The organism is Ferriphaselus sp. R-1 (assembly GCF_000746095.1).
In the GTDB taxonomy this organism is placed as follows: domain Bacteria; phylum Pseudomonadota; class Gammaproteobacteria; order Burkholderiales; family Gallionellaceae; genus Ferriphaselus.
In genome coordinates, this window is the sequence record NZ_JQKP01000016.1 from 1 (window position 1) to 51633 (window position 51633).

The following is a 51633-nucleotide window of genomic DNA, read 5'->3' on the forward strand; positions in this document are numbered from 1 at the left end:
CGCAGCAGCACGCGGCGAGTTGGATCTCAACAGGCTGGCCCGCGAAGAACTCGCCGCGCGCGGTTTGGACCAAAACGGGGTTTGGGTCGGGTTCGACAAGGCCGCAAAAATCCACAACGTTTAAGGAGCAACAACATGAAAGCCCAAGCCCTCAACCAGATTCTCGAAACCATCGCCAAGCAGCACCTCTTTGTAGAAACCCTCGAAACCCGCCACAGCGACCGACTGGATTTCCACGACGTGTCGGTGTGGGGCATCAAGGCAGCCCTCGAAGCCGCCTACCTCGCAGGCCAGCAATCCCAACAAACCAAGTAACCCAAGGAGATCAAAATGACTGACATCAAACTCACCGATACCCAGCGCCAAATCATCGAGCACGCCGTGCAACACACCGGAGGCAAAATCGAGTGGTTCCCCGATAACGTCAAGGGCGGCGCACGAAGTAAGGTGCTCGACGCCATGTTCAACCGTGCGCTTATCACCCGCGACGGAGAGGGCTGGTGCGTGGCTGCCGAGGGCTATCAGGCCTGCGGTGTGCATTGCAGCCTGACCCCGGAACAGGTTGCTCGTGGCCTTGCGATGCAAACTGAGTCCTTGGCCGAGATGGTCAAGGAAACCCAAGCAGACGCCACCGTTCGGCGCACACGAGCCAACAGCAAGCAGGCCGAGGTCATCGCCATGCTCAAGCGCCCGGAGGGAGCCACGATCAGCGAGATTTGCCTAGCCACCGGATGGCAGCAGCACACCGTGCGCGGCACCTTTGCCGGAGCCTTCAAAAAGAAACTGGGGTTGGAAATTACCTCGGTCAAAGAGCCGGGGCGAGATCGGGTTTATCGGATTGATGCTCAATAGCGCCAACGGAGTCAAATGGCAGGCCATCTGACTGACGGGTGGCCTGCAAACCCGTCCACTCCTGCCAGCGGCGCACGATCACATCACAATATTTCGGATCAAGTTCGATCAACCGAGCCTGCCGACCGGACTTCTCGGCAGCGATCAGCGTAGTGCCAGAACCACCGAACAAGTCCAGCACGATGTCGCGCGACTTGCTGCTGTTGAGGATGGCGCGCTCGACCAGTTCGACCGGCTTCATGGTCGGATGCAGGTCGTTCTTGGCGGGTTTCTTGATCTGCCAGACATCGCCCTGATCGCGTGCACCGCACCAGAAGTGATCGGCACCGTCGCGCCACCCGTACAGGATCGGCTCGTACTGGCGCTGGTAATCCGCGCGCCCGAGCGTGAATGTGTTTTTGGCCCAGATGATGAACGTCGACCACTTGCCACCGGCAGCACGGAAGGCTGCCTGCAAGGTGTCGAGTTCGGATGAACTCATTGCGATGTACACCGCGCCCTTGGTCACCGACAACAGGTTCGTGCAGGCATCGGTGAGGAATGTTCCGAAGTCGTCACCCAGGTTGTCGTTCAGGATCGGGCGGTTCTTGCCGCGCAGCTTGTCCTTCGCGGTATTGGCGTAGTTGACGTTGTAGGGCGGATCGGTGAACGCCATGTCGGCCAGTTCCTCCCGCATCAGGCGCTTGAGATCGTCAGCCTTGGTGGAGTCGCCGCACAGCAGGCGGTGCTGGCCAAGCAGCCAGATGTCACCCGGTTGGGTGACGGCGACTTCTTGCACTTCCGGCACCGCATCGTCGTCGGTCAAACCTTCCTTGTCACCGGAATTCAGCAGGTCGTCCAGTTCATCATCACTGAAGCCCAGCAGACCGAGATCAAATTCGGAGGTCTGCAATTCCGACAGTTCCAGTGCCAGCAGTTCCTTGTCCCATCCGGCATTCTCGGCCAGCCTGTTGTCGGCCAGGACGTAGGCGCGCTTTTGCGCAGCCGACAGATGCGACAACTCGATCACCGGCACTTGCGTCAGTCCCAGCACGCGAGCCGCCTTGAGCCTGCCGTGTCCGGCGATCAAGCCACGCTCGCCATCCACCAGGATGGGGTTGGTCCAGCCGAACTCGCGGATGCTGGCTGCGATCTGGGCGACCTGTTCATCGCTGTGGGTACGCGCATTGTTGACGTAGGGCACCAGTGAATCGACCGGTCGGTATTCGATGTTGAGGTTTTCCATGGGCGTAAAAAAACCGCCCGGAGGGGGCGGTTGATGTGTGTCGGAGGTGGTCGTGCAAACTTCGACCATGTCAGGAATATACGCAAAATCTCCCCGAAATGCGACACCCTAAAAATGGCCTGAAACCCGCATAAATACTCATCTCTCTGCATGATTTCGAACCGCTTTGCAACTTGCCGCAACTACACTCATGCCATTCAGGTTTTCGGCCAGAATCGACAGCGCGATGTTCCGCCTGCGCTGGACAGTGCGCACTGCGCAGCCGAAGCGTTTGGCGATCTGTGACCACTCGAAGTGGTCGGCCCGCATCCAGACGATGTGCCGGGATTCGACATCCAGCATCTGCATCCAGCGCATCGCCTCCAGCATCCGTTCGACTGCTGCCGGAGTGGGTGGGAAGTGACGCTCCTCATCGCATGGCTTCTGCTCCGGTGCCATACGCAGCAGGATCGGCCAGACGTTGAGGTAGCCCTGTACTCGGGCAGGTGGCAGGCGTCGCGCGGTTTCCGCTGCCTCGGTAAATCTGGCCGCAACACTTTCGGGTGTCCAGTCATCCATGGCGTTTACCTCCATACAGTCGTTCGCCGATCCGGCGCACGAATTCACGCTCGACGAAATCCAGCCGCTCGTCCGTTTCTTGCACCACTAGGATGTGCTGCTCGCGCCAACCGGATTCCTTGATCGCCTCCAGATCGGTGACATTGGGTTGCAGCTTGCCCAGCGGGCAGCGATAGGGTTGTGGTTTCATGTCACACCTCCAGACTGCGGGCATAAGCGAGCAAAGCCAGCGCATCCGCTTCGTTGTCATCTGCCGGGGAGTGGCCAAGATGGCGCGCAGCGGCAATCATCTCGTCCTTGCTGGCGTTACCTTTGCCTGTCGCGTGTTTTTTGATCGTGCCGACCGGGATGCCCTGGTACGGAATCTGGTGGTGCTCGCACCAGGCGGTCAGATGCGCCATGAATCCGCCGTAGGCGTGCGCAGCATCCACGCCGAGGTGCCGACGCACTTCCTCGAAGTACACGGAATCGATGCCATCTGCCGATTGCTTGATCTCGGTGAGCCAGCGCTTGAACCGGAGGAAGCGCATGCCGCCTCCCTCGAAGCGTTGCGGCTTGAACGATGCAGAGCCGCTGGTGATGCTGCCGTCACGGGCTGCCAGCGCCCATCCGGTGGTGGTGCCCAGGTCGAGGGCGAGTAGAGTTTTGTTCATGTTGTCAGTCCTTTTTTCGTGGGGACTGACGCAGCTGACGTAGTTTGTCGAAACCCCTATATTGTGTGCGCACGCGCGCACGTATGGAGACTTACGATAAACAGCGTCAACTGCGTCAGTCGGATTGTTTTTCATGGCATCAGTTATCGCTGTATGGGGTGTAGGCAGGCTTGGGCGGCTCCTTCAGTCCAATGCCGCGAAACCCTCTGATGCCTGAGCTGTTGCGCCACTTCTCCAGTCCTCGGGTGATGAGCAGATCGGAGAAGCGCCGTTGCGAGCCGACGAATTCGCCAGCCGCATCAGCCCACTGTTTCCAGTCGTTGAAGAGTTCCGCAGTCAGGGAGTTGGCGGTGGTGACGCGCACGCAACGCTCATCCAGCCAGCGACCCAGCGCATCCTCGGCCTCGAAGTATTCCTCGGTGGCATCGACTACCTGCTGGGGCGGATCGAGGCGTCCGATGCGCTGCCACTCGAGACAGCCCTCAAGCGCCCAAGCCAGAATCCCATCACGTTCGGCCAGCAATTTTTGCTGCAGATGCTTGTCGCGCCGCTCGGGTGGTACTGTGATCGTGAAGGGAATGAGGTGCAGTCGTCGCCTCATCGCCTCATCGATGTTGCGGATCGCTGGTTTGTGGTTGCCTGCGACGAACAGCTTGAATTGCGGAAAGAACTCGAAGAAGTCCTGCCGCATGAAGCGTGCGGAAATCTTGTCGCCGCCGGTCAGGCTCTTGACCTTGGATTCTGCCCAGCGTCGCCCCTGTTCGGTTTCGATGGCGGCTACGAAGCGAGCGCCACGCAGTCCGGCCATGTCGGTCGGATGGCGATCGGTGCGCGTTTCCATGAAGGTGTCCATGGCTGCGTTGGTGGCGTAGTCGCCGAGGATCGTCGCCAGCGTATTTACGAACACTGATTTGCCATTGGCCCCCGTGCCGTACAGGAAGAACAGGGCGTGCTCGCGGGTGGAACCCGTCAGCGCGTAGCCAACCATCCGCTGCAGATAGGCCTGCAGTTCCTTGTCACCACCCGTCACCTCATCGAGAAACTGTCGCCAGGTCGGGCAGTCGCCCTTGGGGGTGGCCGTGGTGATCTTGGTCGTCCGGTCACGCCGGTCATGCGGACGTATCCGGCCTGTGCGCAGATCGACGATACCGCCCGGTGTGTTGAGCAGCCAGATGTCGGCATCCCACTCATCGGTCGTGCCTGCATGGCGGCGATCTGCACGCGCCAGTCTCTCAACTGATGCGACGGTGCTGGCGGCAGCGAGCTTGGCAGCGACTCTTGGGTTTTCAGTGCGCAGCGCAGCATGACGACAGACGTGCCGGATGAGATCGGTGGCCGCCAGCGTGTCTTCGGTGCGCCAGCGCTGACCGTCCCACATCAGCCACTTGCCCCATGCCGCGACATACCGCCAGTCGTGGCGGTAGCGACGCGTGAACGAGAGTGCCAGTGCATCGTCCGTGCCCCACACGGTCTGTTCGGACTGGGCATCGGTTTCCACATCGGGCGCATCGTCCGGGAGATGCATTTCCATGCGCGGGCCACTGGCAAGGAATGTGGCCACATCAAACCCGTCTGCAATGGCGTCCGCAGCATCCCATCCTTCGGGGCGATCCTCGGGCGGCAACAGGACGGCACACGAGATGGCACCGGCAGCCAAAGCAGCCTGACCGGCATCCTGCGCGTATTCCCAGCCGGGTTTATCCTTGTCTGGCCAGATCAATACCCGTTTGCCTGCCAGCGGCGACCAGTCGGTCTTGTCCACAGGTGCCTTGGCACCGTGCATGGCGGTGGTGGCGCATACACCATGGGCGATCAAGGCCTGCGCGCATTTCTCGCCCTCGGTCAGTACCACGACATCGGATGCTGCCATGCCCGGCTGGTTGTACAGCGGACGCGGATCGGGCGGTGCCATCCTGCGCCGCTTGGCATCCCATGGCCGGAACTCCTTGCGACGGCCCGGAGGGTCGTAGCGGTACACCACGGCGATGAGTTTTCCGTCGCGGTCGAGGTAGTCCCATTTGGCGGTGGCAGGCCCGAGGTCATCGACTGGTGCTTCGCGTTTGGCTTTGCGTGTCGTCTGCACCGGGGCACGTCCAACCAGATCGCGGGCATGATCGAGCACGGTGGCGAAATCGCTATGAGCATCGCAGCCATGGTGTCGCGCGACCAGATCAAAAATATCGCCACCGTCACCAATGGCCCTGTCCGTCCAGAGTCCTGCCTTGTCGCTGGTGAGTACGACCTCCAGGCTGTCGCCGGGACTGCCCAGCACATCGCCGATATGGAATTTGCTGTGCCGTTTCTTGCCTGCCGGGAAGAGCGTGAGCAGAACCGACTCCAGCCGGAGCAGCAGCGCGTTACGAACTTCGTCGCGATCCGATTCGCGTGGCTGGACTTGCTGGGATGGGGTGTCGTTGAAGTCCATCATTTTGCACCTGACTTTCTTTTGGATTTTTTGTGGAAGGAGGGCACGATCGGAGGCAGGTAGTGCGCCTGCCGTGCTACCTGACGGACAAACTCCGGATGCAGGCCGATCAGATCGGCGATGCGCTCGAGGTTGTGTCCCTTCAGGAAGCGAATCGCCCTGCGCCGGACGTAGTCGTCCACCGACACGGCATCGGCCATGCCCTGACAGATCACCGCGACCATGAGCTTGGTTTCCGGTTTGGGTGCGAAGGCATGACGCAGGAGCAGTCGTTCAATCGCCCGAATCCCGACCAAGGGCCGGTTCGGATGTGTGGGGATGAGGGCTGCGTTCATGCGGGCCTCCAGCAGCGATCCTGCCAACTGCAGAATTTGCACTCGATATGGGTGGAATCGCTGAACGACCGGGGCAGCAGTTCTCCGTGCTCGGTGGCCGTGATGATTTTCACGGCACGGTCCGAAGCACGTTGTGCCAGCACCGCATCGAACGGCACCAGTTCGAACCACAATTCCTGCGTATCCTTGTTGATGGCAGTGAAAAGCGCCGGGTTGCGGCTGATGCCCTCGACCGTGGATTCCATGTACGCCTGGTAGATTGCCATCTGCGCGGCATAGACTGGCTTCGCCACTGACACGCCACGTTTGACGCAATCCCGCCAGTTCTGCGCGTTCATGGTTTTGCACTCCCACAGCATCGGGAATGACCAACCGAGATCGGCGGGTGCGGCCATGACGATGCCATCCACGTGTCCCTGAATCAGCCCGTCGCACACCGAGAATCCGAACTGGCCACCCGAGCGGGTGCGGGTGTAGAGATCGAAACCGGACAGACGTAGCCAGCGGATCGCCAGATCTTCCAGCACATGGCCGACCTCGAAGATGCGCAGCACCCGGCCATCGAAATCACGACCGGGATCGACTGGTGCTCCCGCGAACTCGTACTGAAGCGCCCGGTCGCAGGCTACGCCCAGACGGGATGCGCCGAGATAGGTGCGCCGTTCCTGTCCGGCACGTTCGGCGGTGAGTGCAGCATCGATGTGCGAGGTCACGACCTCATGCACCTTGGGGCGGTGATTGAAATCCAGCATCACGCACCGCCTTTCTGGGGCTGAGGTTCCTCCCACGGCAGATCGCTCTTTAGATCGGCGAACGGGTCCTGCACCACGTTCGGCAAACCCCGCACTGCGGGGAATGCCGTCGAGGCGTGCCGTTCGGCCATCGCGTCCACAAAGCAGGAAACGATCGCATCGCAGACCTTGAGTGCTTCGGACTCGCTGTACTGGCCGAGCGGCTTATCAAAGCCAATCTCGCCAGCCGCTTCGCCGAAGGCCTTCAGGCAACGGCGGATGGCGGCCTGCTCGTATTCGGTCGCATCAATCATGGGAAGCTCCTTGCCCTTGTCTTCCGCTTCGGTGCGCAGGTTGTAGAACCGATGGAATGCGTCCTGACACCGTTTTGAGCAGAACACCCAATCGACCGGGTAGCGCCGGGGATCGGCGATGGAATACCGCGTATCGGTGATTCCAAAGCCACGCGCCTCGCGTGAACAAATCCAGCACTTGCTCATGCATGCTTACCTCCAAAGCGTAAGCGGGGAGCATGCTGTTTGCATTGCGCATCCAGCTCGACGAAATCGTTCTTGATTTCGGTCGTGCCAATCACCACACCGGCAGGATGTGCGCATCTGGCGATGCGCATTCCCCCAATGTCGGTTTCGCTCGTTTTGTCCAAATGGCGACAGTTGCCGCAGCGTTGATTTTTCATCATCAACTCCTCACTGTGCCCATGCCGGTTTGCCGACAGATGCAGGACGGGATGGCGTGGCCGGTTTTGCCTGCGGTGCAGCGGCGACAGGAGCGGTACCAGCCTTCGGAGGCACCCCCATCAGCCGTGCATAATCCTTGTGGTCTGGCTCGATCACCTGCTTGATGGTGTTGCGGTACTCGCCCTTACTGTCTTTCTCGACATCGATGCGGGCGACGAACTCGATGCCGTCCAGTGCGCTGAAACTGCCGATACGGCGAGCGTTTTGCGCCTCGGAAGACTGATCGGAGGGCAGCACGCCATAGGCCGAATTGAGCGCGGCACGGATGAAGGTGCGGCCCATGTTGGCCCAGGCATCGCCCTTGGGGGAGTGCAGGCCGATGTTGCTCCACAGCTTGCGTTTGGCGAATTCGCCCTCCAGTACGACGAACTCGGCGGCAAGATAGATCGAGCCAGTATCGAAACTCTCGGTGGCATAACCATCGGTCCAGCCGCGTGCGGCGTCATCAAAACCGCCCGGCTTGATCGTCATGCGGACCTTGGTCAGCGTCCCCTTGGGGATCAGGTCGAAAGAGGTTTGTTGTTCGGCGTCGTTGAAATCGTTCCAGTTCATGCTCATGATTTATTCCTTGTCAGATGGGGTGGCGGGGGCTGCGCACTTGGCGATCAGCCGTCCGAGGTGGGGTTCTTCCTGCATGTCCAGACGACCTGAACGGTCCTTGGCCGGGAAGCCCCATGGGTTGAGGGTGTGGCAGATGAAGGCGCGGTAACTGCTGCCGTCGTCGGCCTTGAGTTCAGCGAGGGTGGCAACTTCATCGACGATGCCGGGCAACTCGAGCGCGGTTTTGCTGCCCTCGATCTGCGGCACGAACACCTTGCGGTTGAAGTCGTCGATCTTCTCGTCCAGGATGGCGACGAACACCACGTTCTTGCCGCGTGCGTGCTGCAGGTGGGTGAGCGCGGTGATCATTTCCTGCCCGAGCAATCCATATGCACCCCGGCTGTCCGGTTTGCCGGTGCGCTCGGAATACGCGGCAGGCTGCGCCTTGGCCCAGGTGAAGCACAGGCGTGACAGCGCCGTGATCGAATCGCAGAAGTAGGTCTCGTACTTGTCGAGCTGTGCCGGGTCGCCGTAGGTCTGGAAGACATGGTCGAAGTGCGCCTGCGAGAACGGCTGATCGGCAGGCAGTGCCGGATTCGGACCGGCAAGGAACACCACCAGATCACGGAACTCCGGCCAAGTGCGTGGACGGATGGTATCGCCCGACCATTCGGCCACGGCCAGATCGCCTGCCTCCAGATCGATGAACAGCGTGATGTCTGTGCCCAGCGTCTTGAGCTGGGAGGTTTTACCGATGCCGCTCTTGCCGAGCAGGGCCATCTTCACTCCACGCTTTTCGGCGCGGCGCTGGTCGGCGGAAATGATGGGTAGGCTCATGCTGCACCTCCTTCCACCAGTGCCAGACGGAAGCTGGGCTTGCCGGGTTTTACGGTGCGTGCTGCCTCGAATTGTTCGCGCAGAGTGGATGGCCAGTTCTTGAAACGGCTTTCCGACACGGAGTAATCGACGTCGATGAAGTCGGAAACGTTCTCTCCGGCGGCAGTGATGCGTTCTGCCATCTCGGCCAGACGCTTCTGATCCCACGAGACACGTTTGGGCAACTCGTAGGTCACTTGCAGCGCGCCGTCATCGATATGCGTCACACCAAAATCGCGTCCGGATTCCTGCAAGGACTGCCGGGCCTGCTCGCCGTAGCGTTGCTCCAGCGCGGTATTGAGCCGGTCGCGCGACTGCTTGATCCATGTCGCCATCAGGTTGAGCGACAGGTCAAACTCCTGCAGTTGTTGCTGTGGTAGCGCGACAAGTTGGCTGACAGAGAGTTCCGGCAGGGAGCCGGTATTGATCATGAGGTCGCTCATGCTGCACCTCCTGCTGTCAGTGGTTGGGAGGTGCTGGTTCGCAGACACTGAGCCTCATAGGCTTCCACGTCTTCGATGCGGTACAGAACCCGCCCATGAAGTTTCATGAAAACCGGGCCAATGCCTTCGCAACGCCAGCGTTCGAGGGATGCTGCACTGCAGTCCCAGCGTTCAGCAAGTTCTTGCTGATTAAGATGTTTTACGGTCATTTGATACCTCTACGGTTGTGTGCGAAATCGCAGAGGCAGTTTCGAGTTCGGGCTTACTGAGGGAATACCAGCCGAATTACTGAAAAATTTACTGAGTTTCAGCCAAAGGTGGGTTGGCGTTATGCAATGAATGGCTGGAATGGTTTCAGCCACGCGGCAATAGGTCGTGATTTGACATGAGATAAATACATATCTAATATGAGCGCATGAAGCCGAATTACAAACGACCCTTTGTCCAGTACGTCAAGAAGGCGCACAAACCCCTGCAATTGGCGATTGAGGATGCTGTTGAGGTGGTTTGCGAGATGCCTGATGTCGGCGAACTCAAAGTGGGGGACTTGGCGGGCATACGGGTTTACAAATTCCGTTTCAATCGCCAGGAATACTTGGTGGCTTATCGGCCCCCCGACGATGATCTGCCGGTCGAGTTTTTGATCATCGATTTTTATCAGGTGGGATCACACGAGAATTTTTACGACGAACTGAAACAGTATTTGCGGCATGAGGGTGGAAGAGGAGGATCGAAATGAGCCATGCACTGACAGCTGAAGACCTGTATTCTGAAATGAAGCGTATGCCTGCCGGGGAACGCATCAAGTTTTTCACATTGTTGACTGGCAATGCATTCCGCGAGGATGATTTCACCCACGAACAAGTGTTCGGTCAATTGCATCAGGAAATGTTTTCTGCATGGGAAGCAGCGGAATATCTCGAGATTTCCGTCCCGACGCTGCGTCGTTATGTGCAGTCCGGCAAACTTGTTCCGAGCCAGATGGTGGGGCGCAACCAGATGTTTTCCACCCAGAGCCTGAGAGCATTCAAACGCTCACGTGGTCGAACTTGAGGATGACACTCTCAGTCAGGCCGATTTCAACCGGAATCTGCCTCGGCTGACAGTTTCGATCCAGAGTTCGCGCTTCGATTTCCCCCCCATGGCGTCATCAATTCCGCGCGCACCTGAATGCGTTTTGTCGGCAATCTCTTTCCATGAAAGCCCAGATCCGAAATCCCGATGCTCCCAGAGCAAAGTGATAATGTCAGCTTGGATGCCAGAGAAGGCCTCCTTGCGCCCACGCAGGCAAAGTTCGATGCTGTTGCCTTGGCGTTTCAAATAACTTTCCGGCAATGACATGCCATCGGTGCTTCCGCCCAGAAGGAATTCAAGGTAAGGCAGGTTGATGCGTGCACCGGTTTCGCCGGTGACATACAACATGTCCACCATAGCCAAATGAGTGTTGGCAGGGATGGCAACCGAGGCGACGGGGGGCGCGTTGAGAGAAATCACAATGGCGCTGGGCGGTGTCGGCTGCGAATGCAATTTCTGCACGATGCTGTCGCAGCGGGTTTTCATTGATCGTGCCAGATAGATGTTGGTCTGCGCGCGATCGATTACCGCGCTACCCAGATACCACAGCGCATCGTGTTCCAGCAGTTGCATGCGCCGATGGTGGGCTGGCATACCAAGACCCTCGCACAGGTAGGTTTTGATCCAGTCTTGCGAAATCTGCAACAGACGGGCTTCATCCAAAGGGACGCTGCGCCTTTTATGGGTTTCCGGACACTTATACCAAGCCAAATTCTTTTCGGTGTCCACCTCGATTTCCACATCTATGTCGCCATCGCGTGCAGGGATAAAAATGTGCGATGCGAACCCTGCAGGCTGCAGAGCCTGAACGGACAGGAGTTCAGCCACCAGCTTTTCTCTCGGGCGGTGGCGGGTTGCCGAGAAAGGGATCAACCCTTTCTCGAATAACTGGAATGCGAAGAGGACGCTATCGAGACTGAGCATGTCAGAATTTTACGAGAATGCCCCAGGATTCGAGTAGCCGATCACGAAGCTGGCGGTCATTTTCCGTCAGTCCGGAATTTGAACAGTTGTTGGGGGCAGTGATCGTCACAGGAATGCTGCGTGCTCTCTGCCCCGGCTGTTTGGCCAGGTGAATCGCAATCTTCACTTGCTTGACCACCAGCGATGAGAAATCCGACAACTGAAATTCGTCTCTCGCCACCTCGAAGATAGTCCGTGAATCATGACGGTCAGCCTGAATGGCCAAGGTGTTGTCGACCGGGCGCTTCTTTCCCTTATCATCTGATCGATAACCATCCTGTCGGAATTTGATCATTTGCAGTTTCACGCTTACGACTGGTTCATCGCCTATTGGAAATTCACGCGGAGATGCGAGACTTTCAAGATCGAACTCGCGCAACTGGATCGGTTCGCCCTCAATTTCACGTTGCAGGACGGTGTCGGCAAACACTCTCGCCAAATCGCGTCGGGCCGAATGAACGCTGCTTGAGTAAATCTCAATGGTGCCGCTTTGGGGTTCATAGGTGAGATGAACTTTTTCGGCGGGCACGTAAAATGTCGTTTCAATCTGATTGTCGACGATGTGCTCGTAGCTGTTCTGTTCGGCGTTGTATGCCACTGTGATGTGGTGCAGCGAGACATCGTCATCGTTGTCCGAGAATGCTGATCGCACGAAGTGCTCGATCAGTATCGAACCCTGAATGCCCAGTGTGTCGCGCACCTTTTCCTTCAATACATCCAGTCTAACCTGATCCAGTTGAATAGGTTGTTCGGCTGGCCCCTCAAAGCCACTGTAGAGGCGAGGGCTCATTCGATATTCGATTGCGAAACGGGAATCTTCCGACTCGGCAAAGCGCTGCGGGGCTTTCACAAATAACCAAAGCGAGCGATTGAAGGCATCCGGCTGTGCATCCAATTCTTCGATGTCTGGAATTATTTCACGAAGGCTGGTGATGGCTTCCTGTCCGGCGCGATCGGCAAGCACCACGATGCGCTCTGCCATTCCCTCGATGTTGGCACGGCGGATGTTATCGAGCCCATGGATGGTTTCTTGCAACGATTTGCGCCAAGGCTTGATCTCGGCCTCATCCGATGGTGGTGCCGGTATTTCAAAATCCTGTAGCCATGTTTGAAGCAATAAGGGCTGAGCCTTGTTGGCCAGGCGAGTAAAGTTCTCCATGTCCTTCATGAGTGATTTTCCTTTTACGTATATTTGCGCACCAGGCCGACAACGACCCCAAAAATTTCCAGCTTGCCCTGCGGGCGGATGATTGAAAAATCCGGGTTGGCCGGAATGAGATGAAAACCTGCCTTGTCGCGCCCCAGCGTCTTGAGCGTGAACTCATCGTCGACGATGCCAACCACCAGTTCACCGGGCTGGGCATGAGTCCGGCGTTCGACGATGGCCAGATCGCCGCTGTGTATGCCTGCGTTGATCATCGATTCGCCCTTGACCCGAATGATCACCGTTTGCGCCGGTTTCTCGATCAGGAAGCGATCCAGCATGACCTGCTCGCAGGCCTCGTCGGATACCGCGACCGGCGCACCTGCCGGAACCGGTTGACTGGCAATCGTGCGTTCAAAAAAATGGTCGCTGGGAGCCCAGTCGCCATCCGGAGTGCGCTCGAGCATTCCGGCAGCTTCGAGCCGTTCGAGCACCTTCTTGATGGCGGACTTGGAGGCGAAGCCGAGCAAATCCATCAGCCGGGCATAGGACGGAAAGGTGCGGTACTCGGCGTAGTACGCCTGTAGTCGCGCCAAGTGTTCCTGGTCGTTGGACGATTTGGATTTGGATATTGTCATGAGTGATATTGTAGAGAACGGTCGTTCTCTAGTCAAAAAAATACACACATCCTAATTACTGGTTCGCATCTGTTCGCAATCGTTCGCAACGCTCTCACCAGATTGCCCATTCGGCAGATCACAATCCCTGCATCGACGAGTTTGATGACAGAAGGAGTGCTACCCAATGATGGATGTGAACCAAACCCCACCGGACCGGATGACGGTCGAGCAGCGCAGGCAGGAGGTCGGCCAGTTGCTGGCACGCGGCATTGCCCGCTTGAGAATGCCGCAGCAAAGCCTTGCCCCAGAGAGCGAGTTTGAGCTTGCTATACCGCCGGAACGAAGCGTTCATGCGGTCTCCAACCCACGCAACAGAAAGGAGATTGCATGAACCAGAAAACCCACCCATTCGTGACGCCGCCATCGGTGGTGGCACAGATCACCCAGCTGCCCAGCCTGGACATGGCGGCGATCAAGGCGTTGTGGAAACGCCTGTACGGCGGGGATACGCCGACGCACAACCGGCAGTTCCTCGAACGGCGCATTGCCCACAAGCTGCAGATGATCGAATTCCGCAAGGTCGACCGCAACATGCTGGAAAGCAACCAACGCCGGATCGCCACCCTGATCGAGCGCGGCAAGATGCAAACGCCAACCAAGCATTACATCCCGCCGGTTGGCACTGTGCTGACCCGGTTGTATCAAGACGTTGAGCACTGGGTGACCATCGAAGCCGAAGGCACCTACGAATACCAAGGGCGGCGCTACGACAACCTGTCGGTCATCGCCCGCGAGATCACCGGTACCCGCTGGTCTGGCCCACTGTTCTTCGGGTTGCGCAAACAAGAAACCGCCAAGAAACCCAAGAAAGGAGCCCGGAAATGAATCAGCCCATCAAGCGCCGCATGCGCTGTGCCGTCTATACGCGCAAATCCAGTGAAGAAGGATTGGATCAGGAATACAACTCCATCGATGCCCAGCGTGATGCTGGGCATGCGTATATCGCCAGTCAACGTGCCGAGGGCTGGATCGCGGTGGCCGACGATTATGACGATCCGGCATTTTCTGGCGGCAACATGGAGCGCCCCGGCCTGAAACGCCTGATGGCGGACATCGAGGAAGGCAAGATCGATATTGTTGTGGTCTACAAAATCGACCGCCTGACGCGCAGCCTGACAGATTTCTCGCGCATGATCGATGTGTTCGAGCGTCACGGTGTGTCGTTTGTTTCCGTCACCCAGCAGTTCAATACGACGACCAGTATGGGGCGGCTGATGCTCAATATCCTGCTATCGTTTGCCCAGTTTGAGCGGGAGGTCACCGGCGAGCGCATCCGCGACAAGATCACCGCCAGCAAGAAAAAAGGTATGTGGATGGGCGGCATCCCGCCCTTGGGCTACGATGTGGAAAACCGCCGACTGGTGCCCAATCCCAAGGAAGCCAGTTTGGTGCGCCACATCTTCAAACGCTTCGTCGAGATCGGATCGACCACTTTGCTGGTCAAGGAAATGCGGCTGGACGGAGCCACTTCCAAGGCATGGGTGACACAGGACGGCAAGGTGCGCACGGGCAAACCGATCGATAAAAGCCTGCTGTACAAGGTGCTCAACAACCGCACCTATCTTGGGGAATTGCGGCACAAGGAGCAGTGGTATCGCGCAGAGCATCCTCCGATTATCGACCAGCAGGTATGGGACGATGTGCAGGCCATCCTGTCCATCAACGGACGGCTGCGCGCCAAAACTACCCGCGTCACCAAGGTGCCGTTCCTGCTCAAGGGGATTGTATTCGGCAGCGACGGTTATGCCTTGTCGCCTTGGCACTCCACCAACAGACGCGGACGCAGCTACCGGTATTACATCCCGCAACGTGATACCAAGGAATATGCCGGTGCATCGGGTTTGCCGAGATTGCCAGCGGCCCAACTGGAGGGCGCGGTGCTCGACCAGCTGCGCGGCATCATGCGCAATCCGGCGATGATCGGCGAAATCGTGCCGCAGGTGAAAAATCTCGATGCAGACATCGACGAGGCACAAATCACCGTGATCATGACTCGGCTGGATTTGGTTTGGGATCAACTGTTCCCGGCGGAGCAGTCGCGCATCGTCAGGCTGCTAGTGGAAAAAGTGGTGGTGTCGCCGACCAACATTGAACTGCGCCTGCATGCCAATGGTATCGGTCAGATCATCAGGGAGATGCAACCAGCGGCAGAGGAGTCCATAGCATGAGTTCCATCAAAATCGAAGGTCAGGCCGAAGCCGTGCCGTTCAGCAACGGCACACTGACGCTCAACATCCCGATCAAGATCAAGCGGCGGGGCGGGTGCAAGAAAATCACGCTGCCTAACGGCGAGGAGGGGATGGCAAATTCGCCGAAGAAACCGACTGCCATGCAACTGGCGCTGGCGCGCGGATATCGCTGGCTGGCCATGCTGGAATCGGGCGAGGTGAAAACCATGCGCGAACTGGCTGCCCGCGAGGGCGTGGACAACAGCTACGTCAGCCGGATGGTCAATCTGACGCTGTTGCCGCCATGGATCATCGCGGCGATTCTGGATGACTCGCTGCCGGAGGATGTGCTCCTGTTCGACATGGCGGTTGATCCGCCGGCGCTGTGGGATGAACAGCGAAGCCGGCTCGCATATCCATGAGTCGCGAAGTTAGATCGCGCAGCCACTCCTCGCCGTTGCTTTCCTGGCTGATGTTCCGTACAGCGGAGTGCACCAGATAGTCGATGCTGCGTGCTTGCTCGCCAAAAAGGGGGAACCAAGTCGGATGCCTCATCCCCATGAACAGGGGGGCGTCCTCGATGGTTTTCAGTTGCTGTGGGTCAAACAAGTCATGTAGTTGCAGCATCCGTTCATCCTCTATCTTTTGTATTCGTAAGGCGTTCTAGCCCTCGACCTTCAAGCATTCTCCACTCGCTGAATGGGGCGGTTTCCGCCGCCTACCAAATCTCATGTCAAACCGTTCATCTGAGTCCGCGTGTAATCCATTGAAATTATAATGAAAAATTTCATGCTTTTGCGGACTTCGGCTTATGTCTGGTTGGAGAGTCGGCAGAGAATATCGGCGCGGAGAGAGAAAATAGCCACCAATCTTGAGTGCGGTGGTGAGATGCGAAGTCCGCAACCTATTGAAAATAAAGCCGCTGTGTGCGGGATTATGGGGAAAAGAAAAGGACTCAGAGAGTGTCTGAGTCCTTATTATTGGTGGTGGGGTTGCACCCCGTGTCAATTTAAACTATCACAACGCCTGCTAGGACTCTCGGATAGATGTGGAAACTTGCAAAAATCCCTTATTCGGCAAGCATCTTATCAGGAAATTCACCGGTTGTTTCGTTGTCGGTAGAGTGGATTCGGACGCGGGTTCAATTGCGCGATCGGGAATTGAACCCGCGTTCCATGTGCTTGGAATCGATCTGCTTCAACAGCCGGGTTTGTCATTCGTGCTCTTGATGTTGTCCGAAATATGTATATACTTATCGGACAAGGAGTGTGCCGTGCTCAATCAATCCATTGCTATTAAATCGCAGGTGATGCAACGCATCAGCCAAGCCCCGATATCCAAAGTTTGGACACCGGCGGATTTTCTCGACCTGGGAGGGCGCGATGCGGTGGACAAGACCCTGCAGCGTATGGTGACCAGTAATGATTTGCGCCGCATTGATCGGGGGTTGTATGACCAGCTTAGGGTGAACACGCTCACGGGGCAGCCCGCATCTCCTGATTACCGTAGTGTGATAGATGCTGTCGGTCGCCGTGATCAAGTGCGGGTGCTGATTGACGGAATGACGGCAGCCAACGATCTTGGATTAACCAATGCTGTGCCGGGGCAAGTCATTGTGCATACAGACGGACGGCTACGCCCGATTCAGTTGGGTAAGCTAATTCTCCAGTTTAAACTGACAGCACCGAGCAAGCTCTACTGGGCAGGTCATCCAGCGATGCGGGTGGTACAGGCACTTTACTGGCTGCGCGATGGCTTGAGAGATAACACCCAAATCGATCAGGATGCGATTCAAGCCAAGCTCACACGACTGTTACACGACTCAAACCAAGGAGTCGCGATTCGTGATGATCTGCAATCTGGTTTGCACACCGTACCATCGTGGATGCAACGGTGGATTCGAGATTTGCTTGCCAGATCGGAACCCGTCACTACTGAGGCTAAACTATGAATGCCGAATTTCTACGCGTTATCGCCGCCAGTCCAGAGGATCGTCGTGGCCTGTTCTTGGCGACAGCCAATCGGCTCGGCACACCGCTCCAGAATGTGGAAAAAGATTTCTGGGTGTCGTGGGTTCTCGATCTGCTGTTTAACGGTCGTGATGTCAGCGAGCCTCGCTTGCTATTCAAGGGTGGCACCTCGCTGTCCAAGGCATACGGGCTGATCTCCCGGTTTTCTGAAGACATCGACATCACCGTGTTCCGCGAGGACATTGGTCAGGATATTGAAGTGGGTGATTTGGAGGGGCTCTCTGGTAAACAGCAGCGCCTTCGCTTGGAGGCAATTAAGCAAGCCTGCCAAGGCTACATCCAAGGTGCACTCAAGGAACGGCTGAATCGGCAAATTAAAGCGGCATTCCACGATGCGGGTGTCTCAATAACAGAAGACCCCGTAGTTCAGGACCCTGACGATCCGGATCAACAGACGCTGCTGGTGCGGTATCCATCAGTGAGCACCAATCCAGACGAGTACGTGAAGCCAACGGTTAAGATCGAAGCTGGCGCAAAATCCGCTCTTGATCCGCATCGGTCCGCTTCCATTCAGCCCTATGTGGCAGACGACATGCCGACGACCAATCTCATCGTGTCGGACGTAGTTACCATTGATGCCGAGCGCACTTTTTGGGACAAGGTCGTGATTCTGCATGGTCTGCGTCGTTGGTATGACAACCGGGGTGCATTGCGCCAGCACGGGCATCGCGTTTCACGGCACTACTACGACATCTACAAACTTAGCCGATCTCCCGTGGGGCAGCGGGCAGCAAGGGATCGCGCCCTTGCGCATGACTGCGCGCGCCACGCACTCATGTTTTTCAACAGCACGGATTTGGACCTAATACATGCCAAGCCCGGAACATTTGCGATCACTCCGACCCCTGAAATGGAGGACGCGCTCAAGCGTGATTACCAAGCGATGTCAGGAATGATTTTTGGAGAGGTGCCTGACTTTGCAGATGTTCTTGAGGCAACACGACAACTTGAGCAGGTGATCAACCAAGTGATCTAATTGCTTTCAGGAGTGGTCTCATCGCTGTTTGCCAGTCAATTGTGCTGACATCAATGGCTTGATGTCCCGTTCCACATGCCCAATACACGTTTTTGTGTATGGAGCATGTCATGGAGTACAAGCAGTGCATCGCGTGTGGTCGGTCTTTCAAGCCACGCCCCCAAATTCCGCAGCAATCATACTGTTCATCGCCGGATTGTCAGCGCGAGCGACGACGACAGTGGCAACGTCACAAGCTTCAGTCTGATCCTGACTACCAAGACAATCAAGCGCGGGCGCAGCAGGCATGGAGTCAGCGCAATTCGGACTATTGGCGCGAATACCGCGCGTCTCACCCAAAGTATGTCGAACGCAATCGCGCCTTGCAACAGGAGCGCAATGCCAAGGCCACGGTTGCCCCAATTGCAAAGATGGACGCGTCAATTCCAGTGATTCCGTTGCCATCGGGGATTTATCACCTCCGTTTGGTCACGGAAGACGGAATTGCAAAGATGGACGTATGGACTGTAGAGATTACGGTGCATTCCAGTGAGCGCAAGCCAGACGTCGATATTGCAAAGAGATGACGTGTTCGGAAAGCAAGACGGAGACGAATACCATATTGCCCATGCGCGCTCTCTGCACATCCTGCATGGAACTCAATTTGCCGCCTTCCTGCTTGCCTTGATGGCAGCAACGACGAGTGATCGAGAGCCAATTTTGCAAACCAACCGGGGCGATCGATACTATGCAACAAGGCGAACCAAGTGATGACGGGGTAGAGGCACCTATCCTGACGCGGGCGGTGGAATATGTTCGGATGTCGACCGAGCACCAGCAGTATTCTACTGAAAATCAGGCTGACAAAATTCGTGAGTATGCTGCCCGGCGCGGCATCGAGATTGTCCGTACCTATGCCGATGCCGGTAAAAGCGGCCTGCGCATGGAAGGGCGCGTGTCACTCCAACAGGGTTGTCGATTGTCATTGACAGGAGGAGTTCGAAGTAGTTACTATCAAACCATGCGCCTTCTCTTGGTATTCATGTTATGTGTACTTCCGCTCCAAGCTTCTTGGGCTGCGGCGGCTGGCTATTGTGGGCACGAGCAGGGGAAAGCCGCACAGCACTTCGGTCATCACGATGACGAATATAGGGATTTTTTTGAGAAGAACCACTCAGATAAGCAGTCCGGAAAGCTAGACCTTGGGCATGATCACTGTCATATGTCTAGTTTCTTGGCTCTTCCGAGCGTGCTTGTTGCTCACACCCCTGTTCTATCCTCGCAGTCTTCGTTGCATTGCGACGAACGGATTCATTCTTCTCTCGTTCTGGCTAGAGTAGAACGTCCCAAGTGGCACATTCTCGCCTGACACGGCGGGACGGATGCCACTATTCAAACTAGTACAGGCTTTTTAGCTTGTGTTGTTCGTTTCGCCGGATTCATCCTTTTATTTTTGGAGAATTCGATGCGAAGACGTCTATTGCCGCTTGGGTTGGCGGCGCTGTTTTTCAACCCATCTTTTGCACAAACGACCGATGCCATGCGCGGTGGCGCTATTGGGACAAGCAATGTCAGCGCGCCGCGTGCGACCGAACCGACTGGCCCACTCACCCTAAAGGTGGCGCTGAAACTAGCGCTTGGTGCCAACGCGGAGCTGTCGGCCGCCGGGCACGAATTGGAGGCAATCGAAGCAACGATCATCCAGGCGCAAGTACGGCCGAACCCGGAGTTTGCAACTTCCATTGAGGATACGCGCAGAGCGACGCGGATCACGAGACTACAGCTGAACCAGCCGATCGAGCTTGGCGGTAAACGTGCTGCCAGGATTGATGCCGCCGAGCGAGGACGCGAAGCTGCGTCGGCGGAACTGGACATCAAGCGCGCCGAGATACATGCAATCGTGGTGGCAGCCTTTTATGACGTACTCGTTGCGCAGGAGCGTTTGCGGCTTGCGCAGGCGTCGGTCGAACTCGCGCAACGTGCAACCAGTGCCGCATCGCGTCGGGTCGCCGCTGGCAAGGTATCTCCGGTCGAAGAAACCAGAGCGCGTGTGGCCGAAGCCGGTGTCCGGGTTGAATGGACGCTGGCTGGCAGTGAGCTGGCGACTGCACGCAAACGTCTCGCCGGTACTTGGGGTAACGCGATACCCCGTTTCGAGCTTGTCGAGAGTGATCTTGAGGCTCTGCCGCCACTACCCGCGCTGGCCGATCTGAACAGCCGTCTTGCCACCTCGCCCAAGCTGTTACGAGCCAAGATCGAGGTTGATCGCCGTCAAGCACTGGAGGAGGTGGAACGCAGCCGACGCATTCCGAACGTGACCGTGAGTCTGGGTGCGATGCGCAACGAGCAGGTGGGTCTCGACCAGGCGATTGTCGGTCTTTCGATCCCAATCCCGATGTTCGATCGTAATCAGGGCAATCTGTTGGAAGCACTGCGTCGTACAGACAAGTCGCGGGATGAACTCTCCGTCACCGAGATCCGCCTATCCAATGAACTGGCGCAAGCGCATGAACGCCTGAATACAGCACGCCAGGAGGTGGGGTCGCTACAGCGGGACATTCTGCCGGGTGCGCAAAGCGCCTATGACGCTGCAACCAAGGGCTTCGAACTGGGCAAGTTCAGTTTTCTTGAAGTGCTGGACGCCCAGCGCACCTTATTCCAGGCCAAATCCCAATACCTGCGCGCGCTGGCTGAGGCGCATCGGTCCGCTGCCGAGATCGAACGCATTCTCGGTGAAGCATCGCCCAAATCAACGCCAGGTTCAACCCTGGCACCAATCACCACCAAGCCGTAGGAGCCCAACATGAAATTCAATCTGAACAAGAAGCAAACTCTTTCCATTGCCGGCGTCCTGGCGGCCGGCGTTGTGCTCGCCTGGTTGATTCTCGGCACGAACAAGCCACAGCCGGAGGGCGAGGGAGAAACGCATGGCAGCCCTGCGGAAACGGCCAGCCATGACAACGCGGCGGCCGCACCGCAGAAAGGCCCGCACGGTGGAAAGCTGTTCACGCAGGATGGTTACGGGACGGAAGTAGCCATCTTCGAACAAGGCGTGGAACCGGAGTTTCGCATTTACACCTACCAGGACGGCAAGCCTCTCGACCCTGCGGCAAGCCAGGTCAGCATCGCGCTCGACCGCCTCGGTCGTCCGCCGCAGGCATTCACGTTCGTTAAGGAAAAGGACTACCTCAAGGGCGACGCGGCGGTTGAAGAGCCGCATTCCTTCAAGGTGACGATCGCCGCGCAGTACGGCAACAAGCCTTATCGTTTCGCCTACGAGCAGGTCGAGGCGCGCGTGAGCATGACCGATCAGCAGCTTAAGCAAAACAACGTCGAGGTGCTGACTGCCGGGCCGGCGCGCATCAAGAGCGCCTTGCAACTGATCGGCGAAATCCGCTTCAACGAGGATCGCCTGGTGCACGTCGTGCCGCGCTTGACGGGCGTTGTCGAATCGACGGCCGCCAACGCCGGCGACCGGGTGCGCAAGGGCCAGGTGCTCGCGGTGATCTCCAGCCAGGCGCTGGCCGACCAGCGCAGCGAACTGCTGGCCGCGCAAAAGCGCCTGGCGCTGGCGCGCACCACCTTCGAGCGCGAGAAGAAGCTATGGGAAGACAAGATCTCCGCCGAACAGGATTACCTGCAAGCGCGCAACGCCATGCAGGAAGTGGAAATCGCCGTCCAGAACGCGCAACAAAAACTTACCTCGCTCGGCGGCGGGCAGCAGGCGGGCGGCAACCTCACGCGCTACGAAATTCGCGCTCCCATCGACGGCATAATCGTCGAGAAGCACCTCTCGTTGGGTGAATCCGTGAAGGAGGATGCGAACATCTTCTTCATCGCCGATTTGTCCACGGTGTGGGCGGAGGCGACCATCTACGCCAAGGACTTGAACACCGTAAAAGTGGGACAGAAGGCCACCGTCAAGGCGGCCGCGTTCGAGTCCCAAAGCAGCGGCACCGTGTCCTATGTCGGTGCGCTGGTGGGCGAGCAGACCCGAACCGCAAAAGCGCGCATCGTGCTGCCCAACCCGAAGGGCATCTGGCGCCCCGGTCTGCCGGTCAACATCGAGCTGGTGGCCGGCGAAGTCGAAGTGCCGGTGGCGGTCTCTGCGGAGGCGATCCAGACCGTGCGCGACTGGACCGTCGTGTTCGGCCGCTACGGCGCCAACTTCGAAGCGCGGCCCGTGGAACTGGGGCGCAGCGATGGCAAATTCACCGAAGTCATCAAGGGGTTGAGCGCGGGCGAACGCTACGCCGCAAAGAACAGCTTCCTCATCAAGGCCGACTTGGGCAAATCCGGCGCCAGCCACGACCACTAGGAGACCACCATGAAACAGATTATCGCCATTGTGCAGCCGCACCGTCTGGAAAGCATCGAACAAGCCCTGCATAGTCTGGAGCATCTGCCCGGATTCACGATTTTTCCGGCGCGCGGTCACCCGCGCGGACGAGGCCCGCACCATGTCTTCGCCGCCACCGAGTGGAACCCGGACGCCCACGACCGGCTGCTCCTGATGATGTTCTGCCCGGACGAGCTGGCCCCCAAGGTGGTGGAAGCCATTCGCGCCGCCGCCCATAAGGGCCATGCTGGCGACGGGTTGATTGCGGTTTCCGAACTTGCAGACGTGCTGCGCATCCGCTCCGGCGAACGCGGCGACGCTGCCCTCTAGAAAAAAGGTCACACCATGTTCGAAAAAATAATACGTTTTTCCATCGATCAGCGCTGGCTGGTGCTGCTGATAACACTCGGCATGGCAGCGCTGGGCGTTTTCAGCTACCAGCAGCTGCCGATCGATGCCGTGCCCGACATCACCAACGTGCAGGTGCAGATCAACACGGCTGCGCCCGGTTATTCGCCGCTCGAATCCGAGCAGCGCATTACCTTCCCCATCGAAACCGTCATGGCCGGCCTGCCCGGACTGCAACAGACCCGGTCGCTGTCGCGCTACGGCCTGTCGCAGGTGACGGTGATCTTCAAGGACGGCACCGACATCTACTTCGCGCGCCAGCTCGTCAACGAGCGCATCCAGCAGGCCAAGGGCAAACTGCCGGCGGGCGTCGAGCCCGGCATGGGGCCTATCTCCACCGGCCTGGGGGAGATTTTCATGTGGACGGTCGAGGCCGGGGAAGGCGCGAAGAAGGCCGACGGCACGCCCTACACCCCCACCGACCTGCGCGAGATCCAGGACTGGATCATCAAGCCGCAATTGCGCAACGTGCCCGGCGTGACCGAGATCAACACCATCGGCGGCTACGCCAAGGAGTTCCAGGTCGCGCCCCTGCCCGACAAACTGGTGGCCCACGGCCTGACCTTGCAGGATATGGTTGCCGCGATCGAGCGCAACAATGCCAACGTCGGCGCCGGATACATCGAAAAGCGCGGCGAGCAGTATCTGATCCGCGCGCCGGGCCAGGTCGCCACTATCGAAGACATCGGCAACATCATCGTCGGCAGCCGGCAGGGCGTCCCGATCCGCATCCGGGACGTGGCCGAAGTCGGCATCGGCAAGGAATTGCGCACCGGCGCCGCGACCGAGAACGGCCGCGAAGTGGTGCTCGGCACGGTGTTCATGCTGATCGGCGAAAACAGCCGCACGGTCTCCCAGGCCGTCGCCAAGCGCCTGGAAGAGATTAACCGCACGTTGCCGCAAGGCGTGGTGGCCCAGACGGTCTATGACCGCACGATCCTGGTGGACAAGGCGATCAATACCGTCAAGAAGAATCTGGTCGAGGGCGCCCTGCTGGTGGTCGCGATCCTGTTCCTGTTTCTCGGCAATATCCGGGCGGCGATCATCACCGCCCTGGTCATTCCACTGGCGATGCTGTTCACATTCACCGGCATGGTCAGCAACAAGGTCAGCGCCAACCTGATGAGCCTGGGGGCGCTGGACTTCGGCATCATCATCGACGGCGCCGTAGTGATCGTGGAGAACTGCGTGCGGCGGTTGGCCCATGCGCAATCCAAAGCAGGCCGGGCCTTGACCCGCAACGAGCGCTTTCACGAAGTGTTCGCGGCCGCCAGGGAAGCGCGCCGGCCGCTGCTGTATGGCCAGCTCATCATCATGGTGGTGTACTTGCCGATCTTCGCGCTCACCGGCGTGGAGGGCAAGATGTTCCATCCGATGGCCTTCACCGTGGTGACCGCCTTGCTGGGCGCCATGATCCTGTCGGTTTCTTTCATCCCCGCCGCCGTGGCGCTGTTGATTGGCGACAAGGTCAGCGAAAAGGAAAGCCGATTGATGGAATGGGCCAAGCGCGGCTACGCGCCCATGCTCAACCGGGTCATGCTCAACAAGCCCATCGTTCTGACGATCGCGGCTGTCGCCGTCATACTCTCCGCGTTGCTGGCGACCCGCATGGGCAGCGAATTCGTGCCCAGCCTCAACGAAGGCGATATCGCGCTCCAAGCTTTACGCATTCCTGGCACCAGTCTGACGCAGGCTCTTGAGATGCAAACCGAGCTGGAGCGAACCATCAAGCAGTTTCCGGAGGTCGACCGGATTTTCGCCAAGCTAGGCACGGCGGAGATCGCGACCGACCCGATGCCGCCCAACGCCGCCGACAATTTCGTCATGCTGAAGCCGCAATCGGAATGGCCCGATCCGAAGCGCAGCAAGGCCGATCTGGTCAATGCCATGCAGGAAGCGGTGACCAAGGTGCCCGGCAACAATTACGAATTTACCCAGCCGATCCAGATGCGCTTCAACGAGCTGCTTTCCGGCGTGCGCAGCGACGTGGCGGTCAAGGTGTTCGGCGACGACATGGACACGATGAACCGCACCGCCGGGGAGATTGCGGAAGTGCTGGAGAAAGTGCCCGGTGCGACCGCCGTCAAGGTCGAACAAACCACCGGCTTACCGATGCTGACCATCCACATTGACCGGGAGAAGATCGCGCGCCTGGGCGTGAATGTCGGAGACGTGCAGGAAGCGATCGCAATAGCAGTGGGCGGCAGGGAAGCCGGGGTGTTGTTTCAAGGCGACCGACGCTTCAACATCATCGTCCGTTTGCCCGAGCGGCTGCGCAGCGACATGGAGGCGATGAAACAACTGCCCATCAATTTGCCCATGGACGAAGCGGGCGGCCAAACACGCCGCTCCTATCTGCAACTGGGCGACGTGGCGACCTTCGAAGTCGCGCCGGGCCCGAACCAGATCAGCCGCGAGAACGGCAAGCGGCGGGTGGTGGTGACGGCCAACGTGCGCGGACGGGATATCGGGTCTTTTGTCGCCGAGGCTGAACAGAAGATTCAGCAGGCGGTCAAGGTGCCAGCCGGCTACTGGACCACCTGGGGTGGTACCTTCGAGCAGTTACAGTCGGCGGCAAAGCGTCTGCAGATCGTGGTTCCGGTAGCGCTGTTGCTGGTGTTCATGCTGCTGTTCGCGATGTTCAACAACGTGAAGGACGGGCTGCTGGTGTTCACCGGCGTACCGTTTGCGCTGACCGGCGGTATCCTGGCGCTCTGGCTGCGCGATATCCCGCTTTCCATTTCGGCGGGGGTCGGCTTTATCGCGTTGTCGGGCGTAGCGGTACTCAACGGCTTGGTAATGATCGCCTTCATCCGTACCCTGCGCGAGGAAGGCAAGTCGCTGGATACGGCGATTCACGAAGGCGCGCTGACACGGCTGCGCCCGGTGCTGATGACCGCTCTCGTCGCATCGCTCGGCTTCATTCCGATGGCAATCGCCACCGGCACCGGCGCGGAGGTGCAGCGCCCGCTGGCCACCGTTGTCATCGGTGGCATCTTGTCATCAACCGCACTGACCCTGCTGGTTCTGCCGATCCTGTATCGGCTGGCACACCGTAAAGAAGAAGAGGAAGACGCTGGCGTTGACGCAAGCAGCAGGCTACAGGCAAATCAAGCCTGACCGGAACGCCCCCGGCCGACAGGCTAGGGATGTCTGGTCAAGCCAATTTTAAGATCGAACAGTAAAGGAGTAAATCATGGGATTCTTTGAACGGATGCTGGGTAATTTGATGGGCGGCAGATTCGGAGGCCACCACGGCGGCTATCAAGGCGGTCATCACGGCGGTTCCAAACATGGCGGCTACGGTGGTAATCCAGGCTATCCGCAGGGCACGGGCCCAGGCGGCGGCAATCCCGGCAATCCCTGCCCCAAGTGCGGCAGCGCCAATGCGAGCGATGCGCGCTTCTGCCAGAAATGCGGCACTTCCCTGTCGGCTGGTAAATGTTCCGGCTGTGGCGCGGAGCTGGCGGCGGGCACCAGGTTTTGCAGCCAGTGCGGCAAACCCCAGCAGTAACGCAGCACATACCCGCTGTAATCAATCGGTTCCAAGGCGTGGCAGTTGCCAGAAACACCGTGGTGTGACGATATGTGGCTGCCCGCCCGCTGCTTGCCGGTTTGGGCAAGGGCAGTGAGCCGCGTGCCTTGGCCACAAGTTTTTTGGCAGGGTATGGCGCAGCGCTGGCCCTTGTGGCCGTTGTATAGGCAAGAGGAGATGAACGAAAAAAATGGATATCGGAACTGAACTTCTTTATGCGTCGCGCATGATTCTCGCTGCGCTGATAGGGGGCCTGATCGGCTGGGAAAGGGAGCTCCATGCGAGCGATGCGGGCATTCGAACTTATATGGGGATCGCAATAGGGGCTTGCGCATTTAGTTTGGTCTCTGTCCACGTGGCCAATGATTCAACCCGTATCGCAGCGCAAGTCGTCACCGGCATAGGCTTTATCGGCGCGGGCGTCATTTTCCAGGGTAAGGGGGGCGTGGTGGGGCTAACGACCGCCGCAACGCTCTGGGCCACAGCGGCGGTGGGCATGGCCAGCGCTTTCGGGATGTACGTGTTGGCGATCGTCACGGGAGGGCTGATTTTTGCAACCCTCGCGCTTCACCACCTACCCGGCTGGAAGCGGCTTAGCGAAACAAATGCCAACCAAGACCATCCTGAGTAAGCGGATATCGTCAATTGGCAGGGGCAACTTTTGTCATCATTAAATCAACGATATAAGGAGCAGCATCATGCCCGAAAAACTCACGCTTGACCTGTCGCTGATCCTGCCGGATGTCCCCGACGAGCGCGACGCCTGCGCAGGGCGGCTGACTAGATTGCTGCAGGCCGAAGGCTTGGAAAAGGTGCACCTGGTCCGCGAAGACGGCGGCGCGCGCCTGTGCCTGCATTACGATCCGCAGCTGTTCAGCGTGAGCCGGGTGCGCGAACTGGCGCAGGCGGCCGGGGCCAAGCTCGGCAACCACTATCGTCACGAGAGCCTGCGTATCGACGGCATGGACTGCCCCACCTGCGCCACCGTGATCGAGCATGCCCTGCAACGCACGGACGGCGTGCTGGAAGCTTCGGTGAGCTACGCCGCCGAACGCCTGCGCCTGGAGTATGACAGCGAGAAAATCGGGCGCCCGGCGATCCTCCGGCGCATCCAGGCGCTGGGCTATGCCGTGCTGGAGGAGGGCCGCGAGGCCGGATGGTTCGCCGAGCATCGCGAGCTTATTTTCAGCGGCGTTGCCGGCTTGCTGTTGCTGGCTGGCTGGCTGGCGGGTCTCGCCGGCGCGCCGCGCAATCTATCGCTTGGCCTGTTGCTGGGCGCCTACGCGGCGGGCGGCTTCTATACCCTGCGCGACGCCTGGCAGAGTGTGAAGAGCCGCCGCTTCGACATCGACACCCTGATGATCGTCGCGGCGGCAGGGGCGGCGGCGCTTGGAGCGTGGGAAGAAGGCGCGCTGCTGCTGTTCCTGTTCAGCCTGGGGCATGCGCTGGAGCACATGGCCATGGATCGCGCGCGCAAGGCCATCGAAGCGCTGGCGGAACTGGCGCCCAAGACCGCCGTCGTGCAACGCGACGGCGTGGAGATCGAGGTGCGGGTGGAAGATTTGCAGCGCGGCGACCGCGTGATCGTCAAGCCCGGCCAGCGCATTCCCGCCGACGGCCAGGTGGCGTCGGGCAATTCGGCGGTGGGCCAGTCGCCGGTCACCGGAGAATCCATGCCGGTGGACAAGCAGCCGGGCGACAAGGTGTTCGCCGCCACGGTCAACGGCGAGGGCGCGCTGGTGATCGAGGTGACCAAGCTGGCGCGGGAGAGCACCATGGCGCGCATGGTGGAGATGGTGGCCGAGGCGCAGACACAGAAATCCCCCACACAGAGATTCACCGACCGCTTCGAGTGCATTTTCGTACCCATCGTGCTGGCAGGCGCCGCGCTGCTCATCGCGCTGCCGCCGCTGTTTGGTTTCCCCTTTGCCGAATCCTTTTACCGCGCGCTGGCGGTGCTGGTGGCGGCCTCCCCCTGCGCGCTGGCCATCGCCACCCCGTCGGCGGTGCTGTCCGGCATCGCCCGCGCCGCGCGCGGCGGCGTGCTGATCAAGGGCGGCGCGCACCTGGAAAATCTCGGTGTGCTGACGGCCATCGCCTTCGACAAGACCGGCACCTTGACCATAGGCAAGCCCAGGGTGACCGATGTCGTCGCCATCAGCGGAAACGAGGAAAGCCTGCTGACCATTGCCGCCGCCGTGGAAAGCCGCAGCGCCCATCCCCTGGCGCAGGCGGTTGTGGCGGAGGCGAAGGGGCGCGGTTTAATCTGGAGTGAAGCCGGGGAAGTCGAAGCCGTTACCGGAAAAGGATTGCGCGCCGAATTTGATGGGCAAAAAGTAGCCATCGGTAACGCCAAGTTATTTGACGGCAAGCCTATCCCAGACGGGATTCAGCAGCAGGCGATGCGCCTGGAGGCAGAAGGCAAAACCACCATGCTGATCCAGGCGGACGGGCAGTTCCTGGGTATCCTGGCCTTGGCTGATACCCCGCGCGAAGGTGTTAGGCAGGTACTCGAACGACTGCACCAACTCGGCATTACCAAGACCATCATGCTCACCGGCGACAACGAACGTGTGGGCCGCGCCATCGCCGACGCAGTTGGCCTGAACGAAGTGAAAGCGGGCCTGTTGCCGGAAGACAAGGTCAAAGCCATGGGGGCACTCGCACAGCGCTACGGCCTGGTGGCCATGGTTGGCGACGGCGTCAACGATGCCCCGGCCATGGCGCACGCCACAGTCGGCATCGCCATGGGCGGCGCGGGTACCGATGTGGCACTGGAAACTGCCGATGTGGCGTTGATGGCGGACGATCTATCCAAACTGCCGTTTGCTGTGGCTTTGAGTCGCGCATCAAGACGTGTAATCCGCCAGAACCTGTGGATATCGCTGGGCGTAGTGGTACTGCTGATTCCCGCTACATTATTTGGCTGGGCCGGCATCGGCCTGGCGGTGTTGCTCCACGAAGGCTCGACCTTCGTCGTGGTCATTAACGCACTGAGGTTGCTGAACTTTCGCTCTCCTATTGTTGAAAATGACCGTCCGGTACTCGTATGATGAAACGTGAGACTTCAAGTACTTTTGTAATGGAATGGACGCCCACTTTCTAAAACGGCATCGAAGTGCCAAAGTGGTGGTTGCTTAAGACCACACCAATAGAAAGGGGCACCGGCAGCCGTTGTTGCCGGAATGTAATCAGGGCGATTGAGTAAAATTAATTTTAACGAGTTGAAGGAGCAATACCACCGATTGCACAGGCAATTATGACGTGATGGCAAGACAGGTTAGACCGTGACCAAATAACTCCGGCGTTTACACCGATCCTCAAAGATCGCTTTTGTGATGGGAGCACTGGTCAGCGGATTCCATCAGGGATAGAAGCATTGCGCTTCACACAAAATCCGGATGTATGGCTGCAATCTTTACCTTCTTAAAATCATCGATTGAAAGCTTGGCAAAAAGTGGGCGTCCATGTATGCAAACAGGCATCTACTAAGCGCTGCTCGCTGCCGTGCTATTTGGTTCGGGTACGCCGTTTGCCAAATTATTGCTCGCACATACCAGCTATAAGAACAATATGGCCGCTTTCGTATTCTTGGCGGCACCTTGACCAGAATGAATACGGAATGAGGACAGTACTCGTCCTTGATACAGGGTTTTGATATATCTCATCCTCATCCGCACCGCGAGTCTGTCCAGTTTTGTAAATTTTACGATCGAAAGGCTGCGGTAGTTTTGGAATGCGCGAGGAATGAGAAGGCATAGCAGTACGAGAATTGTCTTTAAATTTTTGATTGTCTCAATAGCCGTTTTTTTAAGCTAGCCCTCTGTGTCGTGACAACCCTCTGTGTCGTGGATAGCGCAGATGAGTTAGCTAGAAAAGTACCGCACCGAATCAGGCGGAGAAGCAGCTTCTCGAAGCGAAAAGCAACAACGCAGTTCTTGCGCGACAGGGAGCTAGAAGATTGATTCGCCGCCTTAATGTCGATGCCTACACTCGATCAATCACATAACCATGAAGTTCCAATGGCTGTCTGCTACCCATCAGCCAACTTATCAATCACCATATCTTTCCGCGCACTCCCGGCACTGGAACCAAAGTAGTAGCCGAGCACTAGACCGAGCGCCATATCCAGCGTACCCATGGAGCGCAGTACTATCTCGCGCATTTCGGTCGGCACGATGTGTGACATGATGTACCACTGCACAGCCAAGTAGCCGATTACGACGACGGCACCGAGGATGCGTGGAGTCCAGCTGTCGCCAGTTTTGATCTCCCGGTCGCGGGCATTCGCTCGATCCTCGGCGGCGATTTTTTCCAGATCAACACCAATGCTCGCCATGTCTTTTTGAAATTGTTGATCCGCCTGTTTGATTGCCAGCAGATCGGAAGGTGTCGCTTTTGCAATTGCCTCTGACACCTGCTGTTCGGTCGCATCCTGCATGCCGAACGCCTGACCGATTGCCCGTATCGCGACACCGGCCAACCCGAGCTCGGGTGCCAGTGCTGTTGCCAGACTCGGTGCGATCGTGGTCACCGCTTTTTTCCAATCAAAATCTCCCATGCTCATCTCCTCATGCCATCATCGTTTTACCAGCTTTGAAATCCGCCAGCGTTAGTCCAGCGGTGTACTGGAAATGCGCCAACTCCCGGAACGTGGTCCAGCGACCAGCCCATTCCAGCCCACAGGCCTCACCAATTTCACCTAATCTGCGCCACGCCTCACCGTCTGTGCCGGTCGTACCCCACACCGGTTTTCCACAGCGCAGTGGCAACACATCGAACGCACAGCCCCAGTTGTGCCAGCTGTCGCCAGCCTTGGCCTTGGTCACGACCTTGCCGGGTGAGGTGCGCCCCCGTGCGTAGATCGCATCCTGTGCCTCGAAATCACGGTAGGTGCTCGTGGCAATTACCGTGATGCCGTTGCTCAGCAAGTATGGATCGGCGGCGCATGCAGCGAAGAAGGCTTGCGCACGTTTGCGTGCAGCGGGAGAAAGATCGTTCAAATCACGACTATCGATCATTTGTGTCTCGCCTCCAGTGTGGTGACGCGCCGATCCATGTCGTGCAGCATCTGATTGACCAGCGCCGTATCGCGCATCGCATCGTTGCGGGTGTAGCGCTCGTCGCGCATTTCCTTGACCTGACTGGACAGACTGTCCAGCTTGGTGGACACACCGGACAGCCACCAGATACCGGCAGCGGTCTGGGTCATAATCACTACGATCAGTGCCAGTGGGATTTCTTTGCCGACATGCCAGTGTTCGCGTCCCACTTTCTGCCGATGGTGCGGCTTGATATATCCGTCATCGATTTCGTGACTCATGACTTATCTCCTTTGGGGTATTTCTGTTTGATGGACAGGCAGGCGTTGAGGTAAGCCGCCTCTTGTTCACGACCGGCCTGTTGCACTTCCGGATCGCTCGATGCTTTTTTGACCTGCGCATCGATGTAATCGGTGAGCGCCGGATATTCGGCAGCACGCTGACCAAGGTAGGCCGTTGCCCTGATGGCTGCCTGTTCGGCTGCGATGGCAGTTTCCAGTTCTGTCAAAGACGGTTCGGGCAAGTCTGGTGAGAGCCAAATGAGTTCAGGCATCCCACCTTCGGCGACGATGCGCACATAGAAATCCTTGTTGGGTACAGCAGTCGGATGGATGCGCAGCACGGCACTGTGATCGAGATTTTTCATGGGAATCCTTTAGGCGATGCGAACGACTTTGAGTTGTGATGCACCGGGGCCGTAGGTTGCACCCCATGCCTGCAGGGTGGCCGTAGCACCCCACGGGATCACGGCCAGATCGACAATGGTTCCGGCAGCGATGTACGCGATGTAATCCACGACCGGCGAGCTGTACCAGCCTGCCGTGGTTGTGGCCGCACCGCCGTACCACGCCACAGCACGATTGAGCATGATGGCGACCGCCATATGCAGCGCGGGGCTAACGGTAAAAGTCGCCTGTCCGGTGATCCGGTACCAACCGGTTTGCGAAATGACCGCACCACCGGTCGTTACATCCTGCACCATGCCGCCGTTCACACCCTGTACCGACGGGATCGGAAACACGACGGTGTTCCAGACGTTGGCCGTCAGTGCCTGCGCTGTCGTGCGCAGCAGGGAGAGAATGGGACGCTGTGGTGCAGTCCCCTGCGTATCCGAGATGAACTCGCAGTTCACCCCGTTGCAATACAACATCGAGATTTCGCCCTGACCGATGGACTGTCCTGTACCGGCTGCGGTTTTGATCGTCACCGTAAAGGCACCGGTGGTTAGATTTTCCACAGCGAACACCGGCATGTTGTTTGGCACCACGATGACCAGGTTTGAGGTCAGCGCGCCGTTGAATTCGAAGCTGGAGGCCAGTGCTTCAAATTCGGTCAGCGTGTAGGTGCCGCCCGCCAGCGTCTTGGTGACGTTGTAGCCCAGACCACTCAGGGGCTGGACCGGAATCCAGACGGTATTGGCCACATCACGGACCTTCAGCACACCGGTAGTGGTATCTGCCCAGACCTGATACGGCAAGGGTGTACCGGGTGGTGTCGGACCAGAAAACTGTGTGCGCAGTGTATCCAGCGCATTGTTCATGGCGGCGAGCACCTGCGCGCCGGTGCCATCGGCCACGACGAGTGAGTTTTGAGACATGGGTAATCCTTGTGTTAGTAGCCCTTGGCGAGCCAGTTGATGTTGCGTGCCACGCCGACACCGGCATTGGTGATTTGCACCGTGAAGCTGGTCGTGGTTGGTTGCGCCGGAAAGGCGATGACATCACCTGCCTGCGGGTTGAGGATGGTGATCTGCACGTTGGGTACGATCTGGAACGGTGTGGCAAACATGATCGCCTTGCCTGCTGCCGGTACGGCCAATGCCGTGCCGGTATCCACCCGATCCGGCATGTCCACCGTGAAGCTCATGCCAGACAGAATCGTCGACACCGAGGGATCGTTGCTGTCGAGCTTCACCCTGAAACGGAATCGGCGCGCGACATACTGTCCCGGCACGAACGGTCGCCAGCCTTGCCAGACGAGGTTGTTCTGGGCGGTATCGATCTCGATAGCCAGACTCGATTTACCCGAGAAATTGCCTGCCACACTGGCCTGTGCAGAGAACACCGGGATTGCCGCCACCGAACCAAACGGCGTATCGGATGCTGCCTGCACACTGACCGACACGTTGCAGGCTTGTGCGGTACCGATGTCGATTTCGTGTGAAACCGGGATCTGGTAGTAGCCACCGGTGGCGATGCCGCCGTAATACTCCACGGTGTTGGCCGCAGAGATCAGCGGAATGCCAGAGAATAGGGCTGAACCACCAAGCTTCACGGCATTTTCTACCGGATCGCGGAAAGCGGGGGTGGTGCAACTACCACGCCATCCCGTTACTGCTTCGTCCACGCTGGCCACGATGTTTGCGGGCAACACGCCGCCACCGATGGCGATAGATTGCGCTGTAGCCGAATAGGCCGTGACGCCACTGGCATTACTGAAATGTGCTGCCACCCAATAGGTGCCGGATTGCGCCACAACAAACTCATGCAACGGCGTGCGACCCTGCACGATCGCGGTTTGCCAGTTGACGCCCAGCCGCACCTCATAATCGACACTGCGGAAATCTGTCACCGGCTGCCATGACAGCAAGGTCTGACCGTTCCGGTAGGCATTCGACAGCCCAGCAACATTCGGCAGCGGTGACTTCAATGCGATGCCGGTTACGTTGTAGGTGACCGGCTGCACCATGTCGAGCGACTGTCTCGCACTCCCGAACTGGTTGAAGGACAGCAGTTTGATATAGAGCGGCAACCCAATCATGTCGGCGGTGAACGGGTAGCCGAAGATCGCCTGATCCAGTCGTGCGAACAGTCCACCCTTGTTGTGCGCTCCGATGGTCGTGCCATAGGCTCCGCGTCGCAGATAGGTACCAAGCGTGTATTTGCCGGTACCGGTCAGGGTAGCTCTCTGGTACGCGATCAGTTCGCCATCGACGTAGCACAGCGTATTCAGTGCATCGGCATCCGCCTGTGTGCCGCCGGTCAGTTGTCCACCGGATACCGATATATCTACCGCCAGCGCGTTGGTTCGGTCAGGATCATTGCCAGCTGCAAGAACCGCCGTCAGTACACCGTGACGCGCCGCACCATGAATTTCGCCGACCTTCTGATAGGTGGCGTTGTCGCGTGACACCCACACTTCGCAGCCGCCCCAACTGGCACCACCCGAGGCGGCAATCCAGACCTCGAGTCCTGTGCCAGCGGTGAGCAGATCCGGCGCTTCAAAGATCACCGGTGCATTAACATTGCCCGGATCGACGTTGTAGTTGGCGGCAAACCCGCTGCCTGCCTGTTGCGCGTATCGGGCGGCGGCAGCCACACCGATCGGCAACTCTTCGGCACTCACGGTCAGCAAGCCGAACTCGTCTTCCTCAATGCTCACGATGCGCACCGGTTCACGGTTCAGTCCCAAGGCGCTATCGGTGAGCGTAACTACATCCATCGGTTCCAGCAGCGCGTATTTCCACGGCAGGCGGAATTCGTAATGGTTGCGGATGTACAGGCCGCGCTGCAGGATCAGTTGCGCGACATGCCGCGCAATGCTGGTATTGCAGATTTCCGATAGTTTCTCGGGTGAGGCCGGACGCAAGCCGTAGGCTTCGATATTAGCCTGATCAAGCGCTTCGGCGAGTTCCGGGTTGTAAAAGTTGCCCCGGTTTGCAAACTCGACCTTGATCGAATTGGGTGTATCCGATTGCGCCTTACGCACCACGGTCACAGGATCGCTGCCGGTATCCGCAATAAATGCATCATCGTCCAGGTCGTAAATCGGGGCGATGGCAGGTGTGTAGGTCACGCCATTGCCGGTCACCACCTCGTCGCCATAGGGAACGAACTTGAGCAGCCCGTCCGAGTAGACCACGGTGGAATTGCAGCACTTGAGCCACTGCAATATCCATTCGGCAGCCGATTTTTGTGCATCGACTACGGCACTGATGAAGATGCCGTTGGCCACACAGTAATTGGAGAACTGCGCCGTATCGCCGACCTGCACCGATGGAAACAGCGCACCGTGCTTGGCGTTGGTCAGAAAGTCATAAATGAGATCACGGGGATTTGCATCGACGATGGCAGCGGAGTATTGCGCCATGCCCTGCATCTCGAAGGAATAGTTGGGCAATTGCGCATTGGTGCCCAGATCCACACGGGTTGCGGCAATGTAGGCCAGCCCCGGATAGTTCAAGGCCTGTGCCGGATAGCGCGAGGACAGATACGCCCAAGGTGATTGTCCCGGCACGCCGTTGAACTTGGCCTGACCACCACCTGCGAGCAACCCTTTGAAGTTGTTGGTCGTGGGCGAACCCTGTATGCCATTGACCTGTTTTTTTCCTTCCCAGATGCTGACGATGCCGCCGACGGCACCTTCACACAAGCCGATGGCAACCGATGCGCTGTACTGATAGCCAGTCACTTGCGGGCTTCCTCCACCGCCACCACCGCCGCCCTTGCCACCGGAGGCGGCCTGCGAGGTCTGTGCAGTAGCCACGAAATCACCGTACCAGAGGATGTTGCCGGTGATGCGATGCCGACCATAGACGATCTGCTTGGGCAGCCCGAAGGTCGAGCTTTGCATGCGCACGCCCGACAGACGTTGCGGGGCTGGCGCACTGGGAGCACTGCCGCCACCGCCAAACAAACCGCCCATTTTTTATCCCTGAAAAAAACTATAAAACTTGATGGATCGCCGCATCAGGTCGATGTCCTGATCGAGTTGCCCGAGGCAGACGCATCCGGCCACCCGATAGGCGTGGATGAATTGCGGCCACGCCACGACGATGGCCCCGTGCGAGAACGATCGACCGAAACGCCAGATCGCTACATCCCCCGGTAGAGGTGATTCCACTTCCACCAGATAGCGCTCGACCCATGCCAGAAAGCGTTCTTCCTCACGGTGCAGCATCCAGTCCGGTGGATAGTCACCGGTATCGAATGCCTTGATCAATCCTGCATCTGCGTAAACACCGATCAGGAGTTGCGCGCAATCCACACCGGCACCTTTGACCCGTGCCTTGTGGTGGTAGGGCGTGTTGAGCCAGCTGCGCGCAGCTTCCACCAGCGCAGTTCGTTGTTGAGCTTCGGTCATAATCAGTACGCGGTTTCAGGGATAGGAATAAACGGTTCGCCCCGAAATTTCGGCGCGTTGGCAAATTTGTTGGTGCAGGTTGAAAGCTGTTTGTCGCAGCCGGGGTAAGCCGTGAAGGAGTCACCCAGTTGCGGCACATTCGGCCACGGCAGGTTGAAGGCAAAGGCTCCACCCGCAAAAACACGCACGGTGCGGGAGATTCCGCTGTTCGCGCCACTAGTGAAAGTCACCGTGCCCAGATCGAACCAGCTTGCCGCTTGCGCCAAGGCAGATGGAAACCATGTCGCCGTCGAGGTGCCGCTGACCGTGCCTGCCACGGCGAGTGCAGCCTTGGACAAACCACACATGCCATCGAACAGGGTATTGCCGCATCCGGCCTGATACTGGTTGCGCGGCATTTTGACATTGAGCAGTTCGAGCCAGCTTTTGACTTTGAGGCGCGCTTCCGTCCTGCCGGTCTGCACTTCCGCGACTCGCCCGGAAAATAGCTGCAAGCCTTCTGCTACCGTGCTGCCGATAATCATGTAGGCGCGATCGAGGCGTATGGTCGCGCCATCCAGAATGCCGCCCTTGACCTGACGCAGGAAAGGCACGCCGTTCACCGTATCGGTCGGATTCGCATAAAGCGTCAGGTCCAGCGTGTCGACTTCCAGTCCTGCAATCCAGCGTATCCGGCTGCGCTTGAATTTGATGCCGCTACTTATATAGAGTGTGCCGCCCAGCATCAGGTCCAGATCGAAGTCGGTATAGCGCAACACCTGACCACCCAGCAGCGTCAGCGTGTAGCAATCGGCCATGACCAGTACATTGCCCGTGCCATTGAGCATGGCGAGCAGATTGACAGAGGCAGTCTTCATATCAGATACGGTTGGGTGTGAGGGAGCCGATGAACTCGACCTTCTTGGCTTCCCACAGGCTGTTCATGAATTCGTTGAATTCCAGTGTGTCCTGCAGGAAACGACAGCGGTAGTAGTAACTGCCGGTCCAAGTCAGCGCGCTACCAGCCACGGGTGCCGTGGTGAACGTCACCAGTCCGGTACTGCCGACCGTAAAACCTGTGGCTTGCAGCGCACCGTTGAGATAGATCGAGGGTGTGCCGTTCAACTGGCCGACCGCTTCCAGATTGCCGCCATAGCTGCGCATCAACTGAAAGGCGGTTTGCACGCCGTTGCCGGTACCGAAATTTTGCGCGGTGATGCTGTTGTCGTTCGGGTCGGAATACAGGAACGAGTCGAACGAACCGCGCACGTTGTTGAAGAACGCGACCAGTTGTTGGATTTCCTGGAAGCTTGCCGCTTCACGCAGCACCTCATACGACAGACGGAAGGTGTAGATCGGTGCCGACATCCATGCGCTACGGAACTCCTTGCCGGACACGGCCTTCTGGATGCGGGTCGCCCACTGGGGGGCGCGTACCACATTCCAGGTCAGCCCCGGTAGCGTTGGAAAAACCTGATTGCTCATGACTAGACGGTTTTGAAGTTTCTGGCCTGCGCACGCAGGGAATCGGCGATCACGTTGCCGTTGTCCATCAGAAAGCGCTTTACGCCTTGGGTATCGAACGTGCTCAACTGGATGTTGATGGGTTGTTGTCCGCCCGTGCCGGACAGGCCACGAATCGTGTCCGCATGCTCGGCAGGTAGCACCATCTCGCGCTCGTGCAACTGCGTCATCGGATTCAAACCCGCCGGAATATCAAAACCACCAGCAGCCGATGCGACAACACTCTTCGCGCCCAGCACCAAGGCCATGACCGAAGCAAACGCGGCGGCAGCCAGTCCCCATCCGGCAAACGGGATGGATGCTTGCGACTGCGCCGCACCTGCTGCTGCACCGGCAGCCTTGGCACCGATTTCCACATTGGCACTGGTGACCGCGATCGACTTGCTGGCGACGGCGGCAGATTGTTCCAGTGTGCTGCGCACCGCCGTGCCAGTCCGGGAAGCCAGTGTCTTGGCAGCTTCCGCAGCCAGCCATTGCGCCACCATTTTCACACCCATGTTGACGAACTCCAGCACGATGGACTGCGCCATGTTGCGCATCGCCTGACTGAAGGTGAGCGTGCCCTGAATCATGCCGTTGATGCTTTTCTCGAAGGCGTTGGTGAAGGGCTGGAACATTTGCAGCGCTTCCTGACGTTGTTCCAGCGCTATCGCCGCACTGTTGCGCTGCATTTCCAGATCATGCTGCTGTTTGATCTGGGCTATCTTGTCCATCGCCTGCTGGTATGCGATCAGGTCAGCCGCAACCAGCGCGGCACGATCTTCGGCAGTTTTGAGCTCGATGCGGTATTTGCGCTCTTCCAGATCGCGCAGTGCGGCCAGTTCTTCCGCGCCGGAAATGTCGCCGAGTTGTTTGGACTGACTCAGCCGGTCACGTTCCATGGCAAGGCCGTGCAGGCTGGCATTGCGTCTGGCATCGACCTGCATCTGTTCGAGCTTTTCGATTTCCTTGGCACGTTCGATTGCGGCACGGCGCACCTCATCCTGCGCCTTGCGATACTCCCGACTTTCCAGACCGTATTGCTCACCGATCTTGGCGGCGGCCTGCATGGTGAGCTGAACACGCTCGAGCGATCCTGCGCGGGTGGCATCGATCTGGCGCTTGATTTCTTCCTGCTGGGCCTGTGCTGCTTCCTTGTGTACGGCCAGCGAGGCATCGAGCAGTTTGTGCTCTACGGCAATCCGCTCCTCCTTGGACAGATTGCGTGTCTGCAGAATGTTCTGCCAGTAGGCGCGTTCTTGTTCCTTGGAGAATTCAAAAAATGTGTGATTGAGATCATTCTCGCGATCTCGTGCGGCCTTGAGTTCGACCAGTCCGGCCTCAAAATCCTTGATACGCGATTTTGGTTTTGTGCCTGAGTCGGATTTGCCGGACGATTGCTGGCCGCCGGTTTTAGCCTGAGTGGGTGTAGGTTGCTTAGGATCGGCATAGGCACGCTCCACGGCAGCGCCCATATCCTGACGAGCCTGAGCGGCGGCTTTGGACATACGCGTGGCATTGCGTTCGACCGCTTCGGCAGCCGCTGCCGAACCATCGGCCCATGCCTGCTTCACACCGGCCCAGTCGAGACGAAGGGCGGCGGCAGCGATCTGGCCGAACTCCTTCAGACCGATCACGACCAGCTCAACAGCCAGACCAATCGCGGCGAACGACTCCTGAAAGCCGGTGCGCAGGGCGATGACCGCAATCTCGACTACGGCGCACATGTTCTTGAACAACTGCATGCCGGAGATCGAGGGACTGCCATCGCCAAGTGCCGCTTTGACTGCCTCGACCACCGTGGCAAAGACATCGACAATGGCATTCCATGCGGCAGAAACGACGGTACTCACGCTGCTGGAAACGGATACGAAAGTTTCCATCACGGTGCGCATGACTTCGACCGCCTGTGGCCCGATATTGGCGAACCAGTTGGCGGTTTCGGTCAGGCGCGGCAGCATCGCATCACCGATGGTTTTGCGGACCGCCGAGATCACATCGCCCACGTCATTCATGGCGGCGCGATAGCGTGCTGTGGCTTCGACGTTTTCTGCGCCGACGGCCAACCCCAGTTCGCGCGCTTTGGTGCGGGAGGCTTCCATCAACTCGGTGTTGAGTTTCAGGATACCCTGAACTTCGCCCCACGCTTTGCCGTATACCTTCATGCCTTCGATATTGCGATCCGTGCCTTCGCGGAAGGCGAGCAGCCGTCCGTTTACGTCCAGCATGATGTCCAGGCTGTTGCGGTAGTGACCGTTCTGATCGCGGGTGGCCACGCCCAATGACTTGAACGCGTCCTCATTGCTGACCAACTGCTTCGTCATCGCCTTGTTGGCGGCCAGCATGGTATCGCTGGACTGGTAGATGTCACCCAGTGCGATGTTGAGGATGGACGCTTCGGTCGCCGAAATGCCGAGTGACTTGCCCAGCGCATTGGCCTCTTTGGTCATGTTGACCGTTTCTTCCACGGCACTCTTGAAGGCAGCACCTCCGGCCAGTGCCGTGGTGATGGCTGCGATGGCAACATTGACCTTGCCAAACGCTGCCGTGACACCGTTCATGCCGGACTGGATGCCATCCTGCATGCTGGACACCGAACGCTGAATTTCACCCATGGTGCGGTTGACTTCATTGCGTGCGGCCCCGAGATCGGCAGACAGACGTGCGATATTTGCGGCCATCTCGATTTCGAGGGTGCCGATGGTGGTTGCCATATTCAGTCTTTCAAGTCTACAATGTTGCTACTTTTGTAGTGAATGTTATTGGGAGAGCCATGATGGGTATGCCAGTTAGAATCGACGACACGCTGTACGAGCAGGCGCGCACCGAAGCGCAGGTTGAGCACCGCACAATCGCAGGGCAGATTGAGTATTGGGCCATGGTCGGTCGTGCATCGCTCGACAATCCAGATTTGCCAGTGAGTTTTGTGGCGGAAGCTCTGGCTTCAATGCGTGAGCCGCGCGATCAGGCAACACCATTCGTGCCACGCAGTCGCCGTGCATGAATTACGCCGTTGAACAGACGCGGCGCTTTGCCCGTCAGTACAAGAAACTACACGATAACGTCGCGGCAGATGTTGATAATGCGGTCGAGCTGGTTGCTGACAAACCTTCCATCGGCGAGCGTAAAAAAGGTGATCTCGCCGATTTGTTAGTCTACAAATTCCGTAGTCAAGGACAGCTCTATCTGCTGGGCTACACGCTCGATGAAGGTGTTCAATTGGTCTATCTGGAAGCCATAGGTTCTCACGAGAACTTCTACCGCGACCTCAAGCGCTAATTCCACCTGCTGCAGTAAACATTTCGGCAAATTCCTGAACATCCCGCTCCGTGTTATCCGCTTCTCGTTGTCGGGAGATGGAACTACGCGACACCGGCTTGATGCCCAGATAGCTTTGTACCATCAGGTGTAGCGGGGGATGTCTGTCCCAGTAATGATTCAGCGCGGCAAGCCGCATCAAGTCCATTTCCCGGTCGATGGTGTCCCACGACCAACCGGTACTCATGGCGATGTGCGCGGTCAGTTCGTCCCAGTCGATGAGCTCGCCGCGTGCACCTCCCCCGGCGTGCGATCCTCAAAACCGCTGGCATTCATTACCGCCGAGAACGCCTGTCCCATGTTGCCGATGTCGAGCAGCGTGCCGAGTTCCGCTTCGGTCAGTTCCGGATAGTTGCGTTGCAACGCCTGCAGGATGATGGTGCCCATGACATCGAAATCCGGCACCCACGTTCCCTTCTGGATTTCGGCAAATTCTGTCTTGAACTGTTTGAAGGTGGCCCAGTTGACCGGAGGGGCGACAAACTCGCGCCCCGAGAGGGTGATTGTTTTACCGTTGATCATGATTAGTCCGCCACAGAGAAGATGCCAAGAGAGCCGGTTGCGTCCGCCATCGCCTCGAAGTCCATTTCGGGGATCGCGTAGTCTTCCAGCTTGGTTGCCAGCGCCAGTTTCGACGAGGTGCAGGAGTTGAGTTTCAGGGTGTTGGTCTTGCCGCCGACCTGTGCGCTGAACACGCCCATGAAGGTTGGCGTGTTGCCCATCAACGCATTGCCCAGCGTGATCTTGCTGCCGCCGGTGGTCGCGTTGTACAGGTAGTCGATCAGCACCTGCTTGGTATTGTCGGCGGTGTTGAAGGTATACACACCGGTGACCGACACGCTGTACTGACCGGCAGCCGGTGCACTCGCTACCTTGGTCAGCGGCAGGCCCGTTGCGCCATACACCACGCCCAGATCGGTATCGAAGGTGGCGGCATTGGCAACCGTCACGGTGGCGGTGGTGACCGTACCGATTTCGTTCACTGCCGAGAGCAGCAGGCCGGTCGCCGAGGTGCCGCTGAAGAACAGGTCGTTCAGTGCGCGCCCGTTCAGTTCGGCAAACTTGGCCTTGCCGGTGAGCTTGCCGGAACCGCGTCGCACATCCAGTGGAAACTGGCTCTGTCCGCGCAGTTCCTTCAGCGTGAACGAGAAGTCGAACGACACATCCTGCAATTTGCCGAGTTTGATCGGCGTCGAGTTTGCGGCGGCATTGATGCCGTACAGAAATCCGCTACCAAAGGTCAGACTCATGGTGGTTGTCTCCTGAAATTAAAGGGTAGGTGGTACAGGTGCGGCGGGTTGCAATCGCACCTTGAGATCGTCGAGTGCCGCCCGCAGCAGGTTGTAGGTGTCGGTTTCGCGAAGTGCAGGCAGGCTTGCCAGCAGATCGGTGAACCAGATATCAATTACTGCAGACGCGTCGATGGCTGCCACGGGTGTGGCAGGGTCGGTTTTGGCCATGGGTTATTCCTTTTGAAGTTAGCGCAGGTAGCGCAAAATGAAATCGACCGGCTTGGTGTAGATGTCCACCAGTGCGTCGTAACTGTCGGCACCGCACTGGTCCTGCAAACAGGCGGTGACCGCGATGCCATTGATCACGCCGTAATGCAGATGGCAGGCGGCTTTGACGGCTTCGCGTAGGGCAACAGCCGATTCTGCCGTTCGTGCCAGACAGTTCACCTGCATGCGCGCCGTGCACATCTCGCTATTCGTGCCGGGGAAGGCGGGTGTGTCCGGTCGATCGCTGATCAGTTCGAACACCACGGCAGGCAGTAAGTCCGCCTCGGGCCGGGTATCCAGATAGATGCGCGTGCCAACCAGTGCAGTGAGATCAACTGATACATCCAGCAATGACTTGATGACGGTTTCGGCTTTCATTTCATCTTCTCGATTTCGAGCGGCAGGCGAGTACGCGCGTAATCGGCCATGGTCTCCACCGCATCGGCAGCCTTGCCATCCAGTGCCGGACGCATGAAGGGTTTCTTTTTGGCACCGGGATGCTGGACCGCTTCGCGCGCGACACCGGCAAGGAGCAGGCTTTTGCGACTCTTCGGCTTGATCAGGTGACGGGCCGTGCCGTACTCGACCATGCCTGCGTAAAACACACCGTTTTTGCCACCGGCCTTGATGGTGGCGGTGACACGGCCTCGCTGCGACTTGGCCGATACCCGAATCGAATCACGCAATGCGCCGGGTTGCTCGCCTGTGCGGGTACTATTTTCTACACCGCCGATCGGGCACAGACGTTTGGCCTCCTCGGCTATCACCCGTGCTCCGGCACGTACACCGCCGCGCACGACATTCGCTTCGATACGCGCAGGCAGTTCGTCGAGCAGCTTCTGCAGTTCGGCGAGTCCGTTAATCTTGAGGTCAGTCATCGAGGTCGAGGCAATATAGTTCGAGATATTCGTGGCGCTCGGTGCGGCGCAGCCATTCGATACGCGCAATGCGCCCATCGGTAAACATCACGCGCTGATCCGCATGCACGTCAGCGCGGTGGCGCAGGGTGATCATGCGGGTGGCAGAACTACCGACCGCCTTGGCATTGAAGATTTCCCGACCGGACAGCTCGCGCACTTCTGCCCACACGGTCGCAATATCCGTCCACACCTCCTGATGCCCACCCAGATTGCCGCGCGTGATGGTTTTTTGCTGGAGCGTGATGCGACGATCCAGACGTCCTGCCGAGACACGCACGCTCATAGCAAGGTCACCACCCGGTACGGGTCGAGCAGGCTATCCACGAATGGCAGCGGATCGATACGCCCGGCAGGCAACACACTCATTTCCTCGCGGTGCTGGTACAGGCTACCAACACGCAGCAACATCCAGCGCTTGATGCCATCCGGCACCTTGGTGGCATCGGTATAGCCAGCATCAAACAGGATTTCTACGCTGCCGATCTGCGGCAAGGTGGGCGGCCAAATCTTGCCGAAGGCAGGCGTGATGCGTGCCGGTTCGGAACTCGACTCCACGACATAGTCTGTTGGGGGCATGATTTGCCAAAGTCCGCCCATGTCCAGGTATCGCACACTGACCACGCTCACGACCGGTGAACGGTTGAGTAAGACCATCGGCGTGAACCGGTCTAGCACCAAACGCCAGCGTGCGGGCAGAAACTGCCGGGCGGTCAACATCTCCGCGTGCACTCTGGCTGCCGAGATCAGCGCACCAATCAATGGATCGTCGTCTGCCGTGTCCACCCGCAGGTGGAGGCGCGCTTCACTGAGGGTGACCGGCTCCAGTGCGGGTGGGGTGACGAGTTGCAATGGCATGGGTTAGCTCACAGGGGTGTCGGCAGTGGTGGTATCAGCGGCGGGCGCATCAACCGCATCGGTCGCAGGAGTGAGCTCGTCGGAAATCTCAACTGCTTCCGCGATGCCGCTGGCAGTCAGACGTTCGGTTTCCTCTGTCGCCGGATAAGTTTCTCCGGCGCGGTATTTGATGCTGCTGTTGCCCGCGCCATCGACGGCGTGGAAATTTTCGGTGAAGCGAATGTGACGGGTCATGAGTTGTCTCCGTTATCAGTAGATGATCTGCGTTACAGCCAATTGGTTGAAGGCATCCGCATCGGCATAACGCGGATTGAGGCCGATGATTTGCGCTGCCACCACACTGGCGGCGACACCGACCGTGATCGACAGGCGCACGAATCCATAGCCATTGGCGATATCCAGATCTTCGGGTTTCAGATTGAGGAGAGCCTGCTTGGCACTGCCACCGCCCACCTGGGTGAATTGCACGATGGCACGACCGGTGATGTCCTTCACCCCGGTACCGGCGGCATCCAGTGCCTGCTGCAGTTTTGCATCCACGGTACCTGCTACGCCCAGCGCACCTGTTTCAAGAATGGCCATGAGGGCATGGAAATTCGCCACCGAAATCCAGCCGGTGGTGACGGTACCAACTGCCTGACTGACCGGATCGATGGTGGCAAGAATGGACAGCAGTTCGCTGCCTTTTGCGTTGGGAAACATATTGGAAGCTCCTGTAAAAGTTCAGGCGGGAGCCTGTCCCGCCCGATAGGGGTTTAACGATTAGCTTTGCATAGCCAATCGACTAAGCACTCAACCGACGAGTGCCAAGTCGCTGGTTAGCGTGCGGCCAGTTGGATGAACGGCGACAGCTTGCTGCTGCCCTTGGCAGGATCGATCGCGCTGGCGATCTTCGACTGGCCATCCATGCGGAAGGTGGTGCGGAATGCGGTCAGATCGGCATCGAAATACAGATGCATCGAGGTCGCCGTTTGCAAGCCACCGGCCTTGGTGATGGTCTGGTAGTACGACAGGTCCACCAGCATCACGTCACCTTGCGACGAGAAGGTGTTGGCGTGCTGCGACACGATCACCGGACGACCCAGCAAGGTGCCGTAGGGTGAGACCTGGATACCGCCGACCGTCAGACCATTGGGCAGGTAGATCGGGTAGTTGCCAAGCGACAGCGTGAACAGCGCGGGCAGCACATCGTTGTTGATAATCCATACCGCGTTGCCGAACGAACCCGGCGGCAGGCGCGCGATCATCTTGGCCAGATTCTGCGGCACCAGTGTTTGTGTGGCCTGACCGGTTTCCTTTGCTACCGTCACCACGGCACCAGCGTTCATGCAGCCGATCGGAATGCCGTTGCCTGCGCCGAACAGGATGGATTCGTTGGTCTTCCAGCGGATCGAGGTGGCGACCTTGTCCGGCAGGTAGCTGGTCAGGGCACTGGCATCGTCCAGCAACTCGTCGGTGGTCGGCACCAGTGCCATCAGCTTTTTGAGCCGCAATGTGGCCAGACCCATCACCGGCTTAGTGGCATTGGCTGCCGCTGCTTCGCCTTGCCAGTAGGCGCGAATGCCGTTGGTACCCCATGGCGTGGTTTCATCTTTGGGGAAGGCCATGCTGTTTGCCGTGATCTCGACGTTGTCGGTCAGCGGCATCAGCGAATCCTCGCCCAAACTCAGCCGGAAAATCTCCTTGGAGAAGTCGGGCGGCACCAAAAAGCCGCCATCCTGACCGGTGCTCTCGTTACCAAAGCTGGCCGGTGCCGCAGCGCCAATGAACAGGCGTTCATCCATCGACTTGCCGGGTTTCTGCGACAGATACACGGCCTGCATGAATTCGCCGATGCTGGCGAAGCCGCGCTTGGGGTCCAGTTCGCGGTTGTCGGTGACGACCACGCCGAGGGCGTTGCTTGCCGACAGACGTGCCTCTTCGGCGATCAGGGCGGCTTCGCGGTCGATGGATGCCGAGGCCGCATCGATTTTTCCGCGTAGCGCATCGAAGGCGGTGACCTCGGCATCGGTCATGTCGCGGGATTCGGTTGCCGCCAGTTCAGTCAATGCGCGGGCCTCTTTGACCAGCGCACTCTTGCGTGCCTGCAACGCTCGTAGTTGTTTGCTCATGCTTGGGTTCTCCAAATAAAAAACCCGCACGAGGCGGGCAATAAAAAACCGCCACGAGGGCGGTCAGATTTGAGGTGCGATTACTCGCGGGGTTTGCTACATAATTTCCAGTTCGCGGCAGGCGATGGCTAGGCGGGATGCCTTTGGCCTCGATGATTTTGCATCGCGCTGCATCTTTCTGATGGCATCGGAGAAGGTGCTGATGCCATCGACCATGTTCTCGGCCAGTGCGGCATCGGCACCCAATACCCGACCCTGACCCATACCCTCACGCACCTGCGAGATGGCGACACCACGTCCCTTTGCGACGGCTTTGGTGAAGGCGGCGTAGTAATCATCAGTTCGCGATTGCAGGAACGAGCGGGCTTCGTCATCCAGTGGTGCGTAGGGATTACCTTCGACCTTGAATTTGCCCGCCGAAATCAGTGTGGGCTTTACGCCTTCCGCCGCCATCGCTTCGGAATAATCAAAGTGCGCCTGCCACACACCGATGCTGCCTACTTCACCTCCGGGTGTGACATAGAGTTCTGTAGCCTGTGCGCCGATCCAGTAGGCAGCGGAAGCGGCGAGACTGTTGGCAATGGCGACTACCGGTTTCTGGCTACGGGCTGCAGCGATCTCGTCGGCCAGTTCCGCGACGCCATAGACACTGCCGCCGGGACTGTCGATGTCGATCAGGATGCTGCCGACCGCAGGATCGGCAATGGCATCGCGCAAGGCCGTAGCAAACAGTTGTGTGCTGACACTGCCGGGGCCGGATACGTCGTCGACCATGTTGCCGCGCTGGGTGACTACGCCATACAGTGGCAATACCGCGATGCCGTTGCCAGCCGAATTGGCCAGCGCTTGGCGGCGCGCGTTGCGTGCCGACTGATCTGCCGCGACCTGTTCCAGTGCGGCTTGGGTGGCGGCATCACCGCGTGACCATCGGTTCATGACCGAGGTTACGGCAGCCAGTCGCTCAGGCATCATTGCCCATGGTGTGGCCAGAAACTCGGCCAGCAGGAGTTCACGTTTCATCTTCGGCGTCTTTCTGTTCTGAATCAGCGGGTGATTGAGGTGCTGTGGGTTGTTTGGTTGGTTCAGTTTCGCCTTCGGTTTCCTCGGCATCGGAGTTCTCGACCATGTTGAGTGGTCGCAGCGGTTCGTCCAGTCCGTCGATCGGGTCGAGGTTTTCTGCGATGCGTGCTTCATTGCGGGTCAGCCAGCCGTTCTGAATGCCGCTCTGGTAGTAACCGGCGCGACTGGCGGCATCGCCGCGCATCAGGTTGGCGAAGTCGAATTCCACTTCCAGCCTGTCGTCATCAAGCAGCAGGTCGGCTTCGATGCTGGCCTCCCAGCGTTCAGCCCACGGGGTCATGGTGTGCATGACGAATTCGAGACTCTGCTGTTCGATGTTACTGAAGGTGGCGCGGTCCAGGTCGCCGATCATGTGTGGCGGCACGCGGAACAGCCGCGCGATGTCGGTGATCTGGAATTTGCGTAGTTCGAGGAACTGCGCGTCCTTGTTGGTCACACCGACCTCGTGAAACTTCATGCCGTTTTCCAGCACGAGCACCTTGCCGCGATTGGCTCCCGACTGTGCCTGTTGATACGACTCGCGGAACACCCGTTTGGCATCGTTATCCTTGAACGATCCCGGAAACTCGATCCAACCACCGGTGGGCTTGGCATCGTTGGCAAAGAAGCGTGCACCGTAATCTTGAGCAGCCAGTGCCATGCCGATGCTTTCGCGTGCCAGTTCGATCGGACTCATGCCCAGCAGGCCATCGGAGGACAGACCGCGCAGATGCCATATCTCGCCGCGCGGCACGACCGTTTCATTCCCCAGCCGGTCGGTCACGCGATAGCGGTAGTCACCGTTTTGCAGCAACTCCATGCGAATCCGATCAGGATGGATCGGCATCAGTTCGATGATCTCACCGCGCGCATTCGACACGATGCGGTTGTAGGCATTGCCGCGCAACGCCAGATGGCCTTGCAGCATTTCGCGCCACTCGAACGGATTTTGAAAGCGGTTCGGACGCTTGGCAAACAGGTCATATAGCCAGTGTTCGGTCACGCGTTCCTTGCCGCCATCGGCGCGCTGTCGATACAACACGAAAGGCAGAGAGGCCATGGTTTCCGACAGGATGCGCACGGCGGCATACACCGCAGACAAACGCAGTGCAGCATCTGCCGAGACACGCATGCCGCTACTGCTGCGTGCTGCGACCGGCTCAAACCAAAAGTCACCCCATGGCGAACGGTCGCTGCTGGATGCACGCCAGCGCGACAAGAAATCAAACATCCCCATTCGCCAATTCCAGTCAAAGTTGGTTACAGCATCATCAATTCGTAATCGCTATCCAGTACCACCGCATCACCCGGCAGAATCGCGCGGGAGATCGCCATGATCAACGCCACGATGCCGTCGATCTTGTTCTCAGGCCGTTCCTTGCGCGGATAGATGTTGTCCTTGGCATCCAGATGCGCCACCACGTTGGAAGCCATCCAGCCCAGCACCGGGTCGCTGTCGTGGATGAGTTTCTTTTGCAGGACCAGCGCTTCCAGCGTCTTCATCGGTTCACTGAAATTGAGCACAGTGGGGCGCACCTCCAGCATCGGCAAGCCCTCCGCGATCATGCGGGTGGAGAGTTGCGTGGCCTGGAACGGGTCGAACGCCACCGACTGAATCTCGAAGCGGGAAGCAAAGTCGATCAGGTCGGCCTCAATCCAGCCGAAGTCGATCACGTTGCCCGGTGTCACCGTCAGCCTACCTGCACGCATCCAGCCTGAGTATTGGCTGTTGCTTGATGAATTCACCGTGTCTTCCGGCAGGTAGTAACGCCCAAACACGGCATAGCCACCGGCAATATGCGGATGCTGGAACACCAGCATCAGGGCTGCGATGTCGGTCTTGCTTGCCAGATCCAGACCGATCCAGCAGGGCTGGCCGCTAAAATTATCCAGATCGAGCGTGGCATCAGCACAGGCTTCCCAAGCGCGCATGTCCATCCATGCCGTGTCGGCATTGACCCACTCGTTCAGGTGCTTGGTCTTGAAGTTGTTGACCGCACTCGGCATCTGCATCGCCTTGGCTTGCAGCGGCAACAACACTTCAGGACGCACCGAGATGTTCCAGTTCGGGTTGGCCATGACCAAGGCAGACTCGGATGTCCAGTCGACCTCGGAACCATCATCGATGCCGTAGACGATACCGAACTGGCTTTCATCCTCGAACACACCATCAAGCAGTCGGGTGACGAAGGTGCGCACCTCGTAGCAAATCCCTGCGCGGTTGCTGCCTGCGGTGGTGATGACCCAGAGCAGCGAGTTGTCGCGCTTGCCCGTGCCGGTCTCTACTACGTCATAGACAGTGCGCGTCTTGTGCGCGTGCAACTCGTCGACGCAACCGAAGTGGATGTTCAGACCATCGAGGGTCGAACCTTCCGCCGACAGTGCTTCGAACTTGGAGCCGCTGGTCAGCACATTCATGTTGTGCGCGCCGACGTTCACACCAAAGCGGCTACGGAACCCAGCGGACTTGCGCGCCATGGTCTGCGCGTCACCAAACACGATGCGCGCCTGATCGCGGGTGGTGGCCAAGCTGTACACCTCGGCACCGCCTTCACCATCGGCGGTCAGCATGTACAGTGCCACTGCCGATGAAAGTGTCGACTTGGCATTGCCGCGCGGTACCTCGATGTAGGAACGCCGGAAGCGGCGACGGCCATTTGGTTTGACCCAGCCGAACACGGTGGCGAGGATGAACACCTGCCACGGCTCCAGTTTGATCGACTCACCGGCCAGCGGCCCTTTTACATGCGGCAACCGTTCGATGAAGGCGCACAGGTTGTCGGCAGGGTAGTAGGCCTTGCCGGTTCGATCCGTCAGCTTCGGGTTGAAGCGGTACGGACTGCCCTTGCCACGAAATTTGGCCAGATCGTTCAGTTGCCGCTGGCAGGCCAGTTGCACCCAACGACAGGCGGATGTCTCTCCGGCGACAACGGATTCAGCATACTGGCGGGCGATGGCAGCATAGTTGCGCGCCGCCATCAGCCTGCGATCTCCGACCATGGATCAGCCGGTTCAGAACTACCCGAGGGCAGCGTGACACGCGAGCGCGATGCCGGGGTGAAGCCCATCTCGGTTTCGTAACTTTTCATCTCAAGCGCAAGGTCACGGATCACGTCCATCAGCGGCGAGCGCCGCAAGATGCCGCTGGGGGTTTTGACCAGCATGCCGGACACACCAGTCTGGTTGATCTTGGCCAGTGCCTCGCGGTACATGCCGGAGCAGTTTGCCCAGCGTTCCAGCACCGCGCCATCCAGTGCCGACAGCAAGCCGGGCGGTGAGTTCTCCACTGCGTAGTGCCACGCTTCCTTCGCACCTTCCGACATGTATTCGGGTGGCGAGCACAGCACGCCTGTGGGTTTTGGTTCACGCGGATTGGTGCGGCACTTCTGTAACGTCCCTTTGATCTTCTTGATCGCAACAGGAAGGGGTTTTCGTCCGGCCATGATTTCCACAAAAAAAGTTTTTCATTTTGCACGCACAAAAATTTGGGCAGGCGTCCGGTCCCCTGTGTTCGAGTCGTAGAGATTTCACCCCCCTAGGGGGGCATACGCCGCCTCGATTGCCACTCGCCCG

The 51633-nt window shown here is 58.6% G+C and carries 62 protein-coding genes; 21 read left to right on the top strand and 41 right to left on the bottom strand.

The window, feature by feature from the left end; all coding sequences use genetic code 11:
- Positions 1-135 precede the first annotated feature (135 nt).
- Both DM08_RS09565 and DM08_RS09570 read left to right on the top strand, forming a co-directional pair.
- Positions 136-315, top strand: coding sequence for a DUF6900 domain-containing protein (locus DM08_RS09565; RefSeq protein WP_035384447.1), 180 nt, complete (start codon positions 136-138; stop codon positions 313-315).
- Positions 316-330: 15 nt separating this feature from the next.
- Entirely contained in the window at positions 331-852 is a 522-nt protein-coding gene (locus DM08_RS09570; RefSeq protein WP_035384448.1) for a DUF3489 domain-containing protein, read from the top strand.
- Here DM08_RS09570 and DM08_RS09575 read toward each other — a convergent pair.
- The 13 genes from DM08_RS09575 to DM08_RS12600 all read right to left on the bottom strand — a co-directional run bounded on the left by DM08_RS09575 (position 806) and on the right by DM08_RS12600 (position 9605).
- The gene (locus DM08_RS09575) at positions 806-2077 is read right to left on the bottom strand and encodes a site-specific DNA-methyltransferase (RefSeq protein ID WP_035384449.1); all 1272 of its coding nucleotides are present in this window, start codon (positions 2075-2077) and stop codon (positions 806-808) included. The genes DM08_RS09570 and DM08_RS09575 overlap by 47 nt on opposite strands.
- A 138-nt stretch (positions 2078-2215) precedes the next feature.
- On the bottom strand, positions 2216-2635 hold the full coding sequence (locus DM08_RS09580) for a DUF6362 family protein (protein ID WP_035384450.1): 420 nt from the start codon (positions 2633-2635) through the stop codon (positions 2216-2218).
- Positions 2628-2825: a hypothetical protein gene (locus DM08_RS09585; protein ID WP_035384451.1), complete on the bottom strand. Its 198-nt coding sequence runs from the start codon at positions 2823-2825 to the stop codon at positions 2628-2630. The genes DM08_RS09580 and DM08_RS09585 overlap by 8 nt, the downstream gene beginning before the upstream one ends.
- 1 nt (position 2826) lies before the next feature.
- Positions 2827-3288 (bottom strand): crossover junction endodeoxyribonuclease RuvC, encoded by a 462-nt coding sequence (locus tag DM08_RS09590; protein ID WP_035384452.1) that lies wholly within the window; start codon positions 3286-3288, stop codon positions 2827-2829.
- A 139-nt stretch (positions 3289-3427) separates the two neighbouring features.
- The gene (locus DM08_RS09595) at positions 3428-5716 is read right to left on the bottom strand and encodes a phage/plasmid primase, P4 family (protein ID WP_035384453.1); all 2289 of its coding nucleotides are present in this window, start codon (positions 5714-5716) and stop codon (positions 3428-3430) included.
- Positions 5713-6048, bottom strand: a complete 336-nt coding sequence (locus DM08_RS09600; protein WP_051938082.1) for a hypothetical protein — start codon at positions 6046-6048, stop codon at positions 5713-5715. The genes DM08_RS09595 and DM08_RS09600 overlap by 4 nt, the downstream gene beginning before the upstream one ends.
- Positions 6045-6800: an isoleucyl-tRNA synthetase gene (locus DM08_RS09605; protein ID WP_035384454.1), complete on the bottom strand. Its 756-nt coding sequence runs from the start codon at positions 6798-6800 to the stop codon at positions 6045-6047. Before DM08_RS09605 ends, DM08_RS09600 begins: the two co-directional genes overlap by 4 nt.
- Positions 6800-7279: a DUF6511 domain-containing protein gene (locus tag DM08_RS09610; protein WP_035384455.1), complete on the bottom strand. Its 480-nt coding sequence runs from the start codon at positions 7277-7279 to the stop codon at positions 6800-6802. Before DM08_RS09610 ends, DM08_RS09605 begins: the two co-directional genes overlap by 1 nt.
- Positions 7276-7476 carry a hypothetical protein gene (locus DM08_RS09615; protein WP_035384456.1) on the bottom strand — a complete coding sequence of 67 codons (201 nt, stop codon included), beginning with the start codon at positions 7474-7476 and terminating at the stop codon, positions 7276-7278. Before DM08_RS09615 ends, DM08_RS09610 begins: the two co-directional genes overlap by 4 nt.
- 10 nt (positions 7477-7486) lie before the next feature.
- Positions 7487-8095 carry a hypothetical protein gene (locus DM08_RS09620; RefSeq protein ID WP_051938084.1) on the bottom strand — a complete coding sequence of 203 codons (609 nt, stop codon included), beginning with the start codon at positions 8093-8095 and terminating at the stop codon, positions 7487-7489.
- A gap of 3 nt (positions 8096-8098) precedes the next feature.
- Positions 8099-8914 carry an ATP-binding protein gene (locus tag DM08_RS09625; protein ID WP_035384457.1) on the bottom strand — a complete coding sequence of 272 codons (816 nt, stop codon included), beginning with the start codon at positions 8912-8914 and terminating at the stop codon, positions 8099-8101.
- Positions 8911-9396: a hypothetical protein gene (locus DM08_RS09630; RefSeq protein ID WP_035384458.1), complete on the bottom strand. Its 486-nt coding sequence runs from the start codon at positions 9394-9396 to the stop codon at positions 8911-8913. Before DM08_RS09630 ends, DM08_RS09625 begins: the two co-directional genes overlap by 4 nt.
- Positions 9393-9605, bottom strand: a complete 213-nt coding sequence (locus DM08_RS12600) for a helix-turn-helix transcriptional regulator (RefSeq protein ID WP_081908851.1) — start codon at positions 9603-9605, stop codon at positions 9393-9395. The genes DM08_RS09630 and DM08_RS12600 overlap by 4 nt, the downstream gene beginning before the upstream one ends.
- Positions 9606-9811: 206 nt before the next feature.
- Here DM08_RS12600 and DM08_RS09635 point away from each other — a divergent pair, with 206 nt between their 5' ends.
- Positions 9812-10135, top strand: a complete 324-nt coding sequence (locus DM08_RS09635) for a type II toxin-antitoxin system RelE/ParE family toxin (RefSeq protein ID WP_035384459.1) — start codon at positions 9812-9814, stop codon at positions 10133-10135.
- On the top strand, positions 10132-10449 hold the full coding sequence (locus tag DM08_RS09640; protein ID WP_035384460.1) for a helix-turn-helix domain-containing protein: 318 nt from the start codon (positions 10132-10134) through the stop codon (positions 10447-10449). The genes DM08_RS09635 and DM08_RS09640 overlap by 4 nt, the downstream gene beginning before the upstream one ends.
- A gap of 15 nt (positions 10450-10464) precedes the next feature.
- Here DM08_RS09640 and DM08_RS09645 read toward each other — a convergent pair whose 3' ends face one another.
- The 3 genes from DM08_RS09645 to DM08_RS09655 form a co-directional block, all read right to left on the bottom strand.
- Entirely contained in the window at positions 10465-11298 is an 834-nt protein-coding gene (locus tag DM08_RS09645) for a hypothetical protein (RefSeq protein WP_152555819.1), read from the bottom strand.
- 97 nt (positions 11299-11395) lie between these two features.
- Positions 11396-12601 (bottom strand): hypothetical protein, encoded by a 1206-nt coding sequence (locus DM08_RS09650; protein WP_035384462.1) that lies wholly within the window; start codon positions 12599-12601, stop codon positions 11396-11398.
- 14 nt (positions 12602-12615) lie between these two features.
- Positions 12616-13173, bottom strand: a complete 558-nt coding sequence (locus DM08_RS09655) for a LexA family protein (RefSeq protein ID WP_237560264.1) — start codon at positions 13171-13173, stop codon at positions 12616-12618.
- Positions 13174-13381: 208 nt separating this feature from the next.
- Here DM08_RS09655 and DM08_RS09660 point away from each other — a divergent pair, with 208 nt between their 5' ends.
- The 15 genes from DM08_RS09660 (at position 13382) to DM08_RS09730 (ending at position 29745) form a co-directional block, all read left to right on the top strand.
- Positions 13382-13588, top strand: coding sequence for a hypothetical protein (locus tag DM08_RS09660; protein WP_035384464.1), 207 nt, complete (start codon positions 13382-13384; stop codon positions 13586-13588).
- Positions 13585-14082 carry a DUF2924 domain-containing protein gene (locus tag DM08_RS09665; RefSeq protein WP_035384465.1) on the top strand — a complete coding sequence of 166 codons (498 nt, stop codon included), beginning with the start codon at positions 13585-13587 and terminating at the stop codon, positions 14080-14082. Before DM08_RS09660 ends, DM08_RS09665 begins: the two co-directional genes overlap by 4 nt.
- A complete protein-coding gene (locus DM08_RS09670) occupies positions 14079-15425 on the top strand; it encodes a recombinase family protein (RefSeq protein ID WP_035384466.1) in 1347 nt (448 codons plus the stop codon). The genes DM08_RS09665 and DM08_RS09670 overlap by 4 nt, the downstream gene beginning before the upstream one ends.
- Positions 15422-15847: a hypothetical protein gene (locus DM08_RS09675; protein WP_035384467.1), complete on the top strand. Its 426-nt coding sequence runs from the start codon at positions 15422-15424 to the stop codon at positions 15845-15847. The genes DM08_RS09670 and DM08_RS09675 overlap by 4 nt, the downstream gene beginning before the upstream one ends.
- An 851-nt stretch (positions 15848-16698) precedes the next feature.
- Entirely contained in the window at positions 16699-17376 is a 678-nt protein-coding gene (locus DM08_RS09680; protein WP_051938099.1) for a DUF6088 family protein, read from the top strand.
- Positions 17373-18431, top strand: a complete 1059-nt coding sequence (locus tag DM08_RS09685; protein WP_035384468.1) for a nucleotidyl transferase AbiEii/AbiGii toxin family protein — start codon at positions 17373-17375, stop codon at positions 18429-18431. The genes DM08_RS09680 and DM08_RS09685 overlap by 4 nt, the downstream gene beginning before the upstream one ends.
- 110 nt (positions 18432-18541) lie before the next feature.
- Positions 18542-18997, top strand: a complete 456-nt coding sequence (locus DM08_RS09690; RefSeq protein WP_035384469.1) for a hypothetical protein — start codon at positions 18542-18544, stop codon at positions 18995-18997.
- Positions 18998-19113: 116 nt separating this feature from the next.
- The gene (locus tag DM08_RS13070) at positions 19114-19779 is read left to right on the top strand and encodes a recombinase family protein (RefSeq protein WP_035384470.1); all 666 of its coding nucleotides are present in this window, start codon (positions 19114-19116) and stop codon (positions 19777-19779) included.
- A 96-nt stretch (positions 19780-19875) separates the two neighbouring features.
- Positions 19876-21204, top strand: coding sequence for a TolC family protein (locus DM08_RS09700; RefSeq protein ID WP_035384471.1), 1329 nt, complete (start codon positions 19876-19878; stop codon positions 21202-21204).
- A gap of 9 nt (positions 21205-21213) precedes the next feature.
- The gene (locus DM08_RS09705) at positions 21214-22728 is read left to right on the top strand and encodes an efflux RND transporter periplasmic adaptor subunit (RefSeq protein ID WP_035384472.1); all 1515 of its coding nucleotides are present in this window, start codon (positions 21214-21216) and stop codon (positions 22726-22728) included.
- Between the two features lie 9 nt (positions 22729-22737).
- Positions 22738-23079, top strand: a complete 342-nt coding sequence (locus tag DM08_RS09710) for a P-II family nitrogen regulator (protein WP_035384473.1) — start codon at positions 22738-22740, stop codon at positions 23077-23079.
- 15 nt (positions 23080-23094) lie between these two features.
- Entirely contained in the window at positions 23095-26277 is a 3183-nt protein-coding gene (locus tag DM08_RS09715) for an efflux RND transporter permease subunit (protein ID WP_035384474.1), read from the top strand.
- Positions 26278-26353: 76 nt separating this feature from the next.
- On the top strand, positions 26354-26671 hold the full coding sequence (locus DM08_RS09720) for a zinc ribbon domain-containing protein (RefSeq protein WP_013292903.1): 318 nt from the start codon (positions 26354-26356) through the stop codon (positions 26669-26671).
- 211 nt (positions 26672-26882) lie between these two features.
- Positions 26883-27323 (top strand): MgtC/SapB family protein, encoded by a 441-nt coding sequence (locus DM08_RS09725; RefSeq protein ID WP_013292904.1) that lies wholly within the window; start codon positions 26883-26885, stop codon positions 27321-27323.
- A 67-nt stretch (positions 27324-27390) separates the two neighbouring features.
- Positions 27391-29745 carry a heavy metal translocating P-type ATPase gene (locus tag DM08_RS09730; RefSeq protein ID WP_035384476.1) on the top strand — a complete coding sequence of 785 codons (2355 nt, stop codon included), beginning with the start codon at positions 27391-27393 and terminating at the stop codon, positions 29743-29745.
- A 980-nt stretch (positions 29746-30725) separates the two neighbouring features.
- Here the strand turns inward: DM08_RS09730 and DM08_RS09735 are convergent.
- From DM08_RS09735 to DM08_RS09780, 10 genes are read right to left on the bottom strand one after another with little or no spacing between them, the layout of a single operon-like run.
- Entirely contained in the window at positions 30726-31253 is a 528-nt protein-coding gene (locus DM08_RS09735; protein WP_051938086.1) for a hypothetical protein, read from the bottom strand.
- A gap of 10 nt (positions 31254-31263) precedes the next feature.
- Positions 31264-31713, bottom strand: a complete 450-nt coding sequence (locus tag DM08_RS09740; protein WP_051938088.1) for a M15 family metallopeptidase — start codon at positions 31711-31713, stop codon at positions 31264-31266.
- Complete coding sequence (locus DM08_RS09745; RefSeq protein WP_035384477.1) at positions 31710-32015, bottom strand: hypothetical protein; 306 nt, start codon at positions 32013-32015, stop codon at positions 31710-31712. Before DM08_RS09745 ends, DM08_RS09740 begins: the two co-directional genes overlap by 4 nt.
- On the bottom strand, positions 32012-32380 hold the full coding sequence (locus tag DM08_RS09750; protein ID WP_035384478.1) for a hypothetical protein: 369 nt from the start codon (positions 32378-32380) through the stop codon (positions 32012-32014). Before DM08_RS09750 ends, DM08_RS09745 begins: the two co-directional genes overlap by 4 nt.
- A gap of 9 nt (positions 32381-32389) precedes the next feature.
- Complete coding sequence (locus DM08_RS09755; protein ID WP_035384479.1) at positions 32390-33331, bottom strand: hypothetical protein; 942 nt, start codon at positions 33329-33331, stop codon at positions 32390-32392.
- Positions 33332-33345: 14 nt separating this feature from the next.
- Entirely contained in the window at positions 33346-36378 is a 3033-nt protein-coding gene (locus tag DM08_RS09760) for a phage tail protein (protein WP_051938090.1), read from the bottom strand.
- Between the two features lie 3 nt (positions 36379-36381).
- Positions 36382-36816 carry a C40 family peptidase gene (locus tag DM08_RS09765; protein WP_035384480.1) on the bottom strand — a complete coding sequence of 145 codons (435 nt, stop codon included), beginning with the start codon at positions 36814-36816 and terminating at the stop codon, positions 36382-36384.
- A gap of 2 nt (positions 36817-36818) precedes the next feature.
- A complete protein-coding gene (locus tag DM08_RS09770) occupies positions 36819-37673 on the bottom strand; it encodes a DUF2163 domain-containing protein (protein WP_035384481.1) in 855 nt (284 codons plus the stop codon).
- A 1-nt stretch (position 37674) separates the two neighbouring features.
- The gene (locus tag DM08_RS09775; protein WP_035384482.1) at positions 37675-38280 is read right to left on the bottom strand and encodes a DUF2460 domain-containing protein; all 606 of its coding nucleotides are present in this window, start codon (positions 38278-38280) and stop codon (positions 37675-37677) included.
- Positions 38281-38282: 2 nt separating this feature from the next.
- Entirely contained in the window at positions 38283-41012 is a 2730-nt protein-coding gene (locus DM08_RS09780) for a hypothetical protein (protein WP_035384483.1), read from the bottom strand.
- 59 nt (positions 41013-41071) lie between these two features.
- Between DM08_RS09780 and DM08_RS09785 the strand changes: the two genes are divergently transcribed.
- The gene (locus DM08_RS09785; protein ID WP_237560265.1) at positions 41072-41302 is read left to right on the top strand and encodes a ParD-like family protein; all 231 of its coding nucleotides are present in this window, start codon (positions 41072-41074) and stop codon (positions 41300-41302) included.
- Positions 41299-41577, top strand: a complete 279-nt coding sequence (locus DM08_RS09790) for a type II toxin-antitoxin system RelE/ParE family toxin (protein ID WP_035384484.1) — start codon at positions 41299-41301, stop codon at positions 41575-41577. Before DM08_RS09785 ends, DM08_RS09790 begins: the two co-directional genes overlap by 4 nt.
- On the opposite strand, the gene DM08_RS12910 is transcribed toward DM08_RS09790, so the two are convergent.
- From DM08_RS12910 to DM08_RS09860, 15 genes are all read right to left on the bottom strand, one after another.
- A complete protein-coding gene (locus DM08_RS12910) occupies positions 41567-41803 on the bottom strand; it encodes a hypothetical protein (RefSeq protein ID WP_152555821.1) in 237 nt (78 codons plus the stop codon). The genes DM08_RS09790 and DM08_RS12910 overlap by 11 nt on opposite strands.
- 14 nt (positions 41804-41817) lie before the next feature.
- Positions 41818-42138: a hypothetical protein gene (locus DM08_RS09795; RefSeq protein ID WP_035384485.1), complete on the bottom strand. Its 321-nt coding sequence runs from the start codon at positions 42136-42138 to the stop codon at positions 41818-41820.
- Positions 42139-42140: 2 nt separating this feature from the next.
- Entirely contained in the window at positions 42141-42866 is a 726-nt protein-coding gene (locus DM08_RS09800; RefSeq protein ID WP_035384486.1) for a hypothetical protein, read from the bottom strand.
- Positions 42867-42884: 18 nt separating this feature from the next.
- Positions 42885-43076, bottom strand: a complete 192-nt coding sequence (locus DM08_RS09805) for a hypothetical protein (protein WP_035384487.1) — start codon at positions 43074-43076, stop codon at positions 42885-42887.
- 18 nt (positions 43077-43094) lie between these two features.
- The gene (locus tag DM08_RS09810) at positions 43095-43493 is read right to left on the bottom strand and encodes a tail completion protein gp17 (RefSeq protein ID WP_035384488.1); all 399 of its coding nucleotides are present in this window, start codon (positions 43491-43493) and stop codon (positions 43095-43097) included.
- The gene (locus tag DM08_RS12340) at positions 43490-43993 is read right to left on the bottom strand and encodes an HK97-gp10 family putative phage morphogenesis protein (protein WP_051938092.1); all 504 of its coding nucleotides are present in this window, start codon (positions 43991-43993) and stop codon (positions 43490-43492) included. The genes DM08_RS09810 and DM08_RS12340 overlap by 4 nt, the downstream gene beginning before the upstream one ends.
- Positions 43986-44318, bottom strand: a complete 333-nt coding sequence (locus DM08_RS09820; protein WP_051938094.1) for a phage head closure protein — start codon at positions 44316-44318, stop codon at positions 43986-43988. The genes DM08_RS12340 and DM08_RS09820 overlap by 8 nt, the downstream gene beginning before the upstream one ends.
- On the bottom strand, positions 44315-44890 hold the full coding sequence (locus DM08_RS09825) for a head-tail connector protein (protein WP_035384489.1): 576 nt from the start codon (positions 44888-44890) through the stop codon (positions 44315-44317). The genes DM08_RS09820 and DM08_RS09825 overlap by 4 nt, the downstream gene beginning before the upstream one ends.
- Positions 44891-44893: 3 nt before the next feature.
- The gene (locus DM08_RS09830) at positions 44894-45124 is read right to left on the bottom strand and encodes a hypothetical protein (RefSeq protein ID WP_035384490.1); all 231 of its coding nucleotides are present in this window, start codon (positions 45122-45124) and stop codon (positions 44894-44896) included.
- Positions 45125-45139: 15 nt separating this feature from the next.
- On the bottom strand, positions 45140-45592 hold the full coding sequence (locus DM08_RS09835; RefSeq protein ID WP_035384491.1) for a hypothetical protein: 453 nt from the start codon (positions 45590-45592) through the stop codon (positions 45140-45142).
- Between the two features lie 116 nt (positions 45593-45708).
- On the bottom strand, positions 45709-47001 hold the full coding sequence (locus DM08_RS09840) for a phage major capsid protein (protein WP_035384492.1): 1293 nt from the start codon (positions 46999-47001) through the stop codon (positions 45709-45711).
- Positions 47002-47097: 96 nt separating this feature from the next.
- The gene (locus tag DM08_RS09845; RefSeq protein ID WP_035384493.1) at positions 47098-48021 is read right to left on the bottom strand and encodes a S49 family peptidase; all 924 of its coding nucleotides are present in this window, start codon (positions 48019-48021) and stop codon (positions 47098-47100) included.
- The gene (locus DM08_RS09850) at positions 48011-49291 is read right to left on the bottom strand and encodes a phage portal protein (RefSeq protein WP_161780283.1); all 1281 of its coding nucleotides are present in this window, start codon (positions 49289-49291) and stop codon (positions 48011-48013) included. The genes DM08_RS09845 and DM08_RS09850 overlap by 11 nt, the downstream gene beginning before the upstream one ends.
- 29 nt (positions 49292-49320) lie before the next feature.
- Positions 49321-51039, bottom strand: coding sequence for a terminase large subunit (locus DM08_RS09855; protein WP_035384494.1), 1719 nt, complete (start codon positions 51037-51039; stop codon positions 49321-49323).
- Positions 51039-51503 carry a phage terminase small subunit P27 family gene (locus DM08_RS09860; protein WP_081908854.1) on the bottom strand — a complete coding sequence of 155 codons (465 nt, stop codon included), beginning with the start codon at positions 51501-51503 and terminating at the stop codon, positions 51039-51041. Before DM08_RS09860 ends, DM08_RS09855 begins: the two co-directional genes overlap by 1 nt.
- Positions 51504-51633 lie beyond the last annotated feature (130 nt).

Bases quoted from the DNA above. Each gene is read 5' to 3' on its own strand.
- DM08_RS09595 (WP_035384453.1), bottom strand. From the start codon at position 5,716: ATGATGGACTTCAACGACACCCCATCCCAGCAAGTCCAGCCACGCGAA.
- DM08_RS09715 (WP_035384474.1), top strand. From the start codon at position 23,095: ATGTTCGAAAAAATAATACGTTTTTCCATCGATCAGCGCTGGCTGGTG.
- DM08_RS09660 (WP_035384464.1), top strand. From the start codon at position 13,382: ATGATGGATGTGAACCAAACCCCACCGGACCGGATGACGGTCGAGCAG.
- DM08_RS09730 (WP_035384476.1), top strand. From the start codon at position 27,391: ATGCCCGAAAAACTCACGCTTGACCTGTCGCTGATCCTGCCGGATGTC.
- DM08_RS09770 (WP_035384481.1), bottom strand. From the start codon at position 37,673: ATGAAGACTGCCTCTGTCAATCTGCTCGCCATGCTCAATGGCACGGGC.
- DM08_RS09855 (WP_035384494.1), bottom strand. From the start codon at position 51,039: ATGGCGGCGCGCAACTATGCTGCCATCGCCCGCCAGTATGCTGAATCC.
- DM08_RS09650 (WP_035384462.1), bottom strand. From the start codon at position 12,601: ATGAAGGACATGGAGAACTTTACTCGCCTGGCCAACAAGGCTCAGCCC.
- DM08_RS09840 (WP_035384492.1), bottom strand. From the start codon at position 47,001: ATGAGCAAACAACTACGAGCGTTGCAGGCACGCAAGAGTGCGCTGGTC.
- DM08_RS09690 (WP_035384469.1), top strand. From the start codon at position 18,542: ATGGAGTACAAGCAGTGCATCGCGTGTGGTCGGTCTTTCAAGCCACGC.
- DM08_RS09635 (WP_035384459.1), top strand. From the start codon at position 9,812: ATGAAGCCGAATTACAAACGACCCTTTGTCCAGTACGTCAAGAAGGCG.
- DM08_RS09620 (WP_051938084.1), bottom strand. From the start codon at position 8,095: ATGAGCATGAACTGGAACGATTTCAACGACGCCGAACAACAAACCTCT.
- DM08_RS09630 (WP_035384458.1), bottom strand. From the start codon at position 9,396: ATGAGCGACCTCATGATCAATACCGGCTCCCTGCCGGAACTCTCTGTC.
- DM08_RS09755 (WP_035384479.1), bottom strand. From the start codon at position 33,331: ATGTCTCAAAACTCACTCGTCGTGGCCGATGGCACCGGCGCGCAGGTG.
- DM08_RS09675 (WP_035384467.1), top strand. From the start codon at position 15,422: ATGAGTTCCATCAAAATCGAAGGTCAGGCCGAAGCCGTGCCGTTCAGC.
- DM08_RS12600 (WP_081908851.1), bottom strand. From the start codon at position 9,605: ATGACCGTAAAACATCTTAATCAGCAAGAACTTGCTGAACGCTGGGAC.
- DM08_RS09845 (WP_035384493.1), bottom strand. From the start codon at position 48,021: ATGAAACGTGAACTCCTGCTGGCCGAGTTTCTGGCCACACCATGGGCA.
- DM08_RS09720 (WP_013292903.1), top strand. From the start codon at position 26,354: ATGGGATTCTTTGAACGGATGCTGGGTAATTTGATGGGCGGCAGATTC.
- DM08_RS09790 (WP_035384484.1), top strand. From the start codon at position 41,299: ATGAATTACGCCGTTGAACAGACGCGGCGCTTTGCCCGTCAGTACAAG.
- DM08_RS09600 (WP_051938082.1), bottom strand. From the start codon at position 6,048: ATGAACGCAGCCCTCATCCCCACACATCCGAACCGGCCCTTGGTCGGG.
- DM08_RS09625 (WP_035384457.1), bottom strand. From the start codon at position 8,914: ATGAGCCTACCCATCATTTCCGCCGACCAGCGCCGCGCCGAAAAGCGT.
- DM08_RS09575 (WP_035384449.1), bottom strand. From the start codon at position 2,077: ATGGAAAACCTCAACATCGAATACCGACCGGTCGATTCACTGGTGCCC.
- DM08_RS09670 (WP_035384466.1), top strand. From the start codon at position 14,079: ATGAATCAGCCCATCAAGCGCCGCATGCGCTGTGCCGTCTATACGCGC.
- DM08_RS09760 (WP_051938090.1), bottom strand. From the start codon at position 36,378: ATGGGCGGTTTGTTTGGCGGTGGCGGCAGTGCTCCCAGTGCGCCAGCC.
- DM08_RS09615 (WP_035384456.1), bottom strand. From the start codon at position 7,476: ATGAAAAATCAACGCTGCGGCAACTGTCGCCATTTGGACAAAACGAGC.
- DM08_RS09830 (WP_035384490.1), bottom strand. From the start codon at position 45,124: ATGACCCGTCACATTCGCTTCACCGAAAATTTCCACGCCGTCGATGGC.
- DM08_RS09785 (WP_237560265.1), top strand. From the start codon at position 41,072: ATGATGGGTATGCCAGTTAGAATCGACGACACGCTGTACGAGCAGGCG.
- DM08_RS09825 (WP_035384489.1), bottom strand. From the start codon at position 44,890: ATGCCATTGCAACTCGTCACCCCACCCGCACTGGAGCCGGTCACCCTC.
- DM08_RS09795 (WP_035384485.1), bottom strand. From the start codon at position 42,138: ATGATCAACGGTAAAACAATCACCCTCTCGGGGCGCGAGTTTGTCGCC.
- DM08_RS09610 (WP_035384455.1), bottom strand. From the start codon at position 7,279: ATGAGCAAGTGCTGGATTTGTTCACGCGAGGCGCGTGGCTTTGGAATC.
- DM08_RS09775 (WP_035384482.1), bottom strand. From the start codon at position 38,280: ATGAGCAATCAGGTTTTTCCAACGCTACCGGGGCTGACCTGGAATGTG.
- DM08_RS12910 (WP_152555821.1), bottom strand. From the start codon at position 41,803: ATGAGTACCGGTTGGTCGTGGGACACCATCGACCGGGAAATGGACTTG.
- DM08_RS09590 (WP_035384452.1), bottom strand. From the start codon at position 3,288: ATGAACAAAACTCTACTCGCCCTCGACCTGGGCACCACCACCGGATGG.
- DM08_RS09800 (WP_035384486.1), bottom strand. From the start codon at position 42,866: ATGAGTCTGACCTTTGGTAGCGGATTTCTGTACGGCATCAATGCCGCC.
- DM08_RS09820 (WP_051938094.1), bottom strand. From the start codon at position 44,318: ATGAGCGTGCGTGTCTCGGCAGGACGTCTGGATCGTCGCATCACGCTC.
- DM08_RS09565 (WP_035384447.1), top strand. From the start codon at position 136: ATGAAAGCCCAAGCCCTCAACCAGATTCTCGAAACCATCGCCAAGCAG.
- DM08_RS09740 (WP_051938088.1), bottom strand. From the start codon at position 31,713: ATGATCGATAGTCGTGATTTGAACGATCTTTCTCCCGCTGCACGCAAA.
- DM08_RS09725 (WP_013292904.1), top strand. From the start codon at position 26,883: ATGGATATCGGAACTGAACTTCTTTATGCGTCGCGCATGATTCTCGCT.
- DM08_RS09750 (WP_035384478.1), bottom strand. From the start codon at position 32,380: ATGAAAAATCTCGATCACAGTGCCGTGCTGCGCATCCATCCGACTGCT.
- DM08_RS12340 (WP_051938092.1), bottom strand. From the start codon at position 43,993: ATGACTGACCTCAAGATTAACGGACTCGCCGAACTGCAGAAGCTGCTC.
- DM08_RS09605 (WP_035384454.1), bottom strand. From the start codon at position 6,800: ATGCTGGATTTCAATCACCGCCCCAAGGTGCATGAGGTCGTGACCTCG.
- DM08_RS09700 (WP_035384471.1), top strand. From the start codon at position 19,876: ATGCGAAGACGTCTATTGCCGCTTGGGTTGGCGGCGCTGTTTTTCAAC.
- DM08_RS09665 (WP_035384465.1), top strand. From the start codon at position 13,585: ATGAACCAGAAAACCCACCCATTCGTGACGCCGCCATCGGTGGTGGCA.
- DM08_RS09860 (WP_081908854.1), bottom strand. From the start codon at position 51,503: ATGGCCGGACGAAAACCCCTTCCTGTTGCGATCAAGAAGATCAAAGGG.
- DM08_RS09640 (WP_035384460.1), top strand. From the start codon at position 10,132: ATGAGCCATGCACTGACAGCTGAAGACCTGTATTCTGAAATGAAGCGT.
- DM08_RS09780 (WP_035384483.1), bottom strand. From the start codon at position 41,012: ATGGCAACCACCATCGGCACCCTCGAAATCGAGATGGCCGCAAATATC.
- DM08_RS09585 (WP_035384451.1), bottom strand. From the start codon at position 2,825: ATGAAACCACAACCCTATCGCTGCCCGCTGGGCAAGCTGCAACCCAAT.
- DM08_RS09580 (WP_035384450.1), bottom strand. From the start codon at position 2,635: ATGGATGACTGGACACCCGAAAGTGTTGCGGCCAGATTTACCGAGGCA.
- DM08_RS09850 (WP_161780283.1), bottom strand. From the start codon at position 49,291: ATGTTTGATTTCTTGTCGCGCTGGCGTGCATCCAGCAGCGACCGTTCG.
- DM08_RS09685 (WP_035384468.1), top strand. From the start codon at position 17,373: ATGAATGCCGAATTTCTACGCGTTATCGCCGCCAGTCCAGAGGATCGT.
- DM08_RS09710 (WP_035384473.1), top strand. From the start codon at position 22,738: ATGAAACAGATTATCGCCATTGTGCAGCCGCACCGTCTGGAAAGCATC.
- DM08_RS09805 (WP_035384487.1), bottom strand. From the start codon at position 43,076: ATGGCCAAAACCGACCCTGCCACACCCGTGGCAGCCATCGACGCGTCT.
- DM08_RS09835 (WP_035384491.1), bottom strand. From the start codon at position 45,592: ATGTTTCCCAACGCAAAAGGCAGCGAACTGCTGTCCATTCTTGCCACC.
- DM08_RS09735 (WP_051938086.1), bottom strand. From the start codon at position 31,253: ATGGGAGATTTTGATTGGAAAAAAGCGGTGACCACGATCGCACCGAGT.
- DM08_RS09810 (WP_035384488.1), bottom strand. From the start codon at position 43,493: ATGAAAGCCGAAACCGTCATCAAGTCATTGCTGGATGTATCAGTTGAT.
- DM08_RS09705 (WP_035384472.1), top strand. From the start codon at position 21,214: ATGAAATTCAATCTGAACAAGAAGCAAACTCTTTCCATTGCCGGCGTC.
- DM08_RS09745 (WP_035384477.1), bottom strand. From the start codon at position 32,015: ATGAGTCACGAAATCGATGACGGATATATCAAGCCGCACCATCGGCAG.
- DM08_RS09570 (WP_035384448.1), top strand. From the start codon at position 331: ATGACTGACATCAAACTCACCGATACCCAGCGCCAAATCATCGAGCAC.
- DM08_RS09765 (WP_035384480.1), bottom strand. From the start codon at position 36,816: ATGACCGAAGCTCAACAACGAACTGCGCTGGTGGAAGCTGCGCGCAGC.